46 protein-coding genes (1 of these 46 only partly in view) are annotated in these 57,671 nt (G+C 36.1%); 11 read left to right on the top strand and 35 right to left on the bottom strand.

What is annotated here, in order from left to right:
* The 3 genes from ACLTBU_RS10410 to ACLTBU_RS10400 form a co-directional block, all read left to right on the top strand.
* Positions 1–1,723, top strand: the 3' portion of a protein-coding gene (locus ACLTBU_RS10410; protein ID WP_412218813.1) for a beta-N-acetylhexosaminidase. The gene continues 167 nt to the left of window position 1, outside the view; only the last 1,723 of its 1,890 coding nucleotides appear in the window; the start codon falls outside the window, past its left edge; its stop codon occupies positions 1,721–1,723.
* 279 nt (positions 1,724–2,002) lie between these two features.
* Positions 2,003–2,599 carry a hypothetical protein gene (locus ACLTBU_RS10405; RefSeq protein ID WP_412218812.1) on the top strand — a complete coding sequence of 199 codons (597 nt, stop codon included), beginning with the start codon at positions 2,003–2,005 and terminating at the stop codon, positions 2,597–2,599.
* A gap of 151 nt (positions 2,600–2,750) precedes the next feature.
* Positions 2,751–4,751, top strand: coding sequence for a phosphotransferase (locus tag ACLTBU_RS10400; protein WP_412218811.1), 2,001 nt, complete (start codon positions 2,751–2,753; stop codon positions 4,749–4,751).
* A 634-nt stretch (positions 4,752–5,385) separates the two neighbouring features.
* Here ACLTBU_RS10400 and ACLTBU_RS10395 read toward each other — a convergent pair.
* The 10 genes from ACLTBU_RS10395 to ACLTBU_RS10350 all read right to left on the bottom strand — a co-directional run bounded on the left by ACLTBU_RS10395 (position 5,386) and on the right by ACLTBU_RS10350 (position 23,305).
* Positions 5,386–7,758: a glycogen/starch/alpha-glucan phosphorylase gene (locus tag ACLTBU_RS10395; protein ID WP_412218810.1), complete on the bottom strand. Its 2,373-nt coding sequence runs from the start codon at positions 7,756–7,758 to the stop codon at positions 5,386–5,388.
* Positions 7,755–9,236 (bottom strand): 4-alpha-glucanotransferase, encoded by a 1,482-nt coding sequence (gene malQ, locus ACLTBU_RS10390; RefSeq protein WP_412218809.1) that lies wholly within the window; start codon positions 9,234–9,236, stop codon positions 7,755–7,757. The genes ACLTBU_RS10395 and malQ overlap by 4 nt, the downstream gene beginning before the upstream one ends.
* A 4-nt stretch (positions 9,237–9,240) precedes the next feature.
* Positions 9,241–10,266 (bottom strand): LacI family DNA-binding transcriptional regulator, encoded by a 1,026-nt coding sequence (locus tag ACLTBU_RS10385; RefSeq protein WP_412218808.1) that lies wholly within the window; start codon positions 10,264–10,266, stop codon positions 9,241–9,243.
* A 6-nt stretch (positions 10,267–10,272) separates the two neighbouring features.
* Entirely contained in the window at positions 10,273–11,166 is an 894-nt protein-coding gene (locus ACLTBU_RS10380) for a sugar ABC transporter permease (RefSeq protein WP_412218807.1), read from the bottom strand.
* Position 11,167: 1 nt separating this feature from the next.
* On the bottom strand, positions 11,168–12,112 hold the full coding sequence (locus ACLTBU_RS10375; RefSeq protein WP_412218806.1) for a carbohydrate ABC transporter permease: 945 nt from the start codon (positions 12,110–12,112) through the stop codon (positions 11,168–11,170).
* Positions 12,113–12,776: 664 nt separating this feature from the next.
* Positions 12,777–14,072 carry a maltose ABC transporter substrate-binding protein gene (locus tag ACLTBU_RS10370; protein WP_412218805.1) on the bottom strand — a complete coding sequence of 432 codons (1,296 nt, stop codon included), beginning with the start codon at positions 14,070–14,072 and terminating at the stop codon, positions 12,777–12,779.
* 59 nt (positions 14,073–14,131) lie between these two features.
* Positions 14,132–15,676, bottom strand: coding sequence for an alpha-amylase family glycosyl hydrolase (locus ACLTBU_RS10365; RefSeq protein WP_412218803.1), 1,545 nt, complete (start codon positions 15,674–15,676; stop codon positions 14,132–14,134).
* A gap of 234 nt (positions 15,677–15,910) precedes the next feature.
* Positions 15,911–17,104 carry an S-layer homology domain-containing protein gene (locus tag ACLTBU_RS10360; protein WP_412218802.1) on the bottom strand — a complete coding sequence of 398 codons (1,194 nt, stop codon included), beginning with the start codon at positions 17,102–17,104 and terminating at the stop codon, positions 15,911–15,913.
* Positions 17,091–22,184, bottom strand: coding sequence for a M60 family metallopeptidase (locus tag ACLTBU_RS10355; protein ID WP_412218800.1), 5,094 nt, complete (start codon positions 22,182–22,184; stop codon positions 17,091–17,093). The genes ACLTBU_RS10360 and ACLTBU_RS10355 overlap by 14 nt, the downstream gene beginning before the upstream one ends.
* A 257-nt stretch (positions 22,185–22,441) precedes the next feature.
* The gene (locus ACLTBU_RS10350; protein ID WP_412218798.1) at positions 22,442–23,305 is read right to left on the bottom strand and encodes an AraC family transcriptional regulator; all 864 of its coding nucleotides are present in this window, start codon (positions 23,303–23,305) and stop codon (positions 22,442–22,444) included.
* A gap of 158 nt (positions 23,306–23,463) precedes the next feature.
* Between ACLTBU_RS10350 and ACLTBU_RS10345 the strand changes: the two genes are divergently transcribed.
* The 3 genes from ACLTBU_RS10345 to ACLTBU_RS10335 all read left to right on the top strand — a co-directional run bounded on the left by ACLTBU_RS10345 (position 23,464) and on the right by ACLTBU_RS10335 (position 28,285).
* Positions 23,464–25,224 carry an ABC transporter ATP-binding protein gene (locus ACLTBU_RS10345; protein WP_412218796.1) on the top strand — a complete coding sequence of 587 codons (1,761 nt, stop codon included), beginning with the start codon at positions 23,464–23,466 and terminating at the stop codon, positions 25,222–25,224.
* Complete coding sequence (locus ACLTBU_RS10340) at positions 25,225–27,003, top strand: ABC transporter transmembrane domain-containing protein (RefSeq protein WP_177671880.1); 1,779 nt, start codon at positions 25,225–25,227, stop codon at positions 27,001–27,003. It abuts the gene before it with no gap.
* Between the two features lie 799 nt (positions 27,004–27,802).
* Positions 27,803–28,285 (top strand): hypothetical protein, encoded by a 483-nt coding sequence (locus tag ACLTBU_RS10335; RefSeq protein WP_412218795.1) that lies wholly within the window; start codon positions 27,803–27,805, stop codon positions 28,283–28,285.
* A gap of 115 nt (positions 28,286–28,400) precedes the next feature.
* Here ACLTBU_RS10335 and ACLTBU_RS10330 read toward each other — a convergent pair whose 3' ends face one another.
* Positions 28,401–29,255 (bottom strand): AAA family ATPase, encoded by an 855-nt coding sequence (locus ACLTBU_RS10330; RefSeq protein ID WP_412218794.1) that lies wholly within the window; start codon positions 29,253–29,255, stop codon positions 28,401–28,403.
* A 588-nt stretch (positions 29,256–29,843) separates the two neighbouring features.
* Positions 29,844–30,332 (bottom strand): topology modulation protein, encoded by a 489-nt coding sequence (locus tag ACLTBU_RS10325; protein ID WP_412218793.1) that lies wholly within the window; start codon positions 30,330–30,332, stop codon positions 29,844–29,846.
* 232 nt (positions 30,333–30,564) lie between these two features.
* On the opposite strand from ACLTBU_RS10325, the gene ACLTBU_RS10320 reads away from it, so the two are divergent.
* From ACLTBU_RS10320 to ACLTBU_RS10310, 3 genes are all read left to right on the top strand, one after another.
* On the top strand, positions 30,565–31,596 hold the full coding sequence (locus ACLTBU_RS10320; protein ID WP_412218791.1) for a helix-turn-helix domain-containing protein: 1,032 nt from the start codon (positions 30,565–30,567) through the stop codon (positions 31,594–31,596).
* Positions 31,597–31,875: 279 nt separating this feature from the next.
* Positions 31,876–32,331: a MarR family winged helix-turn-helix transcriptional regulator gene (locus tag ACLTBU_RS10315; protein ID WP_412218790.1), complete on the top strand. Its 456-nt coding sequence runs from the start codon at positions 31,876–31,878 to the stop codon at positions 32,329–32,331.
* A gap of 13 nt (positions 32,332–32,344) precedes the next feature.
* Positions 32,345–32,893 (top strand): flavodoxin domain-containing protein, encoded by a 549-nt coding sequence (locus tag ACLTBU_RS10310; protein WP_177671871.1) that lies wholly within the window; start codon positions 32,345–32,347, stop codon positions 32,891–32,893.
* Between the two features lie 119 nt (positions 32,894–33,012).
* Here ACLTBU_RS10310 and ACLTBU_RS10305 read toward each other — a convergent pair whose 3' ends face one another.
* The 3 genes from ACLTBU_RS10305 to ACLTBU_RS10295 all read right to left on the bottom strand — a co-directional run bounded on the left by ACLTBU_RS10305 (position 33,013) and on the right by ACLTBU_RS10295 (position 36,107).
* Entirely contained in the window at positions 33,013–34,392 is a 1,380-nt protein-coding gene (locus tag ACLTBU_RS10305) for an MATE family efflux transporter (protein ID WP_249332036.1), read from the bottom strand.
* A 76-nt stretch (positions 34,393–34,468) separates the two neighbouring features.
* A complete protein-coding gene (locus ACLTBU_RS10300) occupies positions 34,469–35,407 on the bottom strand; it encodes a hypothetical protein (protein WP_412218789.1) in 939 nt (312 codons plus the stop codon).
* A gap of 292 nt (positions 35,408–35,699) precedes the next feature.
* Positions 35,700–36,107: a MerR family transcriptional regulator gene (locus ACLTBU_RS10295; protein WP_412218788.1), complete on the bottom strand. Its 408-nt coding sequence runs from the start codon at positions 36,105–36,107 to the stop codon at positions 35,700–35,702.
* A 117-nt stretch (positions 36,108–36,224) separates the two neighbouring features.
* On the opposite strand from ACLTBU_RS10295, the gene ACLTBU_RS10290 reads away from it, so the two are divergent.
* Both ACLTBU_RS10290 and ACLTBU_RS10285 read left to right on the top strand, forming a co-directional pair.
* Positions 36,225–37,394: an iron-containing alcohol dehydrogenase gene (locus ACLTBU_RS10290; protein WP_412218787.1), complete on the top strand. Its 1,170-nt coding sequence runs from the start codon at positions 36,225–36,227 to the stop codon at positions 37,392–37,394.
* Positions 37,395–37,526: 132 nt separating this feature from the next.
* Entirely contained in the window at positions 37,527–38,591 is a 1,065-nt protein-coding gene (locus tag ACLTBU_RS10285) for a helix-turn-helix domain-containing protein (RefSeq protein WP_412218786.1), read from the top strand.
* Positions 38,592–38,666: 75 nt separating this feature from the next.
* On the opposite strand, the gene ACLTBU_RS10280 is transcribed toward ACLTBU_RS10285, so the two are convergent.
* The 20 genes from ACLTBU_RS10280 to ispE form a co-directional block, all read right to left on the bottom strand.
* Entirely contained in the window at positions 38,667–39,179 is a 513-nt protein-coding gene (locus tag ACLTBU_RS10280) for a DUF2812 domain-containing protein (protein ID WP_320650521.1), read from the bottom strand.
* Between the two features lie 2 nt (positions 39,180–39,181).
* Complete coding sequence (locus ACLTBU_RS10275; protein ID WP_412218785.1) at positions 39,182–39,493, bottom strand: PadR family transcriptional regulator; 312 nt, start codon at positions 39,491–39,493, stop codon at positions 39,182–39,184.
* A 290-nt stretch (positions 39,494–39,783) separates the two neighbouring features.
* On the bottom strand, positions 39,784–40,224 hold the full coding sequence (locus ACLTBU_RS10270) for a hypothetical protein (protein WP_412218784.1): 441 nt from the start codon (positions 40,222–40,224) through the stop codon (positions 39,784–39,786).
* A 66-nt stretch (positions 40,225–40,290) separates the two neighbouring features.
* Positions 40,291–40,455, bottom strand: coding sequence for a hypothetical protein (locus ACLTBU_RS10265; RefSeq protein ID WP_412218783.1), 165 nt, complete (start codon positions 40,453–40,455; stop codon positions 40,291–40,293).
* A 159-nt stretch (positions 40,456–40,614) separates the two neighbouring features.
* Positions 40,615–41,148, bottom strand: a complete 534-nt coding sequence (locus tag ACLTBU_RS10260) for a helix-turn-helix domain-containing protein (protein WP_412218781.1) — start codon at positions 41,146–41,148, stop codon at positions 40,615–40,617.
* 344 nt (positions 41,149–41,492) lie between these two features.
* A complete protein-coding gene (locus ACLTBU_RS10255) occupies positions 41,493–42,176 on the bottom strand; it encodes a Type 1 glutamine amidotransferase-like domain-containing protein (protein WP_412218780.1) in 684 nt (227 codons plus the stop codon).
* A gap of 399 nt (positions 42,177–42,575) precedes the next feature.
* Positions 42,576–43,049: a hypothetical protein gene (locus tag ACLTBU_RS10250; protein WP_412218779.1), complete on the bottom strand. Its 474-nt coding sequence runs from the start codon at positions 43,047–43,049 to the stop codon at positions 42,576–42,578.
* Between the two features lie 454 nt (positions 43,050–43,503).
* A complete protein-coding gene (locus tag ACLTBU_RS10245) occupies positions 43,504–43,962 on the bottom strand; it encodes an HTH domain-containing protein (RefSeq protein WP_249332023.1) in 459 nt (152 codons plus the stop codon).
* A gap of 1,104 nt (positions 43,963–45,066) precedes the next feature.
* Positions 45,067–46,356 (bottom strand): glycoside hydrolase family 125 protein, encoded by a 1,290-nt coding sequence (locus ACLTBU_RS10240; protein WP_177671857.1) that lies wholly within the window; start codon positions 46,354–46,356, stop codon positions 45,067–45,069.
* A 103-nt stretch (positions 46,357–46,459) separates the two neighbouring features.
* Positions 46,460–48,202 (bottom strand): glycoside hydrolase domain-containing protein, encoded by a 1,743-nt coding sequence (locus ACLTBU_RS10235; RefSeq protein ID WP_412218778.1) that lies wholly within the window; start codon positions 48,200–48,202, stop codon positions 46,460–46,462.
* A gap of 12 nt (positions 48,203–48,214) precedes the next feature.
* Positions 48,215–49,384 (bottom strand): anaerobic sulfatase maturase, encoded by a 1,170-nt coding sequence (locus tag ACLTBU_RS10230; RefSeq protein ID WP_412218776.1) that lies wholly within the window; start codon positions 49,382–49,384, stop codon positions 48,215–48,217.
* A complete protein-coding gene (locus tag ACLTBU_RS10225; protein WP_412218774.1) occupies positions 49,344–49,550 on the bottom strand; it encodes a hypothetical protein in 207 nt (68 codons plus the stop codon). Before ACLTBU_RS10225 ends, ACLTBU_RS10230 begins: the two co-directional genes overlap by 41 nt.
* An 87-nt stretch (positions 49,551–49,637) precedes the next feature.
* On the bottom strand, positions 49,638–49,778 hold the full coding sequence (locus ACLTBU_RS10220) for a hypothetical protein (protein WP_412218773.1): 141 nt from the start codon (positions 49,776–49,778) through the stop codon (positions 49,638–49,640).
* A gap of 4 nt (positions 49,779–49,782) precedes the next feature.
* The gene (locus ACLTBU_RS10215; RefSeq protein WP_412218772.1) at positions 49,783–50,865 is read right to left on the bottom strand and encodes a LacI family DNA-binding transcriptional regulator; all 1,083 of its coding nucleotides are present in this window, start codon (positions 50,863–50,865) and stop codon (positions 49,783–49,785) included.
* A gap of 313 nt (positions 50,866–51,178) precedes the next feature.
* Positions 51,179–51,952 (bottom strand): endonuclease/exonuclease/phosphatase family protein, encoded by a 774-nt coding sequence (locus tag ACLTBU_RS10210; protein WP_412218771.1) that lies wholly within the window; start codon positions 51,950–51,952, stop codon positions 51,179–51,181.
* A 168-nt stretch (positions 51,953–52,120) separates the two neighbouring features.
* Positions 52,121–53,626, bottom strand: coding sequence for an ABC transporter substrate-binding protein (locus ACLTBU_RS10205; protein WP_412218769.1), 1,506 nt, complete (start codon positions 53,624–53,626; stop codon positions 52,121–52,123).
* An 82-nt stretch (positions 53,627–53,708) separates the two neighbouring features.
* A complete protein-coding gene (locus ACLTBU_RS10200; protein WP_320650510.1) occupies positions 53,709–54,635 on the bottom strand; it encodes a carbohydrate ABC transporter permease in 927 nt (308 codons plus the stop codon).
* 16 nt (positions 54,636–54,651) lie between these two features.
* Positions 54,652–55,599, bottom strand: a complete 948-nt coding sequence (locus ACLTBU_RS10195) for an ABC transporter permease (RefSeq protein ID WP_412218768.1) — start codon at positions 55,597–55,599, stop codon at positions 54,652–54,654.
* Positions 55,600–55,923: 324 nt separating this feature from the next.
* Positions 55,924–56,601 (bottom strand): GntR family transcriptional regulator, encoded by a 678-nt coding sequence (locus ACLTBU_RS10190; protein ID WP_330597584.1) that lies wholly within the window; start codon positions 56,599–56,601, stop codon positions 55,924–55,926.
* The gene (gene ispE / locus ACLTBU_RS10185; RefSeq protein WP_412218766.1) at positions 56,570–57,487 is read right to left on the bottom strand and encodes a 4-(cytidine 5'-diphospho)-2-C-methyl-D-erythritol kinase; all 918 of its coding nucleotides are present in this window, start codon (positions 57,485–57,487) and stop codon (positions 56,570–56,572) included. Before ispE ends, ACLTBU_RS10190 begins: the two co-directional genes overlap by 32 nt.
* Between the last annotated feature and the right edge of the window lie 184 nt (positions 57,488–57,671).

Raw genomic sequence — 57,671 nt, 5'->3', positions numbered from 1 at the left:
AAAACACCACTTCTTTAGAGGGGTTAGCCTTTACATGCAATTTGCTGAGGAGGGGCAAACCACTTTTAACTACTCCGAGAAAGCTTACATCCCTGTTTGTGGGGCTATGTTTGATGTATCTCGTAACAGTGTTTATAAAGTGTCTAAAGTTAAGGAGCTTCTTGTTCACCTTGCTATGATGGGGCATTCTACTTGTATGCTTTATAGTGAAGATACTTATACAATTCCTGAATACCCTTACTTTGGTTATATGCGTGGCCGTTACAGCGAAGAGGAAATTAAAGAAATTGATGAATATGCTTATCAATTAGGTATTGAACTTATTCCTTGTATTCAAGCTTTAGCCCATATGAAACAAACTTTAAAATGGAACTATGCCCTTCCTCTTAGAGATACAAATGATGTACTTCTTGTAGGAAGTGAAAAAACTTATGAATTCTTAGACCATATGTTTAAAGCTATTCGTAGCACTTTTAGAACAAATCGTATTCATATTGGTATGGATGAAGCTTGGGACCTTGGTCGTGGACGTTCTTTAGATGTAAACGGTCATAAACACCACTCAGAGCTTATGTCTATTCATCTTGAACACGTTTGTAAGCTTCTTGATAAATACGGATTCGAGCCAATGATGTGGGATGATATGTTTATGCGTGGTGCTGCTCCAGATAGCAATCACTATGACTTAAATGTTAAGATTGATCAAAAAGTCATTGATAGTGTGCCACACAACATGTCTCTTGTTTACTGGGATTACTACCATCTTGAAGAAGATTTCTATAAAAAATCGATTGAACTTAAAAAAGGTTTCCAAAAACCTATTATCTTCGCAGGTGGTGTATGGAAATGGGTAGGTTATGCACCTAACTATGAACGTACTTTTCTAACTACAAATGCTGCTCTTATGACTTGTAAACGTGAAGGCATCAAAGAGGTATTTGCCACAATGTGGGGAGATGATGGTGACGAGGCACCTGTTGATATTACCCTGCTTGGCCTTATCTACTTTGCTGAACATTGTTTCTTAGAAGAAGTGGATATGGATTGGGTAAATAGACGCTGTAAATACTTAACAGGACTGACTGCTGATGAATTTAGAAGTCCGGAAGAATTAAACCTAATTGAAGGTGTACCTTCTCCAAACGTTGGTTCACTTAACCCTTCTAAACAATTCTTATATCAAGATATTTTATTAGGTGCTTTTGACTTCTACGTAGAAGATCTTGACTTATCAAGTCACTACTTAGCTCTTGCTGATAAATACAGTGCTATTGCAGCCAAAAGTTGTTCTTATAAATCTATGTTCAATATGTACGCTACCCTTAGTACAGTGCTTGCGACTAAAGCTACTGTTGGGGTCGAAATAAGACAAGCTTATCTTGAACAAGATACTGAGACACTTGCTATGATTGCAGAAGAAATCCTTCCAATGCTTATATCAGATGTGGAAGACTTCACAGATGCTCTTCGTACACTCTGGTATGAAGATTGCAAAGGCCATGGCTTTGAAATTTTAGACACACGTCTTGCAGGTATTATAGGTCGCTGTAAAACAGCTATTTGGCGTATTGAACAGTACTTAAACAGCTTAGTTACTGTTATTGAAGAATTAGAAGAAGAACGTCTTCCATTTAAAATGGGCTGGCATAACCATGATGGCATGATTAATCATGACCAATATGTAACGATTGCATCTCAAAACGTTATTTCACACGGATTATAAAGTGCTTCCTTTTATACAACTTAACGGTTCATAAGCTCATTAAAACTATCCGTAGCATGCGTACGAAAGAGGTTATCCCTTTCACACAAAATGAAAACGAAGTTACGCTTAACCTTACTTCATTTAATGTGGACCATGCTTTCTACGCTGAAGGTTTTATCCTAGAAGAAATGTAATTGTATTTTTCTCCCTTTTTATTTACATATTTTTATATTTTTATTTAAAATATTTAAAATTAATTGTATAATAATTGTAATTACACTTAAAGGGGAGAATAAAATGAAACGTTGTCCAAACTGTCAATTTCCAAATATAGATTCGGATTTAAACTGCTTTAAATGCGGCACCTCGTTACCTGATGAAAAGACCGAAGAGTCTGACCAACTAGAGTCCGATTCATCTTCTACTACTTTTGATGCTAAAACGAATATAACGACCTTTATACATACACCTACAGAGGAGCCTCATACTGAACCTCAAGAAGCTCTAGCTAAGACAAAAGAGGAAACCTGCGTTACAAGTGAAGTGCCACTATCAGATGAACTGCCTCCACCTCTTACTACCAAAGCGCCTACTTTACCTACACCTACACGTATTCTTCCTAAATATAAGTCACTTCCTAGGTTAAGTATTGCTTCAAAGCTCTTAGGTCTTATACTAGGGTTAGTCTTTATTTTCTTAAGTGTAGGCTTCTTACTACTATTTCCTAGTATTTTCAGCATTGCCTTATGTATTTTAGGTATATGCTTTGGAACCGTTCATATGCTTATGGGCTTTATCATTGCGGCTGGGCTCGATTGGCTTAACGATGTAGAGTGTAACCAGCGTAAACAGCAGGAACTTATGAATCATATCTATCATAAACTACCTGAATAAGGCTAAAACCTAAGAGAATTTTGCTTATTTCAAGCTTTCTCTTAGGTTTTTTATTGATTTTATGGCTTATTTGTCGTATAAGTATTGTTAGAACTCCATTTTTATTATAAGCTTAGAGAGAGTTTTAGAAATATATTAGAGGGGTGCAAAAATGTCTGAACCTATTTTAGTTATTATGGCTGCCGGCATGGGAAGCCGTTATGGTGGTCTAAAGCAAATTGATCCAGTAGGAAGTCATGGTGAACTTATCATCGACTATTCTATCTATGATGCTTTAAGAGCAGGATTCAAAAAAGTAGTATTTATTATTAAAAAAGCCGATGAATTAGCTTTCAAAGAGTCTATCGGGAATCGCATTGCAGAGGTAGTAGATGTGGAATATGCCTTCCAAGAACTTGATAAACTCCCTAACGGTTATAAAGTTCCTGAAGACCGTGTTAAGCCATGGGGAACAGCTCATGCTATTTTATGTGCAAAAGAACTTATTAATGAGCCTTTTGCTGTTATTAACGCAGATGATTATTATGGCCCAAGTGCCTTTAAAGCAATTTATACATTTCTTAAATCAAATCCAGCAGATGAAGCTTACCACTATGCAATGGTTGGCTATACTTTAAGCAATACTTTAACAGAAAATGGTCATGTTGCCCGTGGTGTATGCTCTGTCAAAGATAACATGCTTTGCTCCATTACAGAACGCACACATATTGCTAAACATGAAGGTATTACTCAGTTCTTAGAAGAAGATACATGGACACCAATTAGCGATGACAGTATTGTATCTATGAACTTATGGGGCTTTATGCCATCTTTCTTAGATGAAATCGAAAAAGGCTTTACCACTTTCTTAGATCAAGCTCTTGCTACTAATCCATTAAAAGGTGAATACTTCCTTCCATCTGTAGTTGATAGTCTTATCCATGAAGGTAAAGCCGAGGCAACTGTCCTTCACTCTACTGACCGCTGGTATGGTGTAACTTATAAAGAAGATAAACCTGTCGTTGTAGAAGCCATTAAAAACTTCCAAGAACAAGGTCTTTATCCTAAAAATATCTGGACATTACCTTATTTAACACTTGCAAATCACTTTAAGTTTGAAGGTGATATTTTAACAGTGAACCCTACAGGTAATGGTCATATTAATGATACGCTCCTTGTTACAACGGATGCAGGTAAAAAATATATTTTACAACGTCTTAATCAATCCATTTTCAAAGAACCTAAAAACATTATGGAAAACATTGAAAATGTACTTTCACACCTTAAAGCAAAACTTGAAGGTATGCCAAATGTTGATTTAGAACGTGAACTTTTAACACTTGTTTATACAGATTCTGGCGACTGCTACTATATTGATAAAACGGGTGATTTCTGGCGTAGTTACCTCTATATCGATCATACTATTTCTTATGACATCGTACCGAATACAGAAGTTTATCGTAGCTGTGCTAAGAAGTTTGGTGAGTTCCAAAAACTCTTATCCGATTTTGATGCTTCTATTCTTCACGAAGCTATTCCAAACTTCCATAACACACCTGTTAGATTTGAAACTTTCCTAAAAACATTAGAATCAGATGCAGTAGGTAGAGCTGCTAGTGTTAAAGAAGAGATCGATTTCTTATTAGCTCGTAAAGAGGATATGCATGCTTTAACAGATAAACTTGAAGCAGGTATCTTACCATTACGTGTAACACATAATGATACAAAGATTAATAATGTTTTAGTTGATGCTGACTCAAAAGAAGCACTTTGCGTTATTGACCTTGATACGATTATGCCAGGTCTTGCAGCATATGACTTTGGTGACTGCATCCGCTCTGGTGCAACATCAGGTGCTGAAGACGAACCAGACTTAACAAAAGTAAACTTCGTTACAGAACTCTTCGAAAGCTTTGCAGAAGGCTTTATCGGAGCAGTAGGCCAAAACTTCGACGAAGAAGAAATTATGTCCCTACTTATGGGTGCAAAACTTATGACACTTGAATGTGGTATGCGCTTCTTAACAGACCACTTAGACGGTGACAACTACTTCAAAATCCATAGAGAAAACCACAACTTAGACCGTGCAAGAACACAGTTTAAACTTGTACAAGATATGGAAAATCAATGGGATGAACTTACAGCGATCATCAAAAAGTTCATCATAAAATAAAGATTATAAACTAAAAGAGAGAGGGTCACTTACGTAGCCTCTCTCTTTTGTTTTCTCCTTATTTCTTATATTACGCAAATATCATCCCTCTTCTTCTCCTCTATGCTCCCTCCCAGAGGAACTATTTAGTTCTCTCCTCCCAATTTCTTTGAGCCAAAGGGCTAGGTAGGGGATACTATGGTGGCTGCCTTTCCTAAAAGAATTATTTAGTTCGCTACCCCAAATTTCTTTGAGCCGGTGGACTGGGTGGGGTGCTATGGGGGGTTCCTTTCCCAAAGGACATATTTAGTTCGCTTCTTCCAACTTCTGCGGGTCGCTGGGCTGAGTAGGGGTTACTATGGAGGTTTCCTTTCCCAAAGGACATATTTAGTTCGCTTCTTCCAACTTCTGCGGGTCGCTGGGCTGCGTAGGGGGTACTATGGAGGTTTCCTTTGAAAGGTTGCTTAGAGCACCTTAATGAAGGTGTACTTACAGGTTTTAGCGCGATGTTTGAGCGCAGCGAGTTTCGAGCGTTTGTAAGTATATCAAGTTTAGGTGCTCTTAGCATTCTAGAAGTAGAAACCGTAATAGTACCCCCTACCCAGCCCCCACCCTCACACAAAAAAGAGGACCCTAAGTCCTCTCTTCCCATCCTCTACTCCACAGGATTAATTCCCCATATTTCATTAGCATACTGCATAATAGTCCTATCACTAGAGAATACCCCACTGTTTGCAATATTCATGAGACTCATTTGTGCCCATTTTTTCTTATTCTTATAGGCCTCAAATACTTTCTCCTGCTCCTCTTTGAAGGCTTTAAAATCTGCTAATACGTAGTATTGGTCTGCTTTATCCCAGTTAACGCCGTTAAGTAAAGAATCATAAAGCTCTCTAAAGCATCCAGTACCGCCGTCATTTAGTGTGCCATCTACTAAAGCATCTAGTACACGCTTCAAATCCGGATTTTGCTCATAATAGGCTCTTGGATTGTAACTATTTTGAAGCTCTTCTATATCTTCTACACGCAGGCCAAAGATAAAGTTGTTTTCTTCTCCACTCTCTCCTACTATCTCTACATTGGCACCATCATAAGTTCCAAAGGTTGGTGCACCATTAAGCATAAGCTTCATGTTCCCTGTTCCTGATGCTTCTTTTCCAGCTGTAGAAATCTGTTTAGACAAATCTGCTGCTGGCACTAATTTCTGCGCATAAGAGACGTTATAGTTGGAAACAAACACGACCTTCATCTTCCCTGAAACTCCCTCATCTTTATTAACCAGGTCTGCAATAGCTAGAATGAGCCGAATAATACTCTTTGCTCTATAGTAGCCAGGGAAGGCCTTTGCGCCAAAGATGAAAGTAACCTTTGGTACATCTAATTCTGGATTTTCCTTTAATCTAAAGTATAAATCTAATATATAAAGCGCATTAAGATGCTGTCTCTTATATTCATGAAGACGTTTAACTTGAATATCAAAGAGAGAATCTGGATCAATTGTAATGCCTTCTTTCTCCTCAATATAATGTGCAAGCTGAACTTTCTTCTCATGTTTTATAGCCATGAGCTCTTCTAAAAAGCCTTCATCCTCTATATATTTCGTAAGCTGTTTAAGCTTTGTAAGATCTATTACCCAATTTTCATTTCCTAATCTATTAGTTATAAGATTAGCTAATTCTCTATTCGCTAATAGAAGCCACCTTCTGGGAGTGATCCCATTCGTCTTGTTTTGGAACTTGTAAGGGTAGAGTGTATACCAATGATGAAGTTCTGTTTCCTTTAGGATTTCTGTATGCAGTTTAGCTACGCCATTAAGAGCAAATCCCACATAAATAGCTAAGTTGGCCATATGCACTTTACCATCCTTAAGAATCAAGCACGGATTCATCTTTTCCATGGTATATCCCTTATAACCGAGCTCCGCTTGCAACCTGTCATCTATAGCCTTAATAATCTGCAAAATACGAGGGAACAGTATCTCCATAAGCCTTATATCCCATTTCTCTAGGGCCTCTTGTAAGATAGTATGATTCGTATAAGCAAAAGTAGCCCTTGCAATGTCTAAGGCCTTATCAAATTCCTCTCCTTCTTCATCTACCAAAATCCTAATAAGCTCTGGTATGGCTAAAACGGGATGTGTATCATTAAGCTGAATAGCATGCCATTTAGCAAAATCATTAAAAACATTGCCATGATGCTTTTTAAAATCTCTTACAATATCTTGCATGGACGCACTTACTAAGAAATACTGTTGCCTAAGCCTTAAGAGTTTACCTTGCTCATTCGAGTCATTTGGATAGAGTACACGCGTAATATCCTCTGTACGGTTTTTCTCTTCTAAAGCTTTATCATACTGTTGATTGTTAAATAAGTTAAAGTCAAATTCACATAAAGGCTCTGCTTGCCATAATCTAAGGGTATTAATGGTCTCTCCACCATAGCCTATAATAGGTACGTCATAGGGAACAGCCTTTACCGTCATATCTTGAAATTTAACTTCTACTGTGTAATCATCTTTACGGATACTCCAAGGATCTCCATATCCAAGCCATTCATCCGCTTCTTCTAACTGGCCTCCATCCTTAAAGTATTGTTTAAAAAGCCCATTTCTGTATCTTAGTCCATATCCCTGTACAGGTAAATGCATGGTGGCACTTGAATCCATAAAGCAAGCTGCAAGTCTACCTAACCCACCATTGCCTAGTGCTGCATCTTCTTCTACTTCCTCAATTTCATTTACATTAACACCTAGCTCCTTTAAAAGTTCAGCAATTTCATCATAGACCTGCAAATTAATAAGATTGTTTCCAAGTGCTCTTCCCATTAAATATTCTGCGGATAGATAGTAAGCCGCTTTGTGGGCTTTATATGCTTTTCTTGTATCATGCCACTTATCAACGATCTGGCTCATAAGTGCTGTACTTAATGCACCCCATATCTCAGGTTTCGTAGCATATTTTAAGTTCTTACCATAAGCTATTTTACTATACATTTCCATATATTCTTTGATACATTGTTTTTCTATCATGATAGGTTCCTCCCATAAAGCTTCGTCATACTATATATATGCTGAGCCAGTTCGTCCGTGAGCACACCTTCCTTCATACGCCACTTCCAGTTGCCTCCGAGTATACCTGGTTTATTCATTCTAGCTGTATCATCAAGCCCCAATATATCTTGCATCTGCGTTACCGCAAGGTCACTTACACTGCTCCAAGCCCCCCTAATAAATCCCCAGTTATAACCTTCTTCATGGTCTAGCTTTAAATAACTACTCGCATGTTCTCCTACTTCTTTTTCTATGTCTTTAAACCAACCTTTAATCGTACTGTTATCATGGGTTCCTGTATATATAACAGAATTTTTGATGCAGTTGTGCGGCAAGTAAGCATTCTCCTCATCTGAATCAAATGCAAACTGTAAGACCTTCATACCAGGATACCCTGTCTCTTCCCTAAAATCTAAAACCTCCTGTGTTAGAAATCCTAAATCTTCAGCAATAATGTCCATGTTTCCTAAAGCTATCTTCAAGGCATTAAAGAGTTTTATCCCTGGCCCCTTTATCCATTTGCCGTATCTGGCTGTATCCTCTCCATAAGGCACTGCCCAGTAAGATTCAAATCCTCTAAAATGGTCAATACGAATAACATCATAAAGCTTAAGCGATGCTTCCATACGTTTAATCCACCACTTATATCCTGTACGCTCTAAATAATCCCAATCATAGATAGGATTACCCCATAACTGACCATCCTCTGTAAAAGCATCAGGTGGGCATCCAGCTACTACTATGGGCATTCTCTTCTCATCGAGCTGAAAAATCTCTGGATGAGCCCATGTATCACTACTGTCTGCTGCAATATAGATAGGTAAGTCCCCTATAATCTTTATGCCTATTCCATTAACATATTCCTTTAATTCTTGCCACTGCTTATAAAATTCATACTGAATGAACACCCAAAAATCAATCTTCTCTTTTAGATTTGTTCCATATGTCCTTAAAGCCTCTGGATAACGCTGTTTAATAGGCTCATCCCATTCTACCCAACTTTTATTATTCATAGCTTCTTTAACTGCCATATAGAGACTATAGTCCTCAAGCCAAGCTCTGTTCTGACTTCTAAACTTTCCTATCTCGCCTTTAAACTTATCTTTTCCTTTTTCATAGGCCTTCCTCAGTACAGGATACTTAGTATAGAAAAGCTTCTCAAAGTCAACTCTTTCACTACTGGCTTCTTGTAGTGGCACTAAATCTTCTTCCTCTAGCAATCCCTCATCTTTTAATCTATCTAAATCAATAAAATAAGGATTACCTGCATAAGCAGAGAAGCATTGATAAGGAGAATCTCCATATCCCGTATGACCAAGCGGCAGTATCTGCCAATATTTCTGACCACTTTGTTTTAAAAAGTCAGCAAATAAATATGCTGACTTTCCTAATGTTCCTATTCCATATTTCCCCGGCAAAGATGAAATATGCATCAAAATACCGCTTCCTCTTTTCATACACTCACCCCTTTGGTTTATAGACAGACATACGCTCCACAAGCTTTGTTTCGAGTACACACCTTTGATTCTCACATTTCTTTTCAATAATCTGGACAAGTAAGTTAATGCTGTCACAGGCCATTTGCCTTTGTGGTTGCTTAATAGTAGTAAGTGCTGGATTATAGTACTTACCAATATCTAATCCATCAAAGCCTAGGATAGATATATCCTCCCCTATTTTATATCCTAAATCTACCACTGCCTTACCTGCTCCAATGGCCATAATATCTGAAATAGCAAAGATTGCTGTAATATGCTTTTCCTCACTTAAAAGCTTCTTAACACTCTCATAAGCTGGTTCAAAATCATATCCACCTAGTGTAATATAAGCCTTATTAATAGGAATATGATTCTCTTCTAAAGCTCTCATATAACCTATGGCACGCCTGTTACTGACCCCGGCATCAAATTCATCCCCTAATACCATACCTATATGCTTATGTCCTTTTTGGATAAGATAGTTAGTAGCTTCATAAGCAGCTTTTTCATTGTCTATTCCCACACATGAGAATAGGTTCGAACTTATTTGAATGCTACTATCTACTGAAGTCAGTACAATAGGCACATCTAATCCTTCAAAGGATTCTTCCCTAATCCCTTCAAAGTTTCCTCCTAAGCAAATGACACCTTGCAATCTTTTTTCTTTAATAAAGGAGACAAGCACCTCCCCTTCACTACTATAGGAATCATTTTGATCATAGTAATGATGCAAAATCATGGTATAACCTATCTGATTAATATGCATCTCTATAATCTTAAGCATTTCGGAGAAAAAGGGGTTGAATACCCCTTTTACAAGTACTCCAATATGCTTCATATTATTACTTTTTAAAATCCTTGCACTATTGTTAGGTACATAGTTATGCTCTTTAATGATTTCTAGTACCTTATCTCTTGTTTCTTTTTTTACATCAGGATGATTGTTAAGTACCCTTGATACGGTACTAACGCCTACCCCAGCCAGTTTTGCTATATCTTTAATGTTCACCTTTCATCATCCTTTAACAGAACCTGCAGTCAGGCCTTTTGCAATATATTTTTGTGAAGCCATAAACATAATGACAATAGGAAGAGAAGACATAATAGCAGCTGCTGAATAAGAAGACCAATTGGTTGAAAACTTATCTTTAATAAACAGTTCCATTCCTAGTGGCAATGTCAAGGCACTCGGATCTTTAATAAGCGCTGCTGAATAAATAAATTCGCTATAAGGCGCTATAAAAGAAAATAAGAAGATAACAATAAGCATATTTCTTGTAAGCGGCAATATAATACGTGTGAAAACCTGCCATGTAGAAGCTCCATCTACCAAAGCCGCTTCAGAAAGTTCCTTAGGAATCCCATCCATAAACCCTTTTAGAAGCCATATATTATAAGCATTTCCACCACTAATAATGAGAATAAGTACCCATAATTTATCCATACCCCCAAATCGGTACACAATGCCTAATATAGCCGGAAGCGCCATAGTTGTTGGGAAAATTTGAAGGAGCATTAAGCTCATAAGTCCATTTCTACGCCCTATAAATTTAAGCTTAGAAAACGCATAAGCTGCTGGCACCGCAAGCGCTAGCTGGATACAAGCAACTGTGGTACATACGATGAGGGAGTTTTTCATCCACTCTAAGAAATCTGTATCCTTGATGACACTCACATAGTTATTAAAGGTAAAGTTTTCCGGGAAAACAGACTTTTGAATAAAGACTTCACCATCTGCTAAAGACGCAGATACAACTGCCACAACGGGGAACATGGTAATCGCAATAACTACCCAGATGACAATACGCTCGAACCATGCCCCTATACGTTCCTGCTTGGTGAGATTTGAGGTTTTATCAAGAAAACTTAAATCTTCTTGTGAACCTTTAAGTATAGCTTGCCCCTTCATCTTAATCCACCTCCTTAAATTGACCTGATGCTCTCATTTGAATAAAGGAAATCGTTCCAATAACAAGGAATGTAATAATACTTAAAGTAGCAGCCATATCATAGCGCCCAAAGGTGGTAGATAACTTATAAACTGTAGAAGCTAATATGTCTGTATGCCCTGCAAACTGGCTACCAAGTCTTGCTGGACCACCCTTTGTAATAAGATAAGCTGAACCAAAATTATTAAAGTTAAATGCAAAAGAAGAAATAAGCAGTGGATAAGCTGTTTGCGCAATAGAGGGTAAAGTAATCTTAATAAATTGCATGAACTTATTTGCCCCATCTACCTGAGCAGCTTCAAAATAATCATCTGGAATAGCACTAATAGCGCCCATGCATACATTCATCATATAAGGAAATCCAAGCCAGATATTTGCAATTAAAATACCTACCCTAGCCCAGAAAGGATCCAATAACCATTGAATAGGCTCCTTGATAATATGCATGGTCATTAAAATAGAGTTGATGGCACCATAGCTTGAGTTAAACAAACCTTGCCAAGAAAGAATAGCAACTGTAACAGGAAGAGCCCATGGTAATATAAGAATACCCTTATAAAACCCTGCCTCTTTTATATTTTTATTACTTAATATAATAGCTAATACAAGCCCTACTAAAAAGCACCCTGCTGTAGATACAACTGCAAATACAACAGTCCATCCAAACACTGGGAAAAATACATCTTTAAAAGGTCCATTAATAGCATCTATAAAGTTCTGAAACCCAACAAAATTATATTCACCCTGTGAATAGATTGTATAATCCGTAAAAGCAATATAAATGGTATACAAAATAGGCAACAACGTCAAAATCCCAATAGAAATCAGCGCTGGTGCTAAATATTTATACCCCGTAAGACTCTTCCTAAACGTTAACCCAGACTTACTCACCTTTCCTCTTCCCATACTCTTCCCCCTCTTCCTTATAAACCTTTACTTATAACACCTTATACTTTACTTTAAGCTACTGCCCTTTACCCCGCCTTATTCTACACTACCTTCAAGTAGTAGCTTACGCCTTCCTTTATGTGCACTTTATGTAACACTTTAGGTAATCTTTGACCTTTAGCTCTTAATACCCTAAGTCCCTGCTTTAAATTCCTATCTTAACCTTTACTTCCTTTGTTTTAACACACCCTAGAAGGTTCGCCTCCCCCTAAAGTGTGAGTTTAACCCTATAATCTCTTTCTTACCGTATTCACCTCTTCTTACTGGCCTCTATACAGGCCACTAGTTGGTAGCCGGTGCTACATGCTATCCTTTCACTCTATCTATTTCCTTTATCCTCTTTTCCTTCTTTTTCGTCTTTTCCGTATAGGTCCATGTGTGAGGTAAGGGGTAGCTCTGTAATACACCTGCGTAGTTTTTAGCTAGAACTTTCGTCCTTCTCTTTCTATAGGGCCTAGGTGCCTGCAGATCTGTGGGTGGAATATACCTCTGGAATCTTTGATTAGAATTTCAGGAGTAAGCTAAAGAGATGTTCTTAGCTTACAACTAGAAATTCTTCAAAGATGGAAGCAGTATATGGAACTCACAGTATCTGCTAACCACCTTCTCCTATGCCCCTACTTTATTTCTGCTGCGCAATTCCCACTGCAATTTGCTCTGCAATAGTCTTACCGCATGTTGCAGCATCAATTTGACCAGCTGTTAAAAGTTTAATGTTATCAGCTGCTGGTGCCCACATTGCTGCAACTTCTGGGATGTTTGGCATTGGCACGGCATTTTTAGCTTGAGCTGCAAATCCTTGTGTATAAACGTCTGCACCTACTTTATCATTATTAAGTACAGCTGTAAGAACAGGGATTCTGTTACCTACATCGTATAAAGTCTCACCTGAATTTTCACTAAGGTATTTAACAAGATCCCATGCAAGGTCTTGTTTTTCTGACTTAGCACTTACAAAGGCCGTTTGAACTCCAAGGAAAGATGGTGTTGGATTTTCACCCATCTTTGGAAGTGGTGCAATACCAAAGTTTAAGCCTGCATCTTTAGCAGAAGCTACATTCCATGGTCCTGAAATATAGAAAGCAGTATTACCTGAAAGGAATTCACCTTTTGCAATATCATCATTAATATCTGCTGGCATGAATTTCTCTTTTTGGATTAAATCTTGTAAAAATTGATAAGATTTAATAGCGCCTTCATTACCTAAACCAATATCTGTTGGGTCAAGTGTGCCATCATTATTCTTAAATACATAGCCACCATTAGCTGCTACAATACCATATGAAAGATAGAAGTCGTTAACGTTAAACATGAACCCTTTATCTCTTGCTATTTCTACCAGTTCATCCCATGTTTGTGGTGCCTCAGCGCAAAGGTCTTTATTATAGAATAAAGCAATACTTTCTTGTGCAAGTGGTACTGCATATTGTGTACCATTAATGGTTACAGCATCAACAATAGCCTGTGATGCATAAACACTATTATCAAATTTACCTGCTGGCACTTCTGCAAGTAAGCCCGCTTTTTGGAATGTTCCTAAGTTATCATGAGCAAGGCCAAACATAATATCTGGGCCGCTCTTACTATTTGCTGCTTGAAGGAAACCTTGCATGTCAGATTGGTCTTCAAGAACTTTAACATCTACGTTATTTTCTGCTCCCCATTTATTAGCTAATTCACTAATCGCTTCTACTTCTGGTGTCATAAGATGAGACCAAACAGTAAGTGTTTGTTTTTCTGCTGGTTTTTCCTCTTCTTTTTTAGGTGCTTCTTCTTTTTTATCTGTTTCTTGATTAGCTTCTTGCTTTACCTCTTTATCAGTATCTTTGCTAGCCTCACTGCTACTGCATCCAAATACTGCCCCTGTTGTTAACACCATAGCTGCCATAGCTGCTACTAATTTCATCTTTTTACCCATAACGAAATTCCCCCTAATGGTTAATGTTTTATATAAAAGCTTTCGCCCTTATAACACTTTTAATTTTTTAATACAATTAAAATTTGATTTGGTACTAAGGTAATCTTACTCGTCATCTGCTGTTCTACTCCTTCTGCTAAGCCTTCACTTGATAAAAGGACTTTGTAAATTCCTTCTTCTAGCTCTATACTTTCCTCTTGATCACTAAGGCTAGCCAGTATATAAATCTCTTCCTCTTCATAGATCCTCTTCATCCCAAAGATCTTTGAATGAGGTGTATTTACTTCCTCAAGTTCTCCTACACTTAGTGCTTTATGCTCATTTCTAAGGTTAATGAGTGCTTTATACCACTGGTAAAGTGAATCTTTATCTTCAAGTTGTTTATCAAGTGCTACCTTTTCCTTTGGATTAGAACTATCTATCCAATTTGTATTTTGATCCTCATCTGTACTACTCCACAGGAAAGGCTCTCTAATCCTTTCATCTGGTTTAGTCCCTGTCATTCCCAGTTCTTCTCCATAATAAAGATAAGGCGTACCTGGTAGATTGAGATAAATAGCTGCTGCAACTTTCATCTTATTTACGTCTTCGCCTAATACATTCATCACCCTTGTTTGATCATGATTAGACAAAAATGGTGCTAAGACAAAAGTATGATCTTCTTCCTTATACATTTCCTCTATAGACTGATACGTATAAACTACATTAGATAGAGTTCTACTGTTAATGGCATTAGTTAAAGTGCCACCTATGTTAAAGTCAAAGAAAGAATCTAATACCCCCGCATATTCACAAATATTATAAGGGGCATCCCATACTTCACCTATTAAAACAGCTTCCTCATTTATGCTGTGTACATACTCCTGAAAACGGTTCCAAAATTCGATATTTTTTTCTTTCTCATTAAAGATCCACTTAGCTGCATCTAATCGAAATCCATCTATCCCTAAATCTAGATAATACTTAGCAACCTGCTGCATTTCTTCCTCTACTTTGGGATTATCATAATTCAAATCAGGCATTCCTTCATAAAACGCGGCATAATAGAGTTCATCTTTATTGCCATTTTGTGCCCAGGCAAGTGTAGACATAGGTGAGCGTTCAAGCTTCTTTTCCATATCTTTTGTCCATATGTAATAATTTCTGTAAGGGCTATTTTCATTTTCCCTTGCTTCTTTAAAATAAGGATGCTCCCATGAAGTATGATTAATCACTAAATCCATGACTACTTTAATATCTCTTTTATGTGCCTCCTCTAGAAGTACTTTCAAATCCTCTATATTTCCATAATCTTCATCAATGGCATAATAATCTTCTGTGTCATATCCATGATAACTTGTAGCTTTTGTAATAGGCATAAGCCAAATGCCCCTTACTCCTAAATCCTCTAAGTAGTCTAGTTTTTGTGTAACCCCCTGCAAGTCTCCTATTCTGTCCCCATCTGAATCATAAAAAGCCCTCACAAATATTTCATAGAATACACGCCCATTATAGCTCTCATAACTTATACTTTCTGGCTTAAATAAAGTTACTGCCACAAGTGAACCTATTAAAGCTACTGCAAGTAATATACCTCCTATTAAAATGTGCCTCTTTTTATGCAAAGACTCACCTCCTGAAACTTGTTTTGGAATCAGTTCTGGTACCGTTACTCATATAATATATGAATACCCAATATTTTTCAATACAATATTTTAACTATTTTAAATAAATAAAATTATTAAATATATAACTTTATTGCTATTCATATATACCTTATAAAAAAAGCAACTTAGTCTTTTAACTAAGTTGCTTTTTTAATTTCATAGAGTAAATAAACTAGGTTAGATCCATTTTACTCAATCTAAAAGGGTTAAAATACGATCCATAATGACTGCCACTTGTGCTCTTGTAGTAGAGTCTTTTGGTTTATATGTACCATCAGGCATTCCACTTATAATACCTGCTTCATAAAGCTCTTTAACTGCATCTTGTGCAAATGAGCTAATTGTATCTGCATCTTTAAATGGCACGTAGCTTCTTTCTCCTTCAAGTTCCACGGCTAATGCTGTAAGTGATCTTGAAATCATTACTGCCATCTCTTCATTTGTGATTGAATCGTTTGCACCAAATGTTCCATCAGGACGTCCTGTTACAATACCTTTTTCATATAAGTTTACAACTGGTTCTGTATACCATTTACCGAGCTGCGCATCTTTAAATGGTGATGTTGCTGCTGTCCCTTCAAATCCAAATGCACGTGCTACGACAGCTGCAAATTCAGCTCTTGTAATTTGTTTACTTGGTCCAAAAGTACCATCTTCATAACCTTTTAAGATACCACGTCCTGCCATTTTTCCAATTGCCTCTGAAGCCCAGTGCCCCTGTGTATCTGCAAATTGTACGCTTGGTACTACTGGTTTCTCTTCCTCAACTGGTTGTTCTGGCTCTACCTTGTCGCTTGGTTTATTTGGTTTATTTGATCCACTTGAACTACTTGATCCGCCTGAGTTATTTGAATCACTTGGTTTATTTGGCTTACTTGGTTTTTCTGGTTCTACTGGTTTTTCCGGTTCTACTGGTTTCTCCGGCTCTACTGGTTTCTCTGGTTCCACACCAGTATTCTCATCTGTTCGGTCTACTCCTACATTTGGTGTATCTATTGGAGATAGGAAATAATCAACGACTTTATAGCTTGCCGAATCTAGGAATTGATCGTTACGCATATCTATTAAGTCTCCTAAAATAGCTTCTCTACCTAGGTTCAATAATTGATTACTTGTAATATATATGCTTAATTTATTACCGTCTCTTACAGTAAAGCTATAAGCCTCTTTATCTTTTGGCTCGAACACAACATCTTCTGTAAGTGTATCTTTAGTTAAAAGCTCTATTTGAATACCATAGATGTCTTTTGGGATATCCTGAACTTTTACTGTTACAGTGTTGTTGGTATTATTGTGTAAATTAATGCTTGGAGTAGCACCGAATACGGTACTACTTCCAAATATAAGCATTGCTGCAATAACTGAGGCAAATTTAGTTCTCTTCATACATGTCCTCCTGTATTAATGATGTCGCTCCCTGATTAAGTATAATCTCTGGCATAGAATCATAAGAAGGTGTTCCATACCATAATGTTGTACTTGTTACCCTTGGTGTTCCAGTATGTGCAGTTGTATCATATCTATACATCTTCGCCATAATTTCTGTTGGAAGCACACTTAACTGTGAACAGTCACCTTGTAGTTCTTCTTCTTTTTGCACATCTGGGATGAAGATAAATAATCCATCACTAATATCACTTGTTTCACCATCTTCAGGTACTTCAGCAAACATTAAGAGTTCACCATTAATAGGTCTTTCTACATAAGTCATCTCTTCATCTAAGCCTGATTTTTCAGCGTATCTACCTACAATATGAATAGTATTATAAAGTGGGTCCCCTCTATAAGTACCTACAATAACAAGTGTGCCTTCTTCAATTGCACTCACACCATCTACATCATCATACTCATAGTCTTGTCCCATAATACCTACTTTGTAATCTTCAAAGGCTACATTATCACCAGGGTAACTTAATGGTTCAACATCAAATTGGCTAAGGAACTCTTCATCAATGTTTTCACCTATTATACGGATTACATCAGCATCATAAGTCCAAATTCTTGTATCTTTTGAAGATGCTCCAGGTTTATTGAAGTAAGTAATGAATTTGCTTGCATCTGCCGCTTCATTAAACTCAAAGTCACCTTCTTTAGCTGTCAGATAATTGTATCCATCTCCTGCTTTTTTACCTACTGCTATCTCAAATGTTCCCTCAGGTAAGGTACTATTATTTTTAGCTTTTACCCTAATACCTGTTACTGGTGTCTTTTTATTGAAAGATAAGATTAGGGCTGGTCCTGTAGTTGTTAAAGCTGGTCCTGTAGTTGTTAAAGCATCTCCGCCTACAAATTCAATACGATATTGACTTCTATCAATAACATTGTCATGCTCAATTCGAACTTGCCCTGCATTTACTTTTCCATTATTAACGTCAGCATTTACTATATTTCCTAGTGAATCAATGGCTCTTACTTCGTATTTAAATGCTTTATTATTAGCTGAGCCTATTACATCCTCATAAGTAGTGTCTGTAATAAAGGCAATTTGTTTACCATCTCTGAAGATTTCATATCCTAATAAATCCTCTTTAATACTTTTATCTGAACGAATGGTGATCTTAACTTTATTTGCATTTGATTCACCTTCGGAAAGGTCTGCAACAGATGCCGTTGCATCAAATTCCATAGCTTGGATTCCCGTACCACCATTTAATCTATATCTTCTTGACTCATCTGTAAGGTACTGAATCTTTCTTTCTTCTTGAGAGTAATTTTTCATCTCTGCTTTTGCAGCATCTGATAAGTCCATACCCCACTTGGTGAAGAATTCTGTTAAGTCTTTTTCTACCGCCATACTTGCAGCTACTGCGAACTTATCATCTCCAGTAAAGCCATTTACTTTACCACTATCGTATACCTTGAATAATTTATTATAGAAACTTAATGGTCCATTGTCTTTATCATCTGCACCATTGTCATAGGCAAGATGTAATTGCCAGTACATACCTAACTGTGTAAATCCATCGTTTGACATTCCTTTATCGCCTACTGCGACTTTTTTATAAATGTCTTGGTACTTGTCTGATAACTCTAATCTTGATGGAAGCATATTATCTTTCCCATCATAAGTCTGCATCATAAGTGAATAAATATTATTTGTAATTTCAGCCTTGCCTAATCTATCCATGTTATGACCAATTTCATGGGCAATTCCCCATCCAAATAGACCATTTGCATTGCCTTCACCTGTTACAGATGTTGGTTTTCCTTGTACTAATGCACCTGTTGAACCGTATCCAACACCAATATGGCTACCTGCTGCATACATAAATGCATTAGCGAACATTCTCATATATCTTATATTTTGTCTGCTCTTAAGGACATCTAATGGATTATCAAGTCCATATGTAGTATGTGTGATCTTAATCACTTCTTCCCAAGCAAGCATATTATTGTAAAGTTTCTCGATTTGAGCATCTTTATCTGGTGTAGCAGCTGTAATACCTGCAAGTACTTGATCTGCTGGTAGAGATAACAGGATATTTCTTCCTGATATTTCTGTAGAGTTTGCTGGGTTCGTATCTTTATTGTTTAGTTTATTAGGCGCATATGCTACAAGATCATCAATATATTTTGATATTCTTGCTTTTCTTTCTGTTTCGCTTAATTCATACCAGTTATAAAGTTCTAAAGTTGGGATTTCTTTTACTGCTCCCTCAGTATCTCGAATGTGTAACTTAATTTGGTCACCTTTGTTACCTGAGTATCTGTAATAGAATGAACCACCAGCTGTCACTTTAAGGTTTCCTATCTTTTCGATTTCAATGATGTTTCTACCCCTTGTAAGCTCAATAGCATCCCCTGATAGTGAGTTTGCTTCTGAATAATACTGAGTTGGTATAAGATGTAATGTTTCTCCCTCTGGAATATCTGCATAGATTGCTACTTTCTTACCTGCAAATCCTACTATACCTAATGGGCTCCAATCATTAATACGTTTCACATCACCACTTGCATCAATCGATACAAAATTATTTTTAATAATCCCTAACTTAGAAGTATCCTTTGCAAGTAAGGCCTCTGCTAAATCAAGTTCATCCTTTAAAATAGCAGAATCTACATAATAAGAATCTTCATCATCTAATTTTGCTCGAATAGCGTCGATATCTTCCTGTGTTACACCTGGTGCTAAAGTTGTAAGGGCATCATCTGCAAATAATGCTCTGATTTCCCCATCTACACTATAATAGTCATAGAATGCGATTTCTGATGCACTAGCCTCTACTCTTGCTCCATCAAAGATTCTACCTCTTACACCAATTTTCTTTACCTTTGTTTTTGGGAATTCAAAGATAGCATATTGTTGTCCATTTTTATCTGTTCTAACTTTATACCACTTATCTGTTACAATTTCTTTTCCAGGTCCTGATAAATCATCGCCTTCTTCCCATACAGTAATATGGTACCTCTTAACAACGTCTGCGTAGCTGCCATCTAATCTTGGTACATAAACAACATAGTTCATCTCATGTGGCTCTGCAAAAGTAAAGTTGATTTGACCAGATTCCCACCATATTCTTGCTGTCCAGTGTGATGCATAGTCACCATCTACTACGTTTTTAATACCATCTTTTGTATCTGTTAAATCATACTTTTGATTAAATCCATTTGGATAGAATTGCATATCGACATTGTTACGATCTGCAAGTTGTACATCTATAATCTCATCTACACTTATTCTATTTTTAGTTGGTAAAATAGGTCCTTCAAGTGTAACTTTCTCTGGTGTTCCTGTCACGACTAGTGAGCGTCCACTCTCACCTATGCTATTACCTGCAACAACATATAAGTTATATTCTACATCATTTGTAAGGCCACCTATAACGGCTGAAGTAGCTGTTATTTTACCATCTGCACTTCCTGCAGGTACAAATTGTTTATAGGCTGTATCATCTGCACTTGCTTCCTTATAAAATACTTTGTAATAAGTAGCATTGTCTGTTTTTCCCCAGTTAAGTTTAAGCCCACCATTCATCTCTTCTACTTTTAAGAAATCTGGAGGTAATGGTTTTTCTGAAGGTTGTGGAATACCTCTGTATTCCTCTGATGGTGTTCCCATCCATTCCTCTGATGTAGCTCTAATCATGAAGTAGTAAGGTGTTAAGTTTTCAAGCCCTTTTACGGTTGCACGTGCTTCATCTACATTTAACTCACCTGTATACTCGCCTGATTTTTCCCCATAAAATACTCTATAGCCTTCTACGTTTGGAACTGGATCCCATTCAAGGGTAATAGCTTCATTCTCTTCAGTTAATATAACATTTTTAATTGCAGTCTTATCATTAGGGGATACATTGGATGCAATATCCTTAACAAAGGATACCTCTTCCATTACAACATAGCTAGGATTTCCATCTTCCCCAACTACCTTATCTACTGAAACGGTTACTCGTTTCACCGGAACTCTTTTTCCAAGATTAATAACAATCTTATTTTTATCTTCTGAGCGTCCAGTGTATCTTATACCTTTATAGCCTTCTACTGATGAACCAAAAGTTTGGATCTCTCTTTTTGTTTCGCCATTTTCCTCATACTCAACAATGACAGTTCCACCTTCAAGTCCACCTTCAGCTACAGGGGATACAAGCTCAATCACTTGTGCTTCTATACCTTTATCACCTAGATTAATGGGTATCTCAAGTTTTCCTTCATCTGAAGTTTTTTGTATTTTAACTTGAGTTTCGCCTGTGAATAAATCTGCTACACTATTTCCATCAGCAATTTCAAGCCCTGCATCTTTAATGGATTCATCAACGGATACCATAACACTTTGTGAAATAATAGCCGCTAAATCCGTTTGTACTTCTTCCCCTTTAGCTTCAAGCTGTTGTTTCACATATGTTAATTCTACAATATCAACTTTATCATCTCCGTTAATATCATGATCATGAATACCATCTTTTATATTTTGTTCTATTTCCTTAAGGTCATCTTCTGTTACCTTTTGATCTCCATTAATGTCTCCATAAGAAAAAGTAGCATCACCTGTCCCTACAGTTACATTTTTTGAATAATCGCTGATGATGATATCTTCTGAGGTATAAGTTTTATAGCCTTCACCTTCATATACGAAGTTATATGTACCTAGCTCTAGATCTTTTATATTGATGTAGTAAGAACCTATGACATCTTCTGTAGTCATTTCCACATCGTGAACATTCTTAGCAACGATTTCTACAGGGTAATTCCCTAGATTCTTAGTTACTTCTGGCTTAGCTCCAAGTTGTATTTCTACTATACTACTATTACCTTTTTTTAAGCTTACCTTAATATCTTGACTCTTTACTTTTTTATAAGCAAATGGATAGTCAAATCTGATAGAAGTAGATATATTACCCTTAGCATTAGCATCTTGGGCCTTAATATCTACGGTCTCACGTGCATATACTGCTGTTAATGGTGTAAATGTTTGTACCATCATCGCACATGATAAAATCATTGCCATTTTTCGAATTAATTTTGGCACTCTTTCACTCCTTTTCATATTTATAGTTGCTACTAAAAATATTAATTATCATCTAATCTTTTTTCTTTACTATACTAGCATTTCTATATACATATGACAAGCAAAAATTTACCTTTTCTTAACTGCCTGGCAACTTGTTATTAACAACTTATTCATTTTTATACATACTGGGATAACGATAACATGGATTAAAATGCTGAAAATACCCCCTCACTTCGCAATCAGCAAAATGAGGGGGTATTTAATCCCTAAAAAGTTTATTTTTTCTGGGCAATCTTTTGTTTCCCATATGTTGACGGGGACATACCATAGTATTTCTTAAAAAGCTTACTGAAGTAATAAGCATCTTCATAGCCTACCGCTTTAGCTACCATATTAATAGGTATGGTATTGTTTTCTAAAATTTGCTTAGCCTTCTCAAGTCTAATTTGAATGAGATAATTAATAGGGGAAGTTCCTGTTTCTTCTTTAAAAATTTTAGAAATATAAACAGGACTTAAATACATATTTTTTGAAATATTATCAAGAGATATATCTTCCATATAATAAGAACTCATATAGTCAATAAGACTTTGTACGATAACTTTCTTATCTCTGCTTGCAAATTGTGAAGCTTCTAAAGATGGTGGTTGACTGCATTCATCCATTTCACGGTAAAGAATTAAAATCAGCTTCATCACTAATGCTTTAAGCATAAAGCTATGTCCAAGCTCTCTTAATCTCTGTTCTTTCTCTATTTCTTTACAGCACTGCTCGAATTCATTTCTATATTTCTCAATGGTTACAATAGGTGGCCAACTTAAGGATTTCATATAATTAGGTGCATTACAGTCTATATTAAGATTACCTATACCAATATGTAACTCTGTACATGTTATACTTGCATCTACTAATGCCTGATGATGTACACCCGGATTAAATACCATGACATCCCCTTTTTTAAGCACATAGTGTTCCCCTTCAATGGTATAGTGAGCCTGACCTGAAGTGACTATGGAAATTTCTACAAAATCATGCGTATGATAGGTAGTTGGGTAAACATTATCTTTATTGGTTACTGCATGAATAATAAACATAACATGCGGATTAAACGAATCTATACACTGTATGGGAATTAACATAACAACCCTCTTTTACTTCCATTAATATTATACTTTAAAACTATTGTATACCATGATAAGAAAATACAGCAATAGGTTAATATAATACATTTTTATTTCTACCATTTTTTATATAATGAACTGTGTTAGTTTGAATTAACTTATTAGGAGGGACATATATGGAGACATTTAAATGGATATGGGGATATCTGAAAGACTATAAGTTTAGATATGGCGCATGCCTTGTTTTAGTACTTATAGCAGCTTTAATCAGTATGATTAACCCTATCCTAGGTGGTACTATTGTTGACCGCGTATTAGAAGGTGGCGAAACAAATATCTTAGTACCTATTCTACTTGTAACAATTGCAACAGCTCTTGTTAAAAACATCGTATCGTATACTTACCAAATGAACTTTGAGCGTATCTCTCAAAACATCTTGTTACGTATTAGAAAGGACTTATTTGATAAGCTTCTAACTTTAGATGTAGACTTTTACAAACAAATGAAAACGGGTGACCTTATGGCACGTATGACAGGTGATACTGACCTGCTTAGACACTTTATTGCCTGGGTTGTTTATAATATCTTATACAATGTAAGTGTATTTGTAATCGGGATTGTGTGTATGTGGTTTATTAACCCTATACTCACTTTAGCCATGCTTCTTGTTTGCCCATTCATTGTACTTTTTACAATGAAAATGAGTAAACGTATTGGGCCTACTTTCCACAAAGCCAGAGAAGCTTACTCTAGACTTAACTCTGTTGTACAAGAAAATATCAGTGGTAACCGTATCGTTAAAGCCTTTTCTAAGGAAAACTATGAAATTGAAAAATTTAATAGACAAAATGCCTTTTATAAAGAAGCAAATATGGACACTGTTCATGTAACACAGCACTATTTACCTATTCTAGAATTCTTAGCAAGCTTCTTGACTGTTGTTATGATTTTTGTAGGTGGAATCTTAGTTATTTATGATCAAATGACAATAGGTGACCTTATGATCTTTAACGGTTTACTTTGGGCACTTAATAACCCTATGCGTTCTGCTGGTTACTTAATTAATGACTCACAGCGCTTCATTGCTGCTTCAGCTAAAATCCGTGAACTTTTAGCGACTGAGTCTAAAATTCAGAACCATGAAGACGCACATGCCCCTGAGCGTATTAAAGGTAAAATCGAGTTCAAAAATGTATCTTTCAGTTTTGAAGATACCGATGCGCTTAAGAAAGTATCCTTTAAAGCGGAACCAGGCCAAACCATTGGTATTATCGGTCATACTGGTGCTGGTAAATCTACTTTAATTAATTTAATCTGTCGTTTCTATGAACCTGTTAGTGGTCAGGTCCTTGTGGATGGCAAAGATATTCGTAGCTATGATATTAAAACACTACGTGAAAGCATTGCTATGGCTATGCAAGAGGTCTTCCTTTTCTCTGATACCATTGAAGCTAATATTCGCTATGGTGTACCAAGTGCTTCATCAGGCCAAATTCAACAATTCGCCGCTATGGCTGAAGCCGATAGCTTTATCCGCAACATGCCTGAAGGCTATGACACCATCGTAGGTGAAAGAGGGGTAGGTCTTTCTGGTGGGCAAAGACAACGTATTGCTCTTGCGCGTGCCCTTATTAAAGACCCTTCAGTGCTTATCCTAGATGATACAACTTCTGCTCTTGATATGGAAACAGAAATGAAAATCCAACAAAAACTTAACGAATCGACACGTAAGCGTACAACTTTTATCATTGCACACCGTATTTCTTCTGTTAAAGCAGCGGACCTTATTCTTGTACTTAAACGTGGACGCGTTATTGAACAAGGTACACATGATGAGCTGATGGCACTTCAAGGTGAATACTACAAAGTATTTAATACACAGTTTGGTGACTTTGATGAAGAACTTGCTGAGCTTACACAAAAGGAGGCGAACTAGATGGCACGTAATACCTTCGACCAAGATGAAACGTTAGAACAAGGCTTTAACATGTACCATGTGAGACGCCTTTATGATTATATGAGACCCTATTTAAAACCTATCATATGGTGTATGTTCCTCATGGTTATTTCAAGTTTACTTGGCCTTTTAGGCCCTTATATTATTAAAATAGCTTTAGATGATTTAATTCCAGCTAAAGATTTAACAGGACTTTGCATCGCTACAATAGCCTTTATTTTATCTCTTATAGGCATTAGCTGGATTATGAAAAACCGTCTTATAACGATGGGGCGTGTAGGTCAAGATATCTTAATTGATATGCGTCATGACCTATTTGTAAACCTTCAGAAATTACCTTTTACATATTACGATAACCGTCCTCACGGGAAAATTCTCGTAAGGGTTGTAAACTACATCAACTCTTTAAGTGATTTATTAAGTAACGGTTTTGTTAACTTAGTAGCAGATATTTTCAGCATTATCTTAACAATGGTGTTTATGTTTGTACTTGATACAAGGCTTGCACTTGTCAGCTTAATTGGTGTACCCATTCTTATGAGTATCATGTACCCACTTAAAGCGCTTCAAAGAAAGGCGCATCAAAAACTTAGTACGAAGCAATCTAATATGAATGCTTATGTAAGTGAAAGTATTAATGGTATGCGTGTTACACAAGCCTTTGCCCATGAAGAAGAAAGTATGCGTGTGAATGAACACGTGTGTCAGGAATACAGTAATGCTTGGCTAGGCGCTGTTAAACTAAACTTCTTAGTTTGGCCTATTATGGATAACGTAGCAACACTTACTGTTGCACTTGTTTACTTCAGTGCTGTATTTATCTTTGTCGATGATATTTCAGTTGGTCTTCTTGTTGCTTTCGTAGCTTATGTATGGCGTTTCTGGGGTCCTATTACCAACCTTGGTAACTTCTATAACACCATTATTAATGCTATGGCAAACCTTGAGCGTATCTTTGAACTTATGGATGAAAAACCAACTGTACATGACTGTGATGATGCAACTGAGCTTCCTAAAATCGAAGGTCATGTAGAATTTGAAGATGTCAAATTTGCTTATGAAGAGGATGAAATGATTCTAAAAGGTATTAGCTTTGAAGCTAAACCTGGTGAACGTGTAGCTATTGTAGGACCTACAGGTTCAGGTAAAACAACCATTATCAACCTCATTAGTCGTTTCTACAATATTAACGATGGTCGCATCTTAATTGATGGGCACGATATTAGCAAAGTTACCCTTACTTCTCTTAGAGGCCAAATGGGTATTATGATGCAAGACTCTTTCATTTTCTCTGGTACAATTATGGAAAATATCCGCTACGGTAGACTGGATGCGACAGATGAGGAAGTTATTGAAGCTGCTAAAGTGGTTAAAGCCCACGACTTTATTATGACTTTTGAACACGGCTATGAAACAGTCGTTAATGAGCGTGGAGATAGACTTTCAGTAGGTCAAAGACAGCTTATCTCCTTTGCAAGAGCACTTCTTGCTAACCCTAAAATCCTTATTCTAGACGAAGCCACTTCTAGTATTGATAGCCAAACTGAAGTACTTCTTCAACAAGGACTTGATGAGCTCCTTAAAGGTAGAACATCATTCGTTATCGCTCATAGACTCTCTACTATTAAAAATTCCGATAAGATTATTTACATCCAAGATGGTCAAATCTTAGAAATGGGTACACATGATGAACTTATCGCTAAAGGCGGTGGCTATTGTCATCTTTATACAACACAATATGAATTGCTTAGAGCGTAGCATAAGCTACCTTCAACTTACATGAGAGGTGGATGAGACTCTTCCATACACTAACTTCCATCTTTGAAGAATTTCTAGTCGCAATTTAAAGAGATAACGCTGCAAACTCGCTTTCGCTCAGACAGTGCAGCTAAGTACATCTCTTTATCTTGCTCCTGAAATTCTATTCAAAGATTCCAGAGGTGTATTACAGAGTCCCATCCACCTCTCTTTGTTTGTGGAAGGAATAGCCTAGGGTTTCGTTTCTCCCCTTAGCTCTTTGGGGAGGGTGTCCTTATACTCTGTATAGGGTAAGTGAAAAGCGGGAGAGTGACTCTTCCATACACTACTTTCCGCTTTTGGAGAACTTCTAGTCGCTATCTAACAAGATAACGCTGCAAACTCGCTGTCGCTCAGACAGTGCAGCTAAGTACATCTTGCTATCTAGCTCCTGAAGTTCTTCCCCAAAGCTTCAAAGGTGTATTACAGAGCCCCTCTCCCTCTTTTCATGTTCTTGGAAGGAATAGCCTAGCGTTTCGTTTTGCTTGGGATAGGGCAGAAAGAGTATTACAGCGTTTTCTCCACGCCTTTTGTTTTTGGGAGGTGCATCCTAGTGCTTCGCTTAGAATGGAGGAGGCAAAAAACACTGCGCTCTCCCCCAGACTCTTCGGAGGGATTTCTAGTACTCCGATAGGGTGAGTGAATACAGGTATGATGTGGGGCGAAAGAAATAACATAATCTTGCACTATGTGTGGTACTTCCTTCATAAACTAGTAGTAATACACATCCTGCTAAGGGAAGTGAGGGGGAATAGTGATCATGATTATTTTTATTTTAGTATGGATGCTTGTTGTGATAGTCTTTATAAAATGTCTAGCAAGTGAAGCAAAAACATGGGATGAAAAGATCATTGAAATGGTATGTGAACAAGTACTAGATACCCCAAATGAAGATATTCTTGAACCGAACTTAGACTTAGATGGTTTTATTGATGTACTTGAACAGCTTTATGCTGACTACTTCACTGAAGAGGCCTTCAAGCGTTTTATCCAAATACGTTATGGTGATAAATATCATGTAGTAGCTAATGAAACTGGTAAGTTTATTAACATTAAAGCTATTACAGTAACTCAAGACAAACAAACTCCTCAATCTTATAACTTCGAAGCACACGTGGAAATAGAGGATCACTTTAATCAAGCTATACCTGTTAAAGTCCTAGGCCATGCTACTCTAGTGAATCATAAGATTACACAAATTAAGTTCCTTGACCAAAACCTTCTTAGAGCTTTAGCGCAGTAAATAGCGTGATTTATAAAGCCATCCTCTTAAAATAGACTATTAACTACTAAAGGCAATTAACACCCCTAAAAATTTGAGGTATTAATTGCCTTTATCGTTGTACTATACACCCTATCTAAAACTCATGTTCATGTCCTTTAAAAAAGTTATAGTAGCAGCGTACACTTTCTAATTCAGTCCACTTTTTCACAGATACGGGATACTCATCTAGGTCATATATCTTGGCACCTTTAATAGCTAACAGAAAAGGGGAATGGGTGGATATAATAAATTGGCACCCAAAATACCTAGCGGAGTCTTCGATAAACTTAATTAATTCTAGCTGCCTTTGTGGAGATAAGCTATTTTCAGGCTCGTCCAATATATATATACCATTTTCAGCTATTTTTTCAGTAAAATATCTGAAAGCACTCTCGCCGTTAGAATACTCACGAATATTATCCATAAGATTGCGTCTTACATACTTAGACTGGGTCCTACTTCTTGACTGATTCACCTTTTTAAGCTGTTCATAATCCTCTAAGGACTTCATCTTAAACTGGGAATACTTCAAATCCAAATACTCTACAAATAAATCTTCTCGTTTCGTATCTATCCCCTCGTTAATGGTACGGATATTGAGCATATAATTAAAGACATCATCACTTGTGATAATCCTACTCTCCATTGGAATTTCCTCTACTATTTCCATATCACACATATCAATATAGTCCCCATAAAAGTTTGTTCTATTATAAAGGGATTCTCTTGTAATGCTGAGCTTTTCGGCAATGACATTTAGTGCAGTCGATTTTCCTGAACCATTTCCACCATAAAGAATAGTGATGGGCTCAAAATCTATTTGTCTCAAATCATTTTTTGATAATATTCTAAAAGGATAAAACGAGTCGTAGCATTTTCTTTTTATCGAAAGAATAAATCTAAACTCCCTATCCTCATTAGGAAATGTAAAGGATTTTAAATATATCATACTATCACCTATATGCCATTTTTAGCTTCATACTATCACTTGTCTCTATATATTTCAAATTATTTTATCAATTTCCTAAAATTTTTCGGGGAATTTTCATACCTTGGGACTATATATAAGATGTAAAAGCTAAAACACATCCTAGGTAGTTTGAACTTTTACACTTCTAAGAAAAGACTCTTAGTTAGCCCCCCTTCTAATAATGAGCCTTTTCTTAGCCCTAACAGTTAGCTGTGTGGTAGCTGCTCTCTGTTAGATTTATGACTAAAGTAAGGCTTTTCTTTCTATGCCTACAGGCTAAGGCTATGCCTACCAGCGTACGAAGGTGCCTTTGCTAGTGCCAGTATGGGCGTCGTGATATATGCAGTGGCATCCCTTTCTCGTTCGGCATACCTGGGCTATGCATAGGGCCTGTCTATTCTAAAGGTTACACCAAAGGCTTAACGGCATCAAGGCTAAGCTCTAACTTTACTTAATACTTCTACCACACTAAAAGCCGTTTCAAAGAGCTGCCATAAGGGGGAGGCAGTCTCTTTGGAACGGCTTTTTAATTCATAAAATAATTATTGGGTTTAATAGGAATTAAGCTTATAATCCTTGTAAAAAATGCGCTGCTTGTCTACGGTTTCGTAAAATAATGACTTGAATATCTTCTTCTCTACTTAAGATGTCATAATACCTTTTTCTATTATTTTTATTAAGATTCCAAACAAATTTTATAAAATCAAAATCAAATCTTTCTGGGCAATATCCTCCCATATCAGGACGACTTTTACCATACCCTGTTACAACTCGTTTTATTACACCATAAAGACAGCTTATACGAGAATAATCCATATAAATAACAGTATCACAGTATTTCAATCTTAATGGTATGGTTCGTTCATAATTTCCATCTATAATCCATGTCGGCTTTACAACTTCAGCCCATAGTAAATCATCAAATTCTTCTTTAGATATATTTTGCCAGTTATCTCGCCAATTAAGTTTGTCAAGATGTATCAAAGGTAAGTTTAACTTATTAGACAGTTTTTTAGCTAAAGTTGTTTTTCCACTACCACAACAGCCAATAATCATTATTTTTTCATGGATACACCTACTCCCTATTATCTACGTAACCTCTATTTATTCTATTGATAGGATATCACTTCGACCGATGTCATGCAATTATCAATACTTACATCCTCATGACAATTTCTCACTTATGAGTTGAGTAAGCTAAAAAATCAAGTTATTGTTTTGATATTTTAACTTAAGTACAATAAACTTAGTTGATGCATCAGCCTACTCTAAAGGGGGTTTTTAAACAATGAAAATCGAAATCGGACAACGTATTAAAAGTTTACGTATTGAAAAAGGTGTTACACAAGAAGAGCTTGCCAATCATTTAGGTCTTTCCTATCAAGCTGTATCTAAATGGGAGAATAACATCAGTACACCTGATATTCAGCTTCTGCCTCTTCTTTCTGTTTATTTTGGTGTTACTATAGATGATTTATTCGAAATGCCTCATGAAGTGCATCTCGATCGTATTGACCAAATGATTGATAATGAACGTATAATGAGCACTGAGAACTTTAACTATGCCGAGCAGTACTTAAAAGGCATCTTAGATGAAGATCCTAAATGTGCAAGGGCTTACTATCTCCTAGCTGCCCTTCACTATCACCGCGCAGAAAGTGATAAATACTTAGCCTCTGAATATGCTAAGTCTGCTCTTTTCTATGCACCCGATGATAAAGCACACCATAATATCTTCAACAAAGCCATGGGCGGTGTGGCAAGTGATGATTATTACAATAGACACGATGCTCTTATTGACTACTATGAGAATTTTGTTAAAACACATCCTACCAATAGAAGAGCTTATCTTTATCTACTTGACCAGCTTATTGCAGATAGACATTTTGAGCGAGCTAAAGAAGTCCTTGAGCAAGTTAAAACGCTTAAGCATTCCTGTCTAGATGCCATCTATGAGGGTGATATAGCCTTTGCTAAGGGGAATGAAGAAGAAGCCCTCACTTTATGGCATGCATCCGTTACAGAATTCCCTAATGCTTGGGAAGCTTATCTCTCTCGTGGCGATGGTTTTGTAAAGCTAGGCCGCTATGAAGAAGCAATCTCAGATTACGAAAAGTGCTTCTCTCTTATGGAAAAACCACGTTACACAGACCCATTAACTTTCATGGCTAAGGCCTATGAACTTAATGGGGATTATGCAAAGGCTATAGAAACACATCAACGCGTTATAAAAATACTTGAACAAGATTACAACATCGTTTCTGGTGAATTAGTCGATGCACCTATGCGAGAAATCAAACGTCTTGAAACACTTATTTAACCCATCTACTGGGCTTGAATAGCCCATTAAAAAGTTATCTGCAATATACTTTAATAAATTATCATAAGCCTGCCTGAAGGTATGGTACTTTCCCTTATGGAGCTGTACCACATACTTTCCTGCAGGCTTTTTTAATAGATACTCACCATCAAATAGCTTAGATACGCTACTAAAAAAATAGATTTTAAAAATTTTTATTTTCTAAAAGTATTTACTGTAATCCAATTAGGTAATATACTACCTATATAGATAATATATTACCTAATTGAGGAATGAATAATGTACAACTTTGAAACAATGGATAAAAGACTCATCATATTTGGAAACTTATTTTTAGTAGCTAATCGCTTACAAACTGTTATGGATAGTCAAATGGAAGGCCTTACAGCTAAGCAGTGGCTAGTACTCACCATGTTAGGTATGTTTGATGAACCGCCTACACTTAAACAGCTTGCTAAGATGTGTAATACTTCTCATCAAAATACCAAGCAGCTTGTCCTTAAATTAGAATCTAAAGGCTTTCTAGAAGTTACTAAAGACCCTAAAGATGCACGTGCTATGCGTATTTGTGCCACAGCTAAATGTACCGAATGGGAACTAGCCAATCAGGAGAATAATGCTAAGTTCGTTAATCAAATGTTCTTCACTTTAACTCAGAAAGAAATTTTAGTCACTATGACTTCTCTACTTAAGATTTATGATGCCCTAGAAGATATGGCAAACGAGCAAAAATAGAAAGGGGAATTTTATGAAAGTTGTTGTTGTCTACAAATCACACTATGGTGCTACTAAGGAATATGCTACATGGTTAGCTAAAGCTTTACATGCAGATTTACTTGAACATTCAAAAGTAAAAGGAGATACCCTCTTAAAGTACGATACTATTATTTATGGAGGCGGTCTCTATGCAGGGGGTATTAGTGGCGCCTCTCTTATTACCCAAAACTTTGATAAGTTAACAAATAAAAATATTATTATTTTCACAGTAGGGCTAGCTGATCCTAAGAATCCAGACAATGTTACACATATCCTTAAAGCTACAGACAAAATCTTCCCTCCAGGAGTGAAGGAACATCTCACTTTCTTCCACCTAAGAGGTAGCATGGATTATAGCAAATTGAACTTTGTTCATAGAGCTATGATGGCTATGATTAAGCATGTTCTAAGCAAAAAATCAGATGAAGAACTGACAGATGAGGATAAAGTTTTACTTGCAACCTATGGCAAGCAAGTAAGCTTCTTAGATCAAAAATCCATTACACCTATAGTGGATTTTGCTTCACATCTTTCTGCTTAGATTCCCTTTGGTAATGCGTATTATAAAAAGGGTATCACAAAACTTATGCTCTCGTTTTGTGGTACCCTTTTATCATGCTCATGATTTCTATCTATGGCCTATGAAGCATACTACTTCTACTAGCCTTCTAGTACAATACCTGCATAATCCTGCTCATATTTTGTCTTGAGCTTCTTTAATACATAGAAGTAGGCCGGAATTAAGAATAAATCTGCCATAATCCATGCTACAGGTCCAGCAAAACAAGCTGCTGTGTAACCAATCATAGGTACAAAAACAAATCCAACCATGCCACGTGCAATCATTTCACATACACCTGCAAACATGGCTAGGTTCCCAAATCCCATACCTTGAATAGAGAACCTTACAATATTCACCAATGCTAATGGGAAGAAGAAAAGACTTGTATATTTCAGCAATAGAGCTGCATTTTTAATGACCTCTACCTCTGCTTTATTTACAAAAATCAAAGCTAGCGTCTCTCCGAAAGCACTTAGAATAATACAAGAGATTACGGAGTAGATGATTGCCATGATACTACATGCTTTAGCCCCATCTGTTACACGGTCAAATTTGCCTGCACCTACATTTTGTCCTGCATAGGTCGCCATGGTCGAACCCATAGCATCAAATGGACAGCAGAATATCATATTAATTTTATTCCCAGCTGTTATAGCTGCTACAGCCATAGATCCTAAAGAGTTAACTGCTGTCTGTAAAATGACACTTCCTATTGCTGTAATGGAATATTGAAGCCCCATAGGTACACCCATCATACAAAGTGTTTTCATCAATTGTCCATTAGGTACCCACTCCTCTTTCTTTATCTTTAAAATGCTGTAATTTTTCATCATATACAATAAACATAGTATACCTGAAATGCCTTGAGAAATAACGGTTGCCCATGCAGCACCACCTACACCCATATCCAGCACTAGAATTGCAATTAAGTCTAGTACGATATTGAGTAAAGAGGAGATAATAAGGAAATAAAGAGGCGTTTTACTATCTCCTAACGACCTTAAAATACCTGATAATAAGTTATATAAATAAACGACTGGAATGCCTAAGAAAATTACAAAAATATAAGCATACGAATCTTCAAATATATCACTTGGTGTACCCATCCACATAAGTATTTGACGACAAAGCACACAGACTATGATTGTCGTTACAAGTGAAAAGAGAATAGCGAGCCATACACTATTGGCTACATACTTCCTTAAAGAAGATTCATCTTGTGCACCAAATGCTTTTGCAACAGGGATGGCAAATCCATTACACACTCCCATGCAAAAACCAATAATCATGAAGTTAATGGATCCTGTCCCGCCTACTGCAGCTAGTGCTTTCGCACCTAAAAATTGTCCTACTATCATGGTATCCATCATATTGTAGAACTGTTGAAATATCATCCCTAACAATAAGGGCATAAAGAATCTCAAAATTAACTTACTTGGAGATCCTTCTGTCATACTTTTTACTTTACTCTTTTCCATTACTTAAATCCCCTCTTATGATACATTATCTTTTTCAAGTATACTCCGTATAAAGCATACGCTGCATAAGTATGTCTTATGCCTGCTCTATGATACATTTAATCTCTCGCTCTTTTGCCTCTAAATCCTTTTCTTTATGGCTTAGCTGAGTCGATAAAGTGTTTACTATTTTTCTTATTTTACCACAGGTAGCTACTACATTGTCTCTTGACTGACTGATTTTAGACTGCATATACCAGTCCGCAATAAGACCATCAAAGAAGAAATCAGCAAATACTGCACCTCCTGTAATGTGAATACTCGAATCTAGACTCATGTTCACATCTTGAAGTTCAACTTGAAGCCTTTGCACATAAGTCTGGGCATTCAAAATAGCCTGTTTAGCTTTATCAATTTTATCATGCTTCATCATATCTGCAACAAGGCCCCCGCCTAGAAGGTCCCAAGTCCCCCAGTCACCTGCACTATCCAGCAGTTCTATTGCTTCATTCAGTGTATTAATAGCCATATTCCCTGGTGTGATGGCCTCCTTAAGCTCCTTTATTTCCCTTCTGATAAAGCTCATTTCTTTTTCAAGCTGCCCAATCTTAGCATACTCTGGCATATTCAAGCTTGCCATAACCCTGCGTTTTTCTTCATATAAGGCGTCAAGTTTATCTTGAACTTTGCTCATTTCATAGTGCTTGTTGGTTAATTGACTTAGCTTATCCGTTAGTTCGTCTACACTTTTCTTACAGCTCTCATATTTAAGTACCGCTGCAAGGGCTTCCTCTTTTTCTTTTGCCACCTGCTTATCATGGGTACCTAAACATTTATAGAAAAGTGTCTTTAAGCTTGTTTGGCTCATTTTTTCCACGTCTAGTTGCTCTTTCTCCATAATGCCTTCTAGCTTTTTCAGCTCATAACGCGCATTTTCTAACATTGTTTTAGTTCCATCTATCTTCTTATAAAGACTATCTGGATGCGTATAATCTTTAAGTAGCGCTTCTATTTCTAAATTAATTTGTTCTAACATTTCTTTCCTCCTTCTCTATAGCTACCTCTATGGCCAAACATTTTAAAAAGCTGTTGTCATGTACTTGTCTTGCTCAAATCTACTTGTACCCCACCAGTCTGGGATTAAAGTACTTAGTTTAACTAACTTTTCAATTTAGCTTTCACCATTGGTAATCATATTGACTATAGCATTTCTCTCCGCACACATACCTAATGTGCAAGATGTATCAATACACACCTGTGTAGATGTTGCCACCCTTCGTTAAAAGAGCTGCTGCTACGCGTCCTGCATCAATAAAAGGTATGCATAGTTAGCATTCTTTCTGAACACCTAAATGTTTTGCCTTTTCTTCTGTTCCTACCCCACAGGCTACTTCATAATAATGAATCTTATGATTGATTTTCTCCATATGTTTATAAAGGTCTTCAATCTGCCTTTCTACTTGCTCCTTTTGACTTTTAAATAGAGCTAGCCTATCCTGCAAGGTAGAATCTCCTTCTATATACCATTCAATAAATTTTCTAATATCCTTAATCTTCATGCCTGTACTTTTTAAGCAAGTAATGAGTTCAATCCACTCTATATCACTTTCTTCAAAGATCCTTCTACCTGAATCTGTTTTATGAATAAAAGGTAAAAGCCCCTCCTTATCATAGTATCGAATTGTATGTGCTGTAAGTCCTGTTCTTTCCGTCACTTCTATAAGCGTATAAGCCATCCCTGCTCCTCCTATCTTCGCCCTAAAATAACCATTGACTTAGAGTTTACTCTAAGATTTATACTCTCATTATATCAGAAAATTTAATACAACAATATAAATTATGGAGGGTTCAAAATGAATTTTAATTATTACATTCCAACTAAAATTTTATTCGGCAGAGGTAAATTAAATGAACTAGGAGATCAAAATTTGCCTGGTAAAAAAGCTTTAATTGTTACATCTAATGGGACATCTGTTAAGAAATATGGTTACTTCGATAGAGTGAAAGGACAACTTGAAAAAGCTGGTGCTACTTATCTTCTCTTTGATAAGATTCTCCCTAATCCTATTAAAGAGCATGTTATGGAAGGTGCTGCTTTAGCTAAAGAAAATGGTATTGATTTTATCGTAGGCCTTGGTGGTGGCAGTAGTATAGATGCTGCAAAAGCGATTGCTGTTATGGCGACCAATGAAGGTGACTACTGGGATTATATCTCAGGTGGCACAGGTAAAGGTCTTCCTGTTCCAAATGATCCACTTCCTATCGTTGCAATTACCACAACTGCAGGTACAGGCACAGAAGCTGACCCTTGGACTGTAACAACTAAATCTGAAACGAACGAAAAAATCGGCTTTGGCTATGATAAAACTTTCCCTGTCTTATCCGTTGTAGACCCAGAACTTATGCTCACCGTTCCTAAACATCTTACAGCTTATCAGGGCTTTGATGCTCTCTTCCACAGTACGGAAGGCTATCTTAATACAACGAACTATGTGATGAGTGACCTATACGCCTTACAAACTATCGTCCTTATTGGCAAAAGCCTAGCTACTGCTGTACAAAATGGCTCTAATCTAGATGCTAGGGAAAATGTAGCACTTGCAAATACTTTAGCAGGTATGGTTGAATCTACATCTGGCTGCACCTCTGAACATAGTATTGCTCATGCTATCAGCGCCTACCATCCAAACTTCGAACACGGCGCTGCCCTTATCAGCATCAGTATTGCATACTATACTCACTTTGCTCAAAGCGGCAAATGTGATGACCGTATGATTCAAATGGCTAAGGCACTAGGCAAGAAAGATGCAACTTGTCCTATGGACTTTGTAGAAGCACTTAGAGACTTACAAGTAGCTTGTGACGTAGCAGATATTAGAATGAGCGATTATGGTGTTACTAGAGAAGAACTTCCGGCTTTAGTGACTAATGCAAGAGAGACCATGGGCGGTTTATTTGAAGTAGACCCTGCTCCACTTAGTGATGAAGATGTACTAGCTATTTTACAAGCTTCTTATAAATAATACGCTTATTACTTCTATAAGTTTTACTCTCACTTTAGTTGCAAAATCCTCACACTTTGATTGATAGCTTTTCTATAGGAAGTTGTTATACTACTATTAGAAGCGCTTCAATCAAAAATCTGGAGGATAAACATGATTCATTTCAGTGAGACTTTTAAAGCTCTACGTAAAGATAAAAACTTAACTCAAGAACAGATGGCAGAGATTTTCAATGTATCACCTCAAGCCATTAGTAGATGGGAGACAGGTTCAACCTATCCTGATATTACTCTTCTCCCTATTATTGCTGACTTTTTTGGATTATCAATAGATGATTTACTTGGCAGTAGCCAGGACAAAATCAAGGCCCGCGTAGACTACTATATGTCTGAGTTTCAGCTAGCAATAAGTAAAGGGCATATTCAAGATTGTATTGAACTTATGCGCACAGCCCTTAAGGAGCTACCTAACAATTATCTTCTTCTCTCTAACCTTATGTATGCCTTATATGTAGCCTCAGAAGATGAAACCCTTTGTAAGCGTTATGACGAAGAAATCATCTCCATAGGTGAGCGTATCTTAAACTACTGTCATGAAGATAGTATCCGCATGGAAACTAAACGCCTTCTCTTTCGTCATTACTGTGATACCAATAGAAAGCCAAAAGCCCGTAGCATAGTAGATACTTTGCCTGAAGAAAATGCCTCAAAAGAAACGAATATCTATTGGTTACTAGAAGGTGATGAGCGTATGCACTACCTTAAAGAACGTATTAGTGTCTATACCAATCATCTATCATGGGCTATATGGGCATTAGCTATGCATAGTAATGAAACAGAAGAGAAAATAAATGCTTTGCAGTCTCTTCTGCATATCGAAAAGACTATCTATCAGAATGAGGACTATGGCTTCCAGTTCTACACCCAAGCTCGTATCCATGCCACCTTATCTGAACTTTACCTTGATGTTAACCAGTTAGAACAAGCTACGTATCATGCAAGGCTTGCTGCCAATGCTGCTATAAGTTATGAATCTCTTTCTAGAGTGACTATGCATACTTCACCCCTTATAAAAGGTTTAGTCTTTAACAAGGACGAAGAAGATACTTCCGATACACGTAACCTCTGCCAGGAACTCTATGAAGACTACTTTTCTAAAATCTGCTTTAACCCTATTCGTCAAATAGAACCTATAGAAAATTTAAAAGGATACTTTTAATTCTTATAAATAAAAGAGAGTATTGAAATACTTTACATAGCATTTCAATACTCTCTTTTATGTCCTTCTATTTAACTATCTTTCTTGTTGCAACTGCTTAATTTTCCATTGGCACTTCCATACCACACGTAAAAGTCCTAAAACGAGCATACCTATTAAGGCTGTAGCTGCCCATATTTCAAATTCCCTCAATTTAATAGCTACATTAAGCTCTTGTAAGAAGCATATCAGCTCTATTACTAACCCCGCTGTTAAGAATCCTTTTATTCTCTTATATTGCTCTATTTTAGACTCTATATCTGTATACATTTCAAAAGGCCCATTTTCTGCCCTTTTTCTAAGAAAGACCCAGCGATACCACTGCGATACCACTTCTACATCCATCTCGCTCATAAAATCAGCAAAGTTTCTTTTATCTCCATTCCAGTTATCCAGTAAGTCAATTTGATAAATATATTCTCCTGCCTCACATGGTTCAAAAGTATAGACACCTAAACAGAAACTTTTTAGTGCCCATCCCTTATTAGCCATCTCTTGTATCCAAACTTGCTCTTCATCTTTATCTAAATAAAACCTTACTTTCTTCATAGCTACCTCCCCATTCTTTTACTATTTTCTAATAACTCACTTAATCTTTTAACTTCTTGATTAAAAACCTCTATCCCTCTTTCAGTAATTAGGTACTCCTTCTTCTTTCTAGATTCTTTCTCCTCGCTATATAAGTGAATCCATCCCTTAGATACCATAGAGTTAATGGCACCATACAAAGTCCCTGGCCCAAGTAGCACTCTTCCATCTGTCATCTCACTTATCTCTTGGATAATGCCATATCCATGGTTTGGATTTCTTAAAGCTAATAGTATATAAAATATGGCTTCTGTTAATGGTGTACTATTTTCCAAATCTATCATCCCCCAATATATCACCTGTCGATATATTAAATATATCATCACCCGATATATTAGTCAATAAAAAAATCTGAATATTTCTATTCAGACTTTTTAACGCCCTATTCTCAATCTATTCATCTTCTCTACAATCTATAACATCATGAGTCCACGTCTTAAAATCATCTACATGCTCTTCATCCCAGTACCGACTATCTTGATACCCATAAGGCCCACTCTCATAATAATAACCTATATACCAATCTGAAATGAACTCGGTTGCTATAATAATATTTATTTCCTTCTCACAATGTTTTTTGAGAATCCCCTGCCTCTAAAATACTTTCATAAAAATCAATACTTACATCCTCTAAGCCCATTTTTCCTGGATTAAAGTTAATCTCCTTTAAGTATTTATAGAATGCAAAATCATATGTATAAAGATCTCCCGAGTTCACATAGCCATAATATTGTTCCTTCAAATACGTAGCAAAACCTTCGACCAAGTTTTCTTCACACCACCCTATCCAGTTATAATGACTTTGGTATTTAGATTCCCATTCTCTCCTAAAATCGGTATCTTGCTTACTCAGTTTCTTAGCCACATTCTTAAATGCTCTCTTATTTGTAAAGGTATCGAATAAGGCATGTCCAAATTCATGGAACGGTGTACCAAAAAGGTTACTGGTATCATTTATATCTCTTTGTATAAGAGATATTTTAATAGAAGGCTGATCAAATCCCATAATATCCGAAGGATGCTTAGCAATTTGCTCATTTAACCTACGAGCTTTTTCTTCAAATAAAGGTGCCTAAACCTCTAAATACTCCTTTAGGTAATCCTTATAATAGCTTGTAAAAAAAGCAGTAAGCTGCTCGTTTTCTGCGTCATTATAAGGAAGTTCCTGACTTAAGGTGATACACTCAATAACTTCTTCCACTGATGCATCATCTTTTAAACTAGATGTCGCATTCATAATATGCCTTAAAACTCTCTCCCTTCAAGTAATAGGGAATAAACTTCTTAGACTCAACTCTTTTTAGTTTAATTTTGTTTTTAATCTTCAAACAAATAATCTCTTCTAAATACAAAAGAGCTATCCCAAAAAGAATAGCTCCTTACTTCTGATACTTCTTTATTTAATTCCATATCTTTCAGCATACTCATAAAGAATTTTAATAAAATGCTCCTGCTTCAAATTCTTAGTTATATCCAATAAATCAATATAATAACCCTGCTTCAAATTTTGAATAATAACCTCTGCTAGTAGGCACTCATATTGGGTTTCATCATTTAGCATCTCTTCCACATCAATAATCATTGTTTCATTTATTCCTTCTATAGCAGATCTATATATATGAGTATTTTTTCCTAATAACTCCCCCATTTTCTCTAAGCATCTAAGACCTTCTTTCATGTCCTCCACGGTAATCTTGCCCTTGTATTTTGCCATTTTCATTCCCCCAGTTAAAATATAATCTACTGTTGTTTCTAGAACATTTGCTAAATCTACAAGGATTGTAGTATCAGGTAAGTTCTCTCCCCTTTCCCATTTTGAAACTGCTTGAAATGAAATATTAAGCCGCTCCCCTAACTCACTCTGTGTTAACTTCTTACATTTTCTTAATTGAGCTATTTGTTTCCCTACTTGTATAGCATCTATCCCCATTCTTCTTCCTCCATATAATGTTTATTAGAAGTACCTCTTGGATTTATTATAGCTCATAAAATTCTGTAACTAAATAACCGCTTAGGTTAGTTTTATGCCATTCTCCTCAACCTATCTTTGAATACTCTTTAATACTTCCTCAATCCATTTCTACTCCTATTCAGATTTCTTACCTTTAACCTATTTCTCATTTCTTATCGCTCTTTGATTTTATCTCTTCGTAATACCCTATCACCCAATATATCGACGTGCAGTACACAGGAAGAACGCGTAAAACATTTAAGCCATGTTAAAATGGGAATAAAATAACTATTTTATAAACTCAAGATTTATCTTACCTTCTTCTAATTCTTTTTTTTCAACTCACTATCTACGGTTTTAAAAATATAGGCTTTTCTTTCTTTATCAGCTTTTAGTATGCTATATTGCCCATTCTCTTCTATCAATGCTGTATTATCTTCTAAAGCGATCCCCACTATAGATTCACCACACATCATCTTATCAAATCCCTCTCTACCAGGTTCATTATAATGTGGACAATGGGCAGCAGGTATAAGTCCTAATCCATATGCTCTGACATAATCCCACTGTCCATTATTCACAAAAGAATCACTGTCACTATAGCCAAATTCAAACCAACAAATGGAACCTGCACTAAGTCCTGACAATACAGTCCCCTGTAGATAAGCTTCTTTTAAATAAGTATCTACGTGATATTTCTTCCATGTTTCCATCATGCGGACTGTGTCACCACCACCGACATAAATAATATCAGCCTCTAAGATCTTACTTTGTATTTCCTCATTAGTATATATATCTGTAATAAGACAAAGGCTATCAACACAGCATCCAAATTCACCAAAATATTCTTCAATTAATGTAATATAGCCTAGGGCATCTTGACTGGCTGTAGGTATAAATAATAGTTTAGGCTCCTTTTTACCCGATAACTCTACAATATATTTGTCTAAAATATAGGTTTCCCCTTTTCTTAATTCCCCTCCACCAATAGCAACAACTTTTCCCATTTTAAAGCTCTCCTTATATTTTTTGACTTATAAAATATCTATTTCTTGTATTGAGTATAGCACAACTCTATGTATTTATAGATAAATTTCTGATTACTTTCAGCCTCGTTATAGGCCTCAATAGGTGTAGCTACACAAGGAACTGTAGAGTGTACTAAGATATTGTTTCCTTTAACTACACCTTTTTCAGCGTTAAATAACTGAAGCCATTTGAATCAATAGAGGTAATCCATGAGGAATTTACTAGATATGCCTTTAAACTGTCTTATCTAATCCTTATAGAGACCATGGAGAGCATTGAGACTGTAAACATCTAGCTTAGGATAGTTTAGTTAAAACATTTTAATGTAATCAAAACAAAAAGCGCTAGCGCGCTTTTTATAGGTTTATTTATATTTTTTATCTGCAATAAAAGCTTCTTATTCTTCTTAAATCAATTCCGAAATACACCCATCTTCTACCTGTATATCTCCAACCTGCTATCGAATTACGTCCTACAAAGACAATATATGACCAAAAACTTCTTCCATTATTGAGCCATATATAAGTAAATCGAAAGCGGCAAGGAAAAATTGCTCCTGCATCAATTGCAAAGGTTGATACGTCTCCTCCTGGCCCAGCACTAAGTGTAGTTGCTTGTGCTTCACTAGGGATAAAATTCGGAGGTGGCCCTGATGGTGGTGTATTACTTGATGCAGTTGGTGGTCCTCCTTGCTGTCCTCCTGATGGAAATCCTGGCGGAAATCCTGGTTGCCCTCCTGCTGGAAATCCTGGTGGGAATCCTGGTTGCCCTCCTGATGGAAATCCTGGTGGGAATCCTGATGGGCCTTGCGGTGGTCTTTGTCTACTTGCTGGTGTTCTTTCAAATGGCATATTAAGAGTCTCCTTTTGAGTAGTCTCTCTATATTATATTCATTCTGAAAAAAAATGTTCTTTTAACCACATTATCCCAACCTTTATTATGCTGTAGATATCTATTTTTGTTTATAAAGAAAGAGGTATTAAATTCCATGCAATCTAAGATTATATTATCATGAGATAATCATGCTATTGCGTAAAACAAAAAGCCCTAACACCCCTTGTAAACTAACCCAAGTAATGTTAAGGCTTTATTTACTGCACCTAATAAGCTTTAAACTTACGACGTACAGCTTAGGAAAACTACTGAACTGCCATGTATGACAAGTACTTTTATTTCTTTTTAATGTAATCTTTATATACCACAATACAATAGTTAAAGTAAGCCTAACACCTCATATTATAAAATCACTTACTCCTCCTACGAAATTAAATGTATTGACATAGTGCCATTACTGGCGTATTCACTCTATAAATGGTCTAGTTCCAGCTTTAATCTATCGATAAGTTCTTCTGCTGTTGCACTTAAACCTTTTTTGATAAGCTGAATCATTGTTTCTTCCATACTTATAATCTTAAAGCTACTTTGATAAAGTTTTACTTTATTAAGCAAATCACTTGATAAAGCAACTTCTACCTTTTCACTAACTACCTTTTTCTCTACCTTAACCTCTTCATACCATTCAGGTATACCTATGCAACGTCCAGTTTCTGTTTCTACAAATATTAATCTTGGTTTATTACCCTTGTCTAACCTAATGTTACGCTCTAGCGTCTGTGACAAAGATTGAATTGGGTCCTTTGCCATGCTAGGTGCTACCATTTTTCTCTCTTGAGCCATTCTTGCTAAATCTTTAGATTTAAGAGGCTTTCTATACTCAGATAAAAGTTCTGCTGCTGCCTGTTGTATTGTAATTGTCTTCTCCATCCTATTCCTCTTATCCTTAAAATAATTGTTCTTTCCTTCTATTATAAGAGAAGTTTTATCCCTTTATCAATATCCACTTATTTACACCCCATCCTAATTCATCTTCTTTTCATCTATTCCCACTCCAAACAGCATCTTTCTTTCATCCTTCAGCCATCATCCATCATCATGCATAATCATTTTTCATCCTATCTGCATCATACATAATCACTTTTTCATCATCACATGATGGTTGATGATTTTCAAAAATCTTATCTTGCTGAACCTTTTCCCTTTCCCCCTTCCTACTGTGATTTTCAGCCCCTTTTTCATGTAAAGCATCCCCTTAATTTCCATTGATACATATACATTTTCCTATTTATAATCACCTACTGTGTAAATTCATCCTAGGTGCATCACGCCTATTTATTTAACTTGGCTTTGTCTTTGTATTTTGCCTTCTTCACATTCTTTTCTTTATATCATTGCTACAACTAAAAGCCTCCCCTATTTGTGGTAAGTTCCTTCTTCATTAATTCCATCCATTTATTTAAGTCGCCTGTTTGACGTTGTAGTGACGATGACTAATTAAAACTTACTCCATAATTCATTCCAAAACAAAAAGCCCTACAATACTTGAAAATCAAGTAATTGTAAGGCTTTATTTAGTGTACCTGATAGAACACGACCTACGACGTACGGTTTAGGAAACCGCCCATTACCTCCCTAAAAGTTTGAGCTCGTCCCTCCCCCCAATTGCCCTAACAAGGTAGCTCTCCAAACAGTTCAAAGGAGCTATAACAAGGAAAATCGCAAACTTCTTTCATCTCTTTCCCGAAGTTAGTGATGGGGGGCTGAGGCAATGCAGAACCTTCCTTTGGAGTATTTGAATAGAGTTTCTTAGTGAAATTTTTGAAACGTACTTAGCTACACTGTTTGAGCGTTAGCGAGTTTGTAGCGTTGTGGAAAAAATAGAGCTTAGAAACTCTTCAAAGACGGAAACAGAAGGTGGGGAGTTTATCAGCCAACCTAGCACTTCACCAGAAGGTGGCGCATTGCCCAGCCCCCCATCACCTCCTAAATGCAAAAAAGCTGCCCCATAGGGACAGCTCCTTATTACATTATTTATCTTTTTACTTTATATCCACAGTAGTCAAGTACAAGTTCACAGAACATTGCATTTGCCCATGAGAACCATTCTCTTGTGTATTGAGTTGGATCATCTACGTTGAATCCTTCGTGCATTAACTCTTTGCCACCATCTGTGTTTTTCATCATTTCAAGAATTTGTTTTTTGTATTCCATATCATTTGATGTTAAACCTTGCATAGCAAGAGAAATGTGCCAGATGTAGTTTACTGGTGTATGTGGGCTACCAATACCTTGTGCTGCAGAACCTTTGTAGAAGTATGGGTTCATTTCGCTAAGGATCATTTTTCTTGTGTTTTGGTATACTTCATCATCTTCATTTACATAACCGATGTATGGGATTGAAAGAAGACTTGGAAGGTTAGCATCGTCCATGATGTTGTATTGGCCGAAACCATCTACTTCATAAGCGTATACTTTACCGTATTGGTAGTTTGTTAATGTACCGTAAGCTTCGATTGCTTCTCTAAGTTCAGCTTTAAGTTCAGCTGCAAGTTTAGCAAGTTCTTCGTTTTTAAGAATTTCTGTAGCGATTTCTACTACATAACCCATAACAACTTCTGCGAACATGTTTGATGGGATAAGGTATCCGTACATACAAGCATCATCACTTGGTCTGAATCCTGACCATGTAAGACCGATGTTTGATTTAACTAAAGCACCTTTACCATCTCTTGAAAGAGTATCTGTGTAGTAGCAGCCTTTTCTTACGAAGCTGTATGGTGATTTGTTTTCGTGGTCTTGTTCTGTTCTAAATACTTCGATAACACGGTACATCGCTTTTACGAATTCTTCATCGAATTGACCTGTCCTACCTGTGTTTTTCCAAAGTAAGTAGCTCATTTGAATTGGGAAACAAAGTGAATCGATTTCATATTTTCTTTCCCAGATCCAGTCACATTGATCTGTTTCATCTTTTTCCCAGCAGTTACCGTTTTCTTCTTCGTTGAAAGCGTTTGCGTAAGCATCGATTAAGATGTATTTCATTTGTCTTTTTACAAGTCCTTCAATCATATCAGCGATTTCTGGATCTTTTTCAGCTAATACGTAGTATGGTCTAAGCTGGCATACAGAGTCACGGAGCCACATCGCTGGGATATCACCTGTGATTACATATGTAGTACCATCGTCCATTCTTTTAACTGTAGTATCTAAAGTATTTGTATAGCAGTTTTCAAACATTTTAATAAGTTTGTCGTCGCCTGCTAATTTTGCTCTAACTTCTTCAAGGAGATTTTGCATTGATTGTGGTAATTGTTTTTCCATGAGTAAGCCCTCCAATTTGTTATTTTTATATGTGTATTATACAAGATTTTAGGTCATTAGAATAGCTTTTTGTATCTTTTTGTAAACCTATTTGTAAAGTATTTTAAAGCGCTTTTAAGAAATGATTGACTCTTTCCTCGTAATCCCAATAGTTAAGGGAAAGTACTTCATGGTTTTCTCTTCGATAAGCACCTTTCATCTGCTCTAAATGATCGACTTTCATAATGCCTTTAATGGCCTCATAAACAGCTTCTTTATCTCCTGTTTTCTCTACATAAGCTTTGAAAATCATGTAATCACGGATACCTTTCTTTAAGTTCTTATATCTTAAACTATAAAGGGGCCTTCCATTTTTACCCGGGTAGACAAAGTGTGTACCACCTGCTCTAAATTTTTGATAATGGTAAGATTCATAGTGAAAGGGGTCATTAGGCCATAGCCAAATTGCCCATCTTAAGAAACCATCCATATTCATATAATAAGAAAGCCATGGGAGCACTCTACTCTCTGCTAAATGGCAGCTTAAGAAAGTATTAGGTGTTTTAGGGTCAATGGCTACATAGTAGCTCATAGTACTATCATTGTGCTTTCTCATTTCTTTAATGCGCTCTTCTTCTGATAAGATAAGCGGCAAGTTAATGACATAATCATCAATACCTTCAAAGTCTTCAAGTACAACTTGAAGGCTACAGATGGTTACTTTAAATTTCATATGTGGTGTAAGCTTAGATAAGGTACCTAATGTATTTTTAAAGAGGTTAATATCTCCTGGCTCATCACATACGATTTTAGCTAGGCCTTGCCATCCATTATCTGCAATATTTTGATCAATAGCTCGGATATACCCTTCTAAATCTGCCTTATGACGTATATATTTATAAGTCCCTGTGGCTTCATCGAGGTAACGTATTCTAATAGCATCTTCACTATCTTCTATGACTTTACCATAGCCTGCATCAGTCATCGTCCATATGCCTAAAAGACCGAAAATCTCTATTTCTTTATTAATGCCATAACTTAAACATAAGTTAATGTAGCGGTTCATAGTTGTGAAATCATATTGCCACTCACCATCTAAAGTGCGTTTAATACTTACCATATTGTACTCAAAGTAATCTGAAGCATTGGTACGGTAATAAGAAGACCACTGCTCAGACCAAGGTGCTTCTGATACAATAACCGTTATGGCCTTCTGTCCAAGTTCTTTAAGGACTTTAAGGTGCTCTTCAAGGAGTCTAAAATGCTCCTTACTCCAAAGCGCCACTTCATAAGTTCTCGCAATGGAAGTGTGATGTTGCCAAAGATCTAGATAAAAGTCTCCTTCATGTAAAGGTTTAAGTACTGCTGGCATTACTTCTAGCTGAATACTTATCTCTTTATGAAGTACTTCATCACCAAATAGGTCCGAATAATAGACTTTAACCTTACCTGTATATTCACCAGGCTGAGTCTCCTCACTTGTCTTAACTTCTATCCATACAGGCTGCACTTTAAGTTTTTCATTAAACCTTCTTTGCTCTCTAAGGATGACTTCTGATTTGTAATTCCCATCATCATCTCTTACAAGTCCTACAAGATTCATTGTTACTTCATGACCTGTAAGCCCCTCAAAGCTTGTCTTCACTCTCACTGTCTTCACAGGATAAGTCTCATAAAGTGCTGGCGCCTTGTCTACTGTTACCATCATTTCTTCTTCACTATAAAGAAGAAGCTGAGCCGCTGCGCTGTCATTTCTTGCGCAGGTTAACTTCATACTTTCTCTTTCCTTAAAAGGCACTTCCCAAGGATTGTAATTCCCATAACTATACTTGTACATTTCACTTACGAGTGTGCAATATAATTTCATGTCCCCTATCCCCTATCTTCTACTTAGAATCCTTTTTGCAACTTCTTCAAGTCTTGGGTAACTGTATTTAAAAAATGTCTTATAAGCTCTACAGAAGTAGTTACGTCCCATTTTGCCATTGTCAAATTGGTCTCTATCACGTCTGCATCCGCCATGGCATAAGCGGTACCACTTGCACTTCATACATCCTGAGTCTTTAGCTTGTGACTGAGGGATAAAGTTAATGGCTGTTCGGTTTACTTCTAGTGTCTCAAAATCATCTGTTAGGAGGTTTCCAATTTTATACTCATCCATTACATAGAAGTCACAAGGGTATACCCCTCCATCTGCTTCTATAACGTACTGATGTGTACAAGTTCCCATCATGCCGCAGGCTTCAGGATAGTAACCTAACATCTTTTGAAGTAAATTCTCAAAGTATCTTATATAGATAAACTCACCTTTTCTAAGGGTCTCATACCATTTATCAAAAAGGTCTTTAAGGAAAACTTCATAATCCTCTGGTAAAAGTGAGTAATCTTTGCTGCCTTTTTCATCTTGTATATCATCAAGGCAAGGAATGAACTGTAAGTATCTAAAGTTATGTGCTATGTAAAAATCATAAATCTCTTTAATATTCTTCGTAACCTGTTTTGTGACAACGGTTAGGATATTATACTCTACCTTATACTGATCAAATAAGGCAGCTGTCTCCATAAGTCTCTCAAAAGTACCTTCTCCATTTCTAAAACATCTTAATCCATCGTTCACTTCTTTTGTACCATCTACAGAAAGTCCCACTAAGAAACGGTTTTTACCAAGGAACTTAGCCCATTCTTCTGTAATAAGTGTTCCATTAGTCTGAATAGCATTTTGTACAGTTAAACCAGGTTTAGCATACTTCTTCTCAAGTCTTACAAGCTCTTCATAAAACCCTAATCCTACTAATGTAGGCTCTCCTCCTTGAAAAGCAAAAGTACAGCTTCCTTCAGCTCTTTCCATTGCTTTTTTTACAAGGACTTCTAAAGTTTCTACTGTCATTTTCCCATAGCTTTTTACACTTCTATGGTCACTGACATCTGCATAAAAACAATATTTACAAGCTAAATTACACCCACTTGAAGCAGGCTTAATCAGTAAATGAATTGGTGGCATAATATTATCACTTCCATTCTTTAATTCTATTGATCTTACAAAAAGCATGGCGCGCTATATCTCCATGTGCACTTATCCAGTCTGCAAGATTATTTTTTATGTTTAAAATAAGTTCTTGTTTATCTTCCTTATAAATAAGGTTATTCATCTCATAAGGATCAGTTTGAAGATCGAAGAACTGATCTTCTCCTGCTCCATTACCTTTATTAATCATCTTTACTTCTAGGTTATTGTCTGCTAAATAATAAAGCTCTTTACTTGCTTCGCTACTGCTTGTTTTATCCGCACCTAATTCTAAGTGTCATTTTCCTGTATAGCTTAGGTTGCTACAGCCTGATTGATACAGATTAGCCTTCATACTTGTTTTAGAAGGATAGCTCCCTAACATTAATGAGCTTCTAGCTGGTGAGCATACAGGCATTTCCTCTAGTTCTTTTTGCATATACTCATCCCAGTAATAACGAAGTGGGTCGATTCGTAGATTGCCTATACTGTATCTTACCACAAATTTTAATCACTTCATGCTCTCTATCTGGGTTATTAATGCGCCATACAACTTGCTCTGCTAAGCGTCTGCCTACTTGATGAATATCAATATAAACAGAAGTTAATTGGCTTTCTTCATCCTCTCTAAAAATATCATCAAATCCAGAGATACGTATATCTTCTGGTACCCTTACACCATAATTAGCCAGCTTTTTTATAACCTTTTGGGCTATAACATCATTGGCACATACAAAGGCATCAGGTAGCAAATTAATATCATGTACGAGGCTTTCTATTGCCCCTTCTGTTTCCTTTTCAAAGTAAAAATGTCCTTGTCTATGACTCGTAAAACAGTATTCATTATGTAGTTTTAATCCTGCATGCTCATGTGCATTTACAAAGCCTAACCATCTTTCTTTAATGCTTTTACAATAGCTTGTATCTCCTATAAAACCAAGTATCTCATCTCCTTGTTCGATGAGCTGGCGTGTTATCTTATAAATGCTTTTTCTACCTTCTAATACAACCACATCTGTATTCATTTCTATTATATCAACCCCTAGGGGTATATCAAAATAGACAACAGGAATACCTGTTGTTGCTAACTTCTCCATGGCTTCTTTATTATAGAGATTCATGACAATAATTCCTGCAATATCTACTTCTTTAATGATACTAGGGACCTCAAATACCTTTTCCTGATCAAAATTCAAGAAATTATACAAACAAGTAAATCCTTTATCTGTTAATTCATTCGTAATTCCATTAATAATGTTTCCCCAAAAGGTTGAAAAGTCTGGTGCAATAGCAAGAACAAGAATATTTTTAGCTTTACTTACTTCTACTTTTTGATGCCCCTGACTCATTTTATGCTCTTCTAATAAATGCTCTGGTAACTTTGTATACCCTAACTCAATGGCTGCTTCTATTACTTTATTTCTTATATTATCTGAAACCCTTCCTCTGTCATTCATTACTTTAGAAACCGTATTACGTGAGATGTCTAAATAGGTTGCAATATCATTTATACCTATTCTTTTCATTTCACTTCCCCCCCTTCACGAATTCACCAATTACCCTCTAAATAAGTTTTCTTATTTTACATTTTTATCAAATTCTTTTTACGTTTTATATACTTTATTATAACTTGTTTTCAGTTAATTTTCTAATATTTCAATAAATAAGTTTATAATTTTGTGTATTTTATATATTATTAGCTTAATTTTTTATTTGAAATTTATATGGATTTTGAAGTCTCAAATTTTACATATTTTACAGTTCTTTGGTTTGCTCTTTTTATATAAACTTAGAGATTTTGTAAAAAAAGCTGCCTCATAATAAGGCAGCCCTTTTGGTCTATTCTAATACTAAATGTGCTTCTACAGGATAATGATCTGATAGATAAATGCCTTCTTCTACATCATCCCATACTCCTATTTGATCACATATAAACTCTTTACTTTTATAGATATAATCAATTTTAATGAAATCTTGTGGTTTCCCAAAATTATGGAAAGTATATTCTATCCCTTTTGTCGTATCTTCAAGTATGCCATCTTCCTCTATAACTTGGATTTCCTTGCATTCAGGACCTGCATTAAAATCACCCATTAATAAGCTTGGTAATGGGAAACATTCATAATCTTGTTTTATTCTCTCTAACACAAGGCCTATACCAAGCAGTCTCGCTTGCTCTCCTTCATGATCTAGATGCGTATTATAAACACGTATTGGTTTAATCCCATTCTTATGTTTTAATAATGCTACTGTACATACTCTAGGACAGATACTTTGCTCCTCAAATCTACTACCTGGTAAGTAAGGTGTAGGAGAAAGCCAAAACGTTTCTAATCCAAATAACTCAAAAGTATCTCTCCTATAAGCAATCGCATTATGTTCGTCTGTATAATCTTTTGCTCTTCCACATCCTACAAGATTATATTCTGGGAAGCTTTCTTCAAACCATGCTTTCATATGAGGCAGCATTTCTTGAAAGCCTATAATATCAGGTGATTTCTCTTTAATTTTTCTAATTATGTAAGGTTTACGATATTCAAAGTTATTTTTTCCATCCTCTTTACAATCATAACGCATGTTATAAGTTACTACTTTTAGTTTATTCATTGTCATACCTCTCTCCTTATTGTCTCGTGGGATTTATTGAATTACCCCTATCTATATATCATTCTAAAACTTTTAAACTTTTTAGTATAGTATAAAATTCTATAGTTCAATGATAATAAAAGGAGCAGAAGATCGCCCTTCTACTCCTTTTATTAATTATTATTTTATTAATTATTATTTTCCTAAATAATCATCAAGTTGTGCTTGAGCTTCTGCAAGAATATCTTGGTAACCTGCTTTATTAAGCTCTTCTAACATTTTTGGCACTACTTCATCAGGATTTACAGAACCTGTAATAAGTGATGGTTCGTATTTAGCTTGAATATTTGCACATGCAGCTACTTGGTTATTTACCTTTTCTGTATTAAATGTGAAACCTAAAGCTGGTGAAGAGAATGATTCTTCAAGTTGTTTTTGAAGATCTGTCCATTTTTCAGCTGGTGCTGGATCTGTTACATACATATTGAAGAAGGTACCTTGTGAATAAGCTGGTGCGCCGTATCCATCATTTAATACTTCAATTGTGTTTTCACCAGTTTTCTTGTAGTGTTGATTTTCAATACCAAATGCAAGAAGGTTTCTTAAGTATTTATCTGTGTTAATAAGTTCGATGTATTTAACTGCTTCTTCTTTATGTTTTGATCCTTCTGAAACAACAATAAATGATCCCTGAATTGTTCTTGTTGAGTACCCAGGACCAAAGAATTTATGTGATACTACAGGATATTCAGCAGATCTTGACCAGTCAGCATCTGCATGTGGATAACCCTGTGCTGCATTAACGGCTTTGTATTTAGGAGTTTCTGTAAGTGTTGCTGCATCCGGGTTAATAAGCCCTTCATTAAACCATTTATGTAAGGTTCTTAAATTATTCATTACACCTTCTTGTTCCCATGGTGAAACAACTGTTGCAGATGGATCATCAAAGCTTACACTTACATATGGTTTTGTTAAAAGCTCATCCATCTTATTGATTGTTACCATGAAACCATTGATACCTTCAAGTCCCTGTAACATAAGAGGATATTTACTTGGATCATTTTCTTTAATTTTCTTAAGTGCTGGTTCAAGTTCTTCTAAAGTATTGATATTTTCATAATCAATACCAAGCTTTTCTACAAGTTCTTTATCCCATACCCAGTATTGAGCTTGAGCTGAATCTTTGTAAGCTGGTACACCAATAATTTTATTACTAATTGTCATCCCTTGCCAAAGTTCTTCTGGGATGAAATCCCAAAGTGCTGGTGCTACTGTTGGTACAAGTTCAGATAAATCTGCGAAGTACCCTTTTGAAGCTAAATCTTGATAGTTATTAATACCTGCGCCGAATGCCATATCATAGCTTTCACCACTTTGTACGATTTGAGAAAGTTTTTCGCCGTATTCACCCCAGCTTGCATATTTGATATCTACTGTTACACCAATTTTTTCAGCTGTGTATTTATTAGCTTCTTCTACAACAGCTGCTAATTCTTTTGGTTCACCACCAATAGTCCACCATACAAGGTTAACTGTTTCTTTATTTTCCTCTTTTGCCCCATCTGCTGGTTCTTCTGCTACTGGTTTACTATCATCTGTTGCTGGAGTCTCTGCTGCTGGCTCCCCACTACATGCTGTCATTGTTCCTACTGACATAATGCCCACTAATAAAAGTGCTAGTGCTTTCATTTTTTTATTCATGACTTACTTTACCCCTTTCATTTTCACCTTTTAATATGTGATTGTGAGTCTATCATTAAATTCCTAAGAATTTAATTTCATTTTACTCCTTTACTGCACCTACAGTTAAACCTGAGATGAAGTATTTTTGGAAAAATGGATAAGAACATGCAATTGGAAGTACGACAAGCATTACAATTGCCATCTTAACACTTTCTGTTGGGAGCTTTGCAATAACATCAGCTGCTGAAGCTCCTATCAAACCTACATTTTGGTTGAGGAACTGAATGTCTTGCTCTATTCGATTAAGCATAGCTTGTAGCGGAACAAGTTTTGCATTATCAATGAAAAGTAAAGCATTATACCAGTCATTCCAGTAACTAAATGTAAGGAATAACCCTACTGTAGCAATAGCCGGTAATGAAATTGGAAGTACTATTGTTGTAAAGATACGAAGCTGGCTGGCCCCATCAATTTTAGCCGATTCAACAAGCGCATCTGGTACTGTTGTCGTGAAGAAAGTTCTTAGAATAATAATATAAAAAGATGACACAGCCATAGGAAGCATCAGTGCTAAAATGTTATCCTTAAGGCCTAGCATATTAGCAACTACAATATAAAAGGAAATCATACCTCCACTAAAGAGCATCGGAATGAAAATCACCCATGTAAAGAATCCCTTAAACTTAAAGTTTTTTCTAGATAGTGCATAAGCAATACTTGTGTTAAGCACTAAACCTAAAATGGTACCACCTACAGTAACAATAAGAGAAATTTTTAAAGAAGCCCAAATAGAAGCCCGCCCCTCCCATAAATACTTATAAGCATTTATAGCAAATTCTTTTGGCCAGAATTGATATCCATACTGTGCAATAGCTTGCTCTGAACTAATTGAAATCATAAAAACTAATATAACTGGTAAAACACAAATTAATCCAAAGAATATAAATAAAGCTGAAAGTAAGAAGTTACTTGTTTTAGAAATTCTATTAAATTTTTCAATACCTTCAAGTACTGGTTTTTTCTTCATTTAATGTCCCCCCTTTTTAGAACAATCCATTTTCACCATCAATTTTCTTGACAATGGTATTAGCTGTTAGAATGGTAATAAATCCAATAATTGATTGGAAGAAAGCTGCTGCTGAACTCATCGCCATGCTACCTGTACCTTCAATAGCCTTATAAACATATGTATCAATAGTAGCTGTGGTATTGAAAAGTGTTCCTGCATTTTTAGGCACTTGATAGAATAGGCCAAAGTCAGATTTAAAGATATTACCTACTGCCATAATGAACATAATAATGATAATTGGTTTAATAAGAGGGAGGGTTACATATTTAATTTGTTGCCATTTCGTAGCTCCATCAATAACTGCTGCTTCATAATAAGTTTGATCAATACCTGCAATAGCTGCTAAGTAAACAACCATACCATAACCTACTGTTTTCCAAACTTGCATGAAGACTAATATGTACGGCCAATACTGATCTTGCATATACCACTGAATTGGATCTTTACCTAAAGTCACAAGGATTTGATTGACAATTCCTTTATCATAGCTTAAGAATGCAAATACAAAGTAACTTACTACTACCCAAGATAAAAAGTGTGGTAAAAACATAGCTGTCTGGCATACTTTAGCTAATCTCCTGCTATAAAGCTGTGTTATACCTATTGCTAATGCAACAGGCACTACCGTTCCTAAAATAATAAAGAGTGTGTTATACAAAATGGTATTACGAATAATAATACCTGCATCTGGTGTTTTAAATAAAAATTCAAAGTTAGTGAAACCAACCCATTCACTTTTAAAAAGACTTGTGATAAATCCTTGTCCTGGAATCATTCTGAAATCTTTAAAAGCAATTAAAATCCCTATCATAGGCAAAAAACTAAATACTACATACCAGATAAAAGTTGGTAACGATAACAGTGTGAGTTCTATATCATCGCGACTTACTTTAAACCTGTTTCTTTTATTTTCCTTTTTCACACTAAATCCTCCTCTTCTTATTTTTAGTTGCTTATTAAATTATTGTTCGAATTTATATTTTAAATTTCGAATAATAATTTTTAAATTAATTTTTATATTTTTATTAATTTAAAATATATACTATCACTCATTTTATACAAATTCAATAGATATACATAATTATTTTATATATTTTTAACACATTTTATCTTTTTTAATTATTGTTATATGGCTAGTATCTTAAATATCGTAAACTATTTATTTTTAGGTATCTTAAGTAATAATATGTAAAATATCTTTTTGCTTTTAGGATGCAAAAAAGGAGTTGCCTAGGCAACTCCTTTACTATTTCTTACTTTGTATAAATTTCATTATAGAACTACATTGTGTCTCAATATGTTTAGTCGCTAACTGAGATGCTAACTCACTATCTCTGTTTTTAAGTGCTTCTAACATTGCATTATGTTCTGCAATAACAGCACTGCTTTCTTCTGTATTCTTAAGATACGTAATACGGTAGCGTTGTACCTGTTCTCTCATGTTATTGTAAAGCTGAACAAGCTTTTCATTTCGAGAAGCTTCTGCGATAGTATCATGGAATTCAATATCTTTTTGAATCATCACTTCAATATCGTCTTCTTTGGCTGCATATTCATACTCTGCAATAATAAGTTGAAGTTTTAAGAAAGAACGCTCGTCCATATGTTTGCATGCAAGTTTTGCTGCTAATGCTTCTAAAGAAGCACGTACTTCTAATACATCTTGAATGTCTTTTCCTGTAAACTGTGCAACTTGTGCACCTTTACGTGGAACCATGATAACAAGACCTTCAAGCTCAAGTTTTCTAATCGCTTCTCTAATTGGTGTACGGCTTACACCTAATTTCTCACCAAGTTGTGTTTCCATTAATCTTTCGCCAGGCTCTAACTCCCCATTTAAAATTGCCTTACGTAAAGTTTGGAATACAATATCCCTTAATGGTAAATATTCATTAATTTTCATGTTTGAACTTTCTTCTCTCACGTCTTTTCCCCTCTCTTTTGGCTTTACAAAATGTACTTGTCACATGTACTTCTCTGAGTCCACATTGATTTTTAAAGTATTCTGCTGCCACTGCTGCTTTATATCTACTTGGGAAAATACCAAATACTGTAGGCCCACTGCCACTCATCATACTTCCTAATGCACCATACTCTATCATATCTTGTTTAATCTGTTCGATTTGAGGGTGCATCTTAATGGTTACGTCTTCTAATACATTATCCATATTGTTTGTAATAAACTGTATATTACGTGCTTTAATAGCTTCTACATACTCGTCTGTTTTAGGATGCTTTGTAATTTCATCTACCTTTAATGCTTTGTATACACTTGCTGTAGAAACACTAATATTAGGCTTTGCAAGTAAAATATGCATACTTGGCAATGAAGGTAATGGTGTAAGTACTTCCCCTATTCCCTCCGCAAGCACTGTTCCCCTTAAAATACAAAATGGTACATCTGCTCCTATTTCAAGTCCTATCTCCATTAACTTCTTCTTACTAAAATGCGTCTCAAATAATTTATTAAGCCCTACAAGAACTGCTGCTGCATCACTGCTTCCACCAGCTAAACCTGCTGCTACAGGTATACGTTTAAAGATATCTATATAAACACCACTTGTTATATTCGCCTCTTTTAAAAACTTCTCTGCTGCTTTATACGTAATATTTCTATCGTCTTTTGGAAGCCATGCTAAATTATTATTAATACGAATACCTGGAGTTTTAGTCTTTTTAACGGTAATAGTATCATACAGATTAATTGTCTGCATAATCATTCTCAGGTCATGATAACCATTATCTCGTTTGCCCACTACATCTAGCGTAAGGTTAATCTTACCTCTTGCTTTAAGTACTATTGTATCCATGTGTAACTCCTTCGTGATTTAGCGTTTTTTATATTATACCCTTTTAAAAAAGTGTTAGTCAATAAAAATGTATTTCGTGTATACAATAAACAAAAGAAGCTATTATATGCTTACCTCACTAGCTGCTTCATGAGTGTACCGTAGCTCTCCCTCTAACCTAGGTGCATGGAAGGACAGTCAGAAC

It is taken from the genome of Zhenhengia sp., from assembly GCF_046966505.1.
Taxonomy (GTDB): Bacteria; Bacillota; Clostridia; order Lachnospirales; family Cellulosilyticaceae; genus Zhenhengia; species Zhenhengia yiwuensis.
Note: the sequence above shows the minus strand (reverse complement) of the source record. Positions and strands in the feature narration are given on the sequence as shown.

Coding starts and splice junctions, on each gene's coding strand:
- ACLTBU_RS10405 (WP_412218812.1), top strand. CDS start 2,003: ATGAAACGTTGTCCAAACTGTCAATTTCCAAATATAGATTCGGATTTA.
- ACLTBU_RS10400 (WP_412218811.1), top strand. CDS start 2,751: ATGTCTGAACCTATTTTAGTTATTATGGCTGCCGGCATGGGAAGCCGT.
- ACLTBU_RS10395 (WP_412218810.1), bottom strand. CDS start 7,758: ATGATAGAAAAACAATGTATCAAAGAATATATGGAAATGTATAGTAAA.
- malQ (WP_412218809.1), bottom strand. CDS start 9,236: ATGAAAAGAGGAAGCGGTATTTTGATGCATATTTCATCTTTGCCGGGG.
- ACLTBU_RS10380 (WP_412218807.1), bottom strand. CDS start 11,166: ATGAAGGGGCAAGCTATACTTAAAGGTTCACAAGAAGATTTAAGTTTT.
- ACLTBU_RS10375 (WP_412218806.1), bottom strand. CDS start 12,112: ATGGGAAGAGGAAAGGTGAGTAAGTCTGGGTTAACGTTTAGGAAGAGT.
- ACLTBU_RS10370 (WP_412218805.1), bottom strand. CDS start 14,072: ATGGGTAAAAAGATGAAATTAGTAGCAGCTATGGCAGCTATGGTGTTA.
- ACLTBU_RS10360 (WP_412218802.1), bottom strand. CDS start 17,104: ATGAAGAGAACTAAATTTGCCTCAGTTATTGCAGCAATGCTTATATTT.
- ACLTBU_RS10350 (WP_412218798.1), bottom strand. CDS start 23,305: ATGTTAATTCCCATACAGTGTATAGATTCGTTTAATCCGCATGTTATG.
- ACLTBU_RS10345 (WP_412218796.1), top strand. CDS start 23,464: ATGGAGACATTTAAATGGATATGGGGATATCTGAAAGACTATAAGTTT.
- ACLTBU_RS10340 (WP_177671880.1), top strand. CDS start 25,225: ATGGCACGTAATACCTTCGACCAAGATGAAACGTTAGAACAAGGCTTT.
- ACLTBU_RS10335 (WP_412218795.1), top strand. CDS start 27,803: ATGATTATTTTTATTTTAGTATGGATGCTTGTTGTGATAGTCTTTATA.
- ACLTBU_RS10330 (WP_412218794.1), bottom strand. CDS start 29,255: ATGATATATTTAAAATCCTTTACATTTCCTAATGAGGATAGGGAGTTT.
- ACLTBU_RS10325 (WP_412218793.1), bottom strand. CDS start 30,332: ATGATTATTGGCTGTTGTGGTAGTGGAAAAACAACTTTAGCTAAAAAA.
- ACLTBU_RS10320 (WP_412218791.1), top strand. CDS start 30,565: ATGAAAATCGAAATCGGACAACGTATTAAAAGTTTACGTATTGAAAAA.
- ACLTBU_RS10315 (WP_412218790.1), top strand. CDS start 31,876: ATGTACAACTTTGAAACAATGGATAAAAGACTCATCATATTTGGAAAC.
- ACLTBU_RS10310 (WP_177671871.1), top strand. CDS start 32,345: ATGAAAGTTGTTGTTGTCTACAAATCACACTATGGTGCTACTAAGGAA.
- ACLTBU_RS10305 (WP_249332036.1), bottom strand. CDS start 34,392: ATGGAAAAGAGTAAAGTAAAAAGTATGACAGAAGGATCTCCAAGTAAG.
- ACLTBU_RS10300 (WP_412218789.1), bottom strand. CDS start 35,407: ATGTTAGAACAAATTAATTTAGAAATAGAAGCGCTACTTAAAGATTAT.
- ACLTBU_RS10295 (WP_412218788.1), bottom strand. CDS start 36,107: ATGGCTTATACGCTTATAGAAGTGACGGAAAGAACAGGACTTACAGCA.
- ACLTBU_RS10290 (WP_412218787.1), top strand. CDS start 36,225: ATGAATTTTAATTATTACATTCCAACTAAAATTTTATTCGGCAGAGGT.
- ACLTBU_RS10285 (WP_412218786.1), top strand. CDS start 37,527: ATGATTCATTTCAGTGAGACTTTTAAAGCTCTACGTAAAGATAAAAAC.
- ACLTBU_RS10280 (WP_320650521.1), bottom strand. CDS start 39,179: ATGAAGAAAGTAAGGTTTTATTTAGATAAAGATGAAGAGCAAGTTTGG.
- ACLTBU_RS10270 (WP_412218784.1), bottom strand. CDS start 40,224: ATGGGATTTGATCAGCCTTCTATTAAAATATCTCTTATACAAAGAGAT.
- ACLTBU_RS10265 (WP_412218783.1), bottom strand. CDS start 40,455: ATGAATGCGACATCTAGTTTAAAAGATGATGCATCAGTGGAAGAAGTT.
- ACLTBU_RS10260 (WP_412218781.1), bottom strand. CDS start 41,148: ATGGGGATAGATGCTATACAAGTAGGGAAACAAATAGCTCAATTAAGA.
- ACLTBU_RS10255 (WP_412218780.1), bottom strand. CDS start 42,176: ATGGGAAAAGTTGTTGCTATTGGTGGAGGGGAATTAAGAAAAGGGGAA.
- ACLTBU_RS10250 (WP_412218779.1), bottom strand. CDS start 43,049: ATGCCATTTGAAAGAACACCAGCAAGTAGACAAAGACCACCGCAAGGC.
- ACLTBU_RS10245 (WP_249332023.1), bottom strand. CDS start 43,962: ATGGAGAAGACAATTACAATACAACAGGCAGCAGCAGAACTTTTATCT.
- ACLTBU_RS10240 (WP_177671857.1), bottom strand. CDS start 46,356: ATGGAAAAACAATTACCACAATCAATGCAAAATCTCCTTGAAGAAGTT.
- ACLTBU_RS10235 (WP_412218778.1), bottom strand. CDS start 48,202: ATGAAATTATATTGCACACTCGTAAGTGAAATGTACAAGTATAGTTAT.
- ACLTBU_RS10230 (WP_412218776.1), bottom strand. CDS start 49,384: ATGCTTTTTGTAAGATCAATAGAATTAAAGAATGGAAGTGATAATATT.
- ACLTBU_RS10225 (WP_412218774.1), bottom strand. CDS start 49,550: ATGATTAATAAAGGTAATGGAGCAGGAGAAGATCAGTTCTTCGATCTT.
- ACLTBU_RS10220 (WP_412218773.1), bottom strand. CDS start 49,778: ATGCAAAAAGAACTAGAGGAAATGCCTGTATGCTCACCAGCTAGAAGC.
- ACLTBU_RS10215 (WP_412218772.1), bottom strand. CDS start 50,865: ATGAAAAGAATAGGTATAAATGATATTGCAACCTATTTAGACATCTCA.
- ACLTBU_RS10210 (WP_412218771.1), bottom strand. CDS start 51,952: ATGACAATGAATAAACTAAAAGTAGTAACTTATAACATGCGTTATGAT.
- ACLTBU_RS10205 (WP_412218769.1), bottom strand. CDS start 53,626: ATGAATAAAAAAATGAAAGCACTAGCACTTTTATTAGTGGGCATTATG.
- ACLTBU_RS10200 (WP_320650510.1), bottom strand. CDS start 54,635: ATGAAGAAAAAACCAGTACTTGAAGGTATTGAAAAATTTAATAGAATT.
- ispE (WP_412218766.1), bottom strand. CDS start 57,487: ATGGATACAATAGTACTTAAAGCAAGAGGTAAGATTAACCTTACGCTA.